Origin of the sequence: Sphingomonas koreensis (assembly GCF_002797435.1) — a bacterium.
GTDB lineage: Bacteria > Pseudomonadota > Alphaproteobacteria > Sphingomonadales > Sphingomonadaceae > Sphingomonas > Sphingomonas koreensis.
In genome coordinates this window covers 1,466,830-1,521,970 of sequence record NZ_PGEN01000001.1, presented here as the reverse complement: position 1 = coordinate 1,521,970, position 55,141 = coordinate 1,466,830, and the positions used below count along the sequence as shown (strand labels likewise).

The following is a 55,141-nucleotide window of genomic DNA, read 5'->3' as shown; positions in this document are numbered from 1 at the left end:
GCCGGTGGCTGTGACGGTGAGGACGCGGCCGCCCGCGGCGACGAGCTGGCCGCCGTCCAGCTTCGTGCCGGCCTGGAAGACCTGCGCGCCGGTTTCCTCCGCCGCGTCGAGGCCGTCGATCGCGCCGCCCGTCTGCGGCGTGCCGGGATAGCCCTTTGCCGCCATGACGACGGTGAGCGCGGTCTCGGCACCGAAACGGGGGGCTTCGCGGCCGGCGAGTTCGCCGGCTTCGGTGGCGAGCATCAGCTCGAGCAGGTCGCCCTCGAACCGCAGCATCAGCACCTGGCATTCGGGATCGCCGAAGCGGGCGTTATATTCAATCAGCTTGGGGCCGTTGCGGGTGAGCATGAGCCCGGCATAGAGCACGCCCGAATAGGGGGTGCCGGCCTTGGCCATGCCGGCAATCGTCGGCTTGATGATCGTCTCGATCGCTTCGGCTTCGAGCGCGGGGGTCAGCACCGGAGCGGGGCTGTACGCGCCCATGCCGCCGGTATTGGGGCCGGTATCGCCGTCGCCGACGCGCTTGTGATCCTGCGCCGAGCCGAAGGTGACGAAATCGGTGCCGTCGGTCAGGACGAAGAAGCTGGCTTCCTCGCCCTCCAGAAACTCCTCGATCACGGCTTCGCCGCCGGGCTTGTCGAAGATCGCGGCGATGGCGGCGTCGGCTTCCTCGTCCGTCATGGCGACGGTGACACCCTTGCCCGCGGCAAGGCCGTCGGCCTTGATCACCACCGGGCGGGGGAAATCGCGGGCGAGCGCGAGGCGCGCGGTTTCGAGGTCGGCGACGCGGATATAGCCGGCGGTCGGGATATTCTCCCGCGCGCACAGATCCTTGGTGAAGCCCTTCGACCCTTCGAGCTGGGCGGCGGCCTGGCTGGGGCCGAACACGCCATAGCCGGCGGCGCGCAGGCTGTCGGAAAGGCCATCGACCAGCGGTGCCTCGGGGCCCACCACGACGAAGCCGATCGCATGGCGCTCGCAGAAGTCGATCACGGCGGCATGATCGGTCAGCGTAACGTCGTGGCAGGCCGCATATTTGGCGATTCCGGGGTTGCCGGGGATCGCATGAAGGCTATCGAGCCGGGGCGATTGCGCGAGCTTCCAGGCGAGCGCATGTTCGCGGCCACCGGACCCAAGCAACAGGACGTTCATGTCAGACCCCTTCGACGATCAGTTTCCGCCGCGGCTCGTAGCCGAGGGGCGGGAAGGGGACAACGCTGCTCCGCTGTCGGTCGGCGAATTGTCGCTGAAGCTGAAGCGGATGGTGGAGGGCGAGTTCGGCCATGTCCGCCTGCGCGGCGAGATTTCGGGGTTCAAGCGTGCGGCGTCGGGCCATGTCTATCTGGCGCTGAAGGATGCCGATGCGGTGATCGACGCGGTGATGTGGCGCGGCCAGGCCGATCGCCTGCCGTTCCGCCCGCAGGACGGGATCGAGGTGGTCGCGACCGGCAAGCTCACCACCTATCCCGGCCGGTCGAAATACCAGATCGTGATCGAGCGGATGGAACTGGCGGGCGAAGGCGCGCTGATGGCGTTGCTGGAGAAGCTCAAGGCCCAGCTGGCCGGGGAGGGCCTGTTCGATCCGGCGCGCAAACAGCCATTGCCGTTCGCCCCGCAAACGATCGGCGTGGTGACGTCGCCGACCGGCGCGGTGATCCGCGACATTCTCCATCGGCTCGCGGATCGTTTCCCGACCCATGTCCTGGTGTGGCCGGTGAAGGTGCAGGGCGAGGGCGCCGCGGCCGAAGTGGCGGCGGCGGTGCGCGGGTTCGACGCCATGCCGGCGGATGGCCCCGTCCGGCGGCCCGATCTGGTGATCGTCGCTCGCGGTGGTGGGTCGATCGAGGATCTGTGGGCGTTCAACGAGGAGGTCGTGGTGCGCGCGGTCGCGGCCTGCTCGATCCCGATCATCTCGGCGGTCGGGCACGAGACCGACACGACGCTGTGCGACCATGCCGCCGACGTGCGCGCGCCGACGCCGACCGCGGCGGCGGAGATCGCGGTGCCGGTGCGCGCCGAGCTCGCCAATGCCGTTGCGACGATGGGCCTGCGCGCCGAGCGCTATGCGCGTCGCTATCACGAGCGGGCGGGCGAGCGGCTGGCGGCGCTGGTGCGCGTGCTGCCGCGGCGCGACGCGCTGCTGGGGCCGCAGCGCCAGAAGGCGGACGATCTGGGCGCGAAGCTCGACCGCGCGCTGGAACGGCGGGTGACGGCGGCGCGCGGGGTGCTCGACCGGGCAGCGGGCGCGCTGCGGCCGGCGGTGCTGGAGCGCAAGCTCGACACGCTGCGCCATCGGCTGGACGGGGCGGGCAAGCTGCTCGACGCGGTCAATCCCGACAATCTGCTCCAGCGCGGCTATGTGCGCGTTGGTGCGAAGGCGAGCGGCAAGGTGGTGGCGAGCGCGGCGGATGCGCGGGCGGCGGGGGCCGTGACGCTGCATTTCCGCGACGGTATCGTCGATGCGCGGGTTGAGCGCAGCGGCGCCAAATCCTATGCTGGCGACAAGCCCGAACAGCCCGACCTGTTCTGATCCGTTCATAGCCGAAGCGAGTACCGCCATGCTGATGTCGTCCAACACCGCCCGCCCGGCGCGGCTCCATTATATGGCGAACGGCTTTCGCGTATTGGTGCCCGGCGACCATGTCGTCTGCGCGGTGAGCGGCGAGAAGATCCCGCTGGATGCGCTGCGCTACTGGAGTGTCGCGCGACAGGAAGCCTATGCCACCGCCGAGATCGCAACGCGCGCCCTGATGACGCCATGAAGGCGGCGGGGGGGCTTGTCATCGCCGGGGCCGTCCTCGCTGCGATAGCGGCGGGCGGCATGGCGCCGGTTCCGGCAGCGAACGGGCAGGCACGGCCGGCACCGTCGCGCAACGCGTTCAGCTTCGACGGGCCGATGATCCAAGGCGGCATGGTGCTCGGTACCGCGCCGGCACTGACCAGCCGGATCGTCTTTCAGGGGCAGGAGGTGCCGGTCGCGGCGGATGGCCGCTTCCTGATCGCATTCGACCGCGACGCCGGCCCCGCTGCGACGATCGTCGCCACGCGCGTGGACGGCAGCGAGATCCGCCGCACGCTTTCGGTCCAGCCGCGCGCCTGGCGGATCGAGCGGCTCAATACGCTTCCGCGTATTTCGCAGCCGAGCGCCGAGTTCGAGCGGCGGCGGCCGGGCGAAGTGGCTCAGATCAAAGCCGCGCGCGAAATCCGATCGCCGTCGCAGGGATGGCGCCAGCGCTTCATGTGGCCGGTGACCGGCCGCATATCCGGCCTGTTCGGGTCACAGCGCGTCTACAGGGGCGAGCCGGGATCGTACCATTCGGGCGTCGATGTCGCGCGCCCGACGGGGACCGCGGTGCTCGCCCCCGCCGACGGCGTGGTGATCCTGGCGACCCAGGCGCCCTTCACCCTGGAGGGCAAGCTGCTGATGCTCGACCACGGCATGGGGCTCAACAGCGCATTCCTGCATCTCTCGCGCATCGACGTGAAGGCGGGGGACGTCGTGCGCCGCGGCCAGACGATCGGCGCGGTGGGCGCGACCGGCCGCGCGACCGGTCCGCATCTTCACTGGGGGATGCGCTGGCGCAATGCGAAGATCGACCCGCTGCTGATCGCGGGATCGATGCCGGTGGCGGTGGACTGAAGGCCGTCAGTCCACGCGCTTGACGCGGACCGACCGCTTGCCGCCAAAGCTCGCCATGTAGCTGCCCATCGCGGCGCGCTTGATTTTGGCATAGTCGCCCGTGCGGGGGGGGAAGACCGCGGGTTCGATCGTCTGCCAGCGCGATTCGTCCTCGATCCGCACCAGCCAGCGATCGCGTTCCGCCCTGCTCACGCTAACGACCTTGCCGGTGAGTTCCTTGAGCTCTTCCTCGCCATCGTCCCCGCTGCCGAACAGCTCGATCCTCGGCAGGCTGAACCCGAACAGCGAACGCCGGGTCTTCTGAATCTCGGCGCGTTCGAGGACCACGACTTCCTTGTTGTCGCGGGCGCGGACAAAGGCTTCGGCGGTCCTGTCGAAACAGGAGAGGCGGGCCGCGGAATCGGCGATGCCGCGACAGGCGGCCAACGCGTCGGCGGGGTTGGTGCCGGTTGCCTCCTGGGTGCCGGCAGACACGCCCGAGACGGCGGCGAAGACAAGCAGCAGGGCAGGCGTTCCGGACATCGATCTCTCCGAGCGAAGGGCAAGGGCGGCGCGACACTAAACCAGCCGGAAGCTGACGCAAAGTCGCTGAAAACTATAGAAATTACATCAGGTTGGTTCCATGTGTGACGATTTTATCACGATGTCGCGCAAACTGTCTTGCCCTCGCATAACACCATTGTGAGCAACCGGCGGGGCGAATTATGGAATGGGGATGTTGCGCAGAGTTACTCCTGCGCAGCGCCACGAAGGCGGAAAACCGCCATGACAAGGGGTGCTCATTGATGGTTTCATTCACTCGCACGCGTCTGCTCACGTCGACGTTGCTGCTGACCGGTGCGATTTTCGTCGCGCCGGCGCAGGCCCAGGAAACGCCCGCTGCCGAATCGCCGGCTGAAGAAGTGGTCGTCACCGGCACGCTTATCCAGCGTCCCGACCTCGAGATTTCGAGCCCGGTCACGGTTGTCGGCGCTGAAGAGATATCCTTCAAGCAGCCGAACACGGCCGAAGACCTGCTGCGTGACCTGCCGGCGGTTCGCCCGGCGCTTGGCCCGGCGGTCAACAACGGTGGTGACGGCAGCTCGCAGGTCGATCTTCGCGGTTTGAACCAGGCCGGCACCAACACGTCGCAGCGCACGCTGGTGCTGCTCGACGGCCGTCGCATCGTGCCGTTCGGCCTCGACGGCTTTACCGACCTCAACAACATTCCGATCGCGCTGGTCGAGCGAGTCGACGTGGTCACCGGCGGCGCTTCGACGGTCTATGGCGCCGACGCCGTCGCGGGTGCGGTCAACTTCGTCACCAAGCGCGACTTCCGCGGCATCGACGTGTCGACGAACTATCGCATCGCCGAGCGCGGCGACGGGATGCAGTTCCGCGCCGACCTGGTGATGGGCGCCGGTTTCGACGACGATCGCGGCAACGTGGTGCTGGCGTTCGGCTACACAGACCGCAAGCCGGTCTTCTCGACCAACCGTGAAGTCGGCCGCTTCCCGCGCTCGATCACAAACGGTAACTTCCAGGGCGCGACCGCGGCGGTGCCGACGATCCTGCAGGGTTCGCCCAGCAACGCCGCGCTGGGCCTGGCACCGGGCGACTTCGGCGCAGTGTTCGATCCGGCGCTGGGCGCGTTCCGCACCGGTCTGCAGTCCGACACGTACAACACCAACGAATTCCAGTACGTGCAGGCGCCGCTCGAGCGCTTCAACGCCTTCGTGCAGGGTCGCTACGAGATCACCGAAGGCATCGAGGCCTATGCCAGCGGCATGTTCACGCGCAACTCCGCGCGTATCCAGCTTGCCTCGACCGGTACGTTCAGCAACCCGTTCGTGATTCCGATCAGCAACGCCTATCTGCCGGTTCCGGCCCGCAACCAGTTGTGCGGTGCGATCGGCCTGACGGCGGCGCAGTGCGTCGCGGCGGCCAACGCCACCTCACGCAACGATCCTAACTATCGTGAGGTAGCGGCATCGCCGGGTCGCCGCATCGTCGAGTTCGGCGCACGCGGCAACCAGGTCGATTCGAACATGTTCCAGATGCAATTCGGTCTGCGCGGGAACATCACCGAGACGCTGCGTTACGACGTGTTCGCGCAATATGGCGAGACCACGCAGAACCAGACGCGTGAGAATTGGGGCTCCTACAGCCGCTTGCAGCAGGCGCTGCTTTCGCGTCGCGATGCCGCTGGCAATCCGGTCTGCTACGACACGAGCAATGGCTGTGTGCCGATCAACCTGTTCGGTCCGCTGGGTTCGATCACCACGCCGATGCTGACGTTCATCGACCTTGATGCGCAGATCCGCCGCGTGATCAAGCAGAGCGTGGTCGGCGCCAACCTCTCGGGGGATCTGTTCGGGCTCAAGAGCCCGTTCTCGGAAAAGGCGGCGGCGTTCTCGGTCGGCGTTGAGCGCCGCGTGCTTTCGGCCCGCAGCCAGCCCGATCAGCCCTCGCAGATCCAGAGCGAGGTGCTGGGCACCGGCGCGCGCATCCCGCCCGACTTCGGCCGGATCGAAGCGAAGGAAGTGTTCGGGGAACTCATCATCCCGCTGGTAACCGATGCCCCGTTTTTCCATGATCTGACTGTCGAAGGCGGCATCCGCTACTCCGATTACAGCACCACTGGCGGCTCCACCACGTGGAAGGCCGGCGGCACCTGGGAGCCGGTGCAGGGATACAAGCTGCGCGGCATGTACCAGGTCGCGATCCGCTCACCCAACATCCAGGAGCTGTATCAGTCGCCGGTCACGGGTCTGAGCAACCTTAATCCCGATCCTTGCCAGGCGAGCCAGCTCCCTTCGGCAGCGGCAAACCCGTCCCTGGCCGCCCTGTGCGTCTATACCGGCGCGCCGTCGGGAACGATCGGTCAGATCCCGTCGCCGACCTCGGGCCAGATCAACTCGACCACCTCGGGTAACGTGAATCTGGACGTTGAGCGGGCCAAGACCTTCACGGTCGGCGCGGTGCTTCAGCCCGACTTCCTGCCGGGCTTCGCGCTCACGGTCGACTATTTCAACATCAAGATCGAGGACGCGATCAGCAACCCGGCGGTTGGCGACATCCTGAACGGCTGCTACTCGACCACGCTCAACCCCAGCCAGACGCCCAACGCGTTCTGCGACCTCATCCGTCGCAGCCCGAACAACGGCTCGCTCAATGGCGCGGGCGAGACCCCCGGCGTGATCCTGTCGGGCTCGAACCTCGGCAAGATCGAAACCGCGGGTATCGATTTGGGCGTGTCGTATCGCTATAGCTTCGGCGAGGACAGTGCGCTGCGGTTCAGCTTCAACGGCACGTGGCTCGATTATTACCACTTCCAGGCAACGCCGAACTCGATCAACCGTGACTGCACGGGCTATTACAGCACCAACTGCACCAACCCGCGCGCCGAGTGGAAGTGGAATACGCGCCTGACGTACTCGCAGGGCATCTTTGATGTCTCGCTGATGTGGAATCACATCTCGAGCGTTCGCCTTGAGCCGGCGGCTCTGCCGCAAGCACAGCGTCCGCCGTTGAACGTGCCGCAGACTGCGGGTCCGAACCCGGCGACGATCTTCGACGCCTATGAGCGGATACCGGCCTATAACTGGTTCGATCTGTCGATCGCGGCCGAGTTGAACGAGAATTTCTCGATGACGTTTGGCGTCGAGAACCTGTTCGACAAGGCGCCGCCCGTGGTAGGCGCGACGATCGGCGGCACCGCGTTCAACAATGCGAACACCTTCCCGTCGATCTACGACACGATCGGCCGGACCTTCTCGGTGAGCGGTCGCCTCAAGTTCTGAGACGAACGGCCGAAACGAGAGACTTGGGGGCGGGCTTCGGCTCGCCCCCTTTTCTTTGCGCCCCGCACGCGACGCTGGCAGGAAGACGCGATGAGCAATCCCGAAACGGCGATCAGCGCCGCGATCGACGCTTGCGATGCCGGTCGTGCGGAGGACGGAGTACCTCTGCTGACCGCGGCACTGGCGCAGCATCGCGGGTATCCGCGGTTGTGGCATGTGCTGGGGCTGATGTACCGGGCGATCGGCGATGGTGCGCAGGCCGCGCGAGCGTTCGGCGAAGCGGCCCGACTCGCCCCCCATGAACTGAAGGCTGCGCACGGGTTGGCGCAGGCGAGCCTAGAAGCAGGTCTTCCGGCGTTCGCACTGTTCGAGCGCGCACGCCGACTGGCACCCGCGGACTCCGATCTGCTGGTCGGCCGCGCCGCCGCACAGTTCGCCGAGGGAAATGGCGGTATTGCGGTCTCGGAGCTGGGGATGATCCTCTCCACCAACCCGCTCTGGATCGCCGGCCACGCCGCGTTCGCGCGGATCGCGACGATGCGCGGCGGAGAGGCGACGGCTTCGCTTGAGGCGGCGGTCGCCCGCGCGCCGCAGGAGGTGGCACTGTGGAGCGCGCTGCTCAATGTGCTGATCGAGGCGACGCGCCATGGCGAGGCGGACGTCGTGTTGCGCCGTGCACAGGCGGCGACGGGGATAGGGTTCGAACGGTTCGAGGCGGTGATCGCTTCCGAGCTGGGCCAGACGGAGCGCGCCGACCGGCTGTTCGCGGCGCTGAGCGACGTCGCCGATGCCGCGCACGCGGTGCGCCATGTCCGCCACCTGCTGCGCACGGGCCAGGCGCAAGCGGCGGCGGCGCGGATCGAGCCGTTGCTGGAGCGGCCCGACGCGGACGAAATCTGGCCCTATGCCGCGCTGGCATGGCGGCTGACCGGCGATGCGCGCGCGGAATGGCTGGAAGGCGATGCGCGGCTGACCGGCGTCTACGATCTGGGCCTGCCGCCGGGGGATCTCGATGCGCTGGCAGCATGTCTGCGCGGCCTGCACGGGATGCAGGCGCCGCCGCTGGGCCAGTCGGTGCGTGGCGGCACGCAGACCGACGGGCCGCTGTTCGCGCGCGCCGAGCCGGAAATCCGCGGGCTGCGCACGGCGATCCTCGACGCGGTGGCGGGGCATGTCGCGCAGCTGCCGCCCGCCGATCCGCGGCATCCGCTGCTCCGCCACCGGCCGGAGCGGCTGCGCTTTGCCGGCGCCTGGTCGGTGCGGCTGGCGGGCAGCGGCGGGGGACGGCATACCAACCATATCCACCCCCAGGGCTGGATCAGCTCTGCCTTCTATGTCGCGGTGCCGCCCGAGGCCGAGCGTGGCGCGGCGCCGGCAGGCTGGTTGACCCTGGGTGAGGCGCCGCATGAACTGGGCATCGATCTGCCGCCATTGCGGCAGGTCGAACCCAGGCCGGGGCGGCTAGTGTTGTTCCCGTCGCTGATGTGGCACGGGACGGTGCCGTTCGGCGCCGGCGAGCGGCTGACAGTGGCGTTCGATATCGCCCGCTGATCCGCCGCGCATTACGCAGGGGTCAGCACCAGCTCGCCATCGCCTTCGCCGACCTTGACGGTGCTGCCGTCCTTGACGTCGCCGCGCAGGATCGCGTCGGCGAGCGGGTCCTGCAGATAGCGCTGGACTGCGCGCTTCAGGGGGCGTGCGCCATAGACCGGGTCGTAGCCGACGCGGCCGAGCCAGTCGCGCGCCTCGGGCGTGAGATCCAGCGTGATCTTGCGATCGGCGAGCAGCTTGCCGAGCCGGGCGACCTGGATGTCGACGATCGGCGCCATCTCGTTGCGGCCGAGGCGGTGGAACAGCACGATCTCGTCGAGCCGGTTGAGGAATTCGGGCCGGAAATGCGCGCGCACGACCTCCATCACCTGCGGTTCGACCGAGGCGACGTCCTGCCCCTCGTCGAGCTGGGTCAGATACTGGCTGCCCAGGTTCGAGGTCAGCACGATGATCGTGTTGGTGAAATCGACCGTGCGGCCCTGTCCGTCGGTGAGGCGGCCGTCGTCGAGCACCTGGAGCAGGATGTTGAAGACGTCGCCATGCGCCTTCTCGACCTCGTCGAACAGCACGACCTGATACGGACGGCGGCGCACGGCTTCGGTGAGCACGCCGCCTTCCTCATAGCCGACATAGCCCGGAGGCGCGCCGATCAGGCGGGCGACCGAGTGCTTCTCCATGAACTCGCTCATGTCGATGCGGACCATGGCGTGCGGATCGTCGAACAGGAACTCGGCAAGCGCCTTGGTCAGCTCGGTCTTGCCGACGCCGGTGGGGCCGAGGAACAGGAACGAGCCGAGCGGGCGGTTGGGATCCTGAAGCCCGGCGCGGCTGCGGCGGACGGCGGTGGAGACGGCCTTCACCGCAGCCTGCTGGCCGATCACGCGCTTGCCGAGCGTCTCCTCCATGGCGAGCAGCTTCTCGCGCTCGCCTTCGAGCATCCGGTCGACGGGGATGCCGGTCCAGCGGCTGACCACTGCGGCGATATCGTCGGCGGTGACCTCCTCGCGCAGCATGGCCGGGCCAGTCGAGGCCTGGGCCTCCTCCAGCTGCTTGGTCAGCGCGGGAATGGTGCCGTAGTTGAGCTCGGCCATCTTGGCGAGGTCGCCGCTGCGCTGCGCCTGGTCGAGTTCGAGCCTGGCCTGCTCGAGCTGCTCCTTGATCTTCGCCTCGCCCGCGATCTTGTCCTTCTCGGCCTGCCAGCGCTGGGTCAGCTCGGCCGACTGCTGCTCGAGATTGGCGAGTTCGGCTTCGAGGTTGGCGAGCCGGTCCTTTGAGGCCTGATCGCTTTCCTTCTTCAGCGCCTCGCGCTCGATCTGGAGCTGCATGATGCGGCGGTCGAGGTTTTCGATCTCCTCGGGCTTGCTCTCCACCTCCATGCGGATGCGCGAGGCGGCTTCGTCCATCAGGTCGATCGCCTTGTCGGGCAGGAAGCGATCGGTGATGTAGCGGTTGGAGAGCGTTGCCGCCGAGACGATCGCGCCATCGGTGATGCGCACGCCATGGTGCAGCTCATACTTCTCCTTGAGGCCGCGCAGGATCGAGATCGTGTCCTCGACCGTCGGCTCGCCGACGAAGACGGGCTGGAACCGCCGCTGCAGCGCAGGGTCCTTCTCGACATGCTTGCGATATTCGTCGAGCGTGGTTGCGCCGATGCAGTGCAGTTCGCCCCGCGCGAGCGCGGGCTTGAGCAGGTTGCCGGCGTCCATCGCGCCCTCGCCCTTGCCCGCGCCGATCAGCGTGTGCATCTCGTCGATGAACAGGATGATGTGGCCGTCAGCGCCCTTCACCTCGTCGAGCACGCCCTTCAGACGCTCCTCGAATTCGCCGCGATATTTGGCGCCCGCGATCAGGCTGCCCATGTCGAGCGACATCAGCGAACGGCCCTTGAGCGTATCGGGCACGTCGCCATTGGCGATGCGCAGCGCGAGCCCTTCGGCGATCGCGGTCTTGCCGACGCCGGGGTCGCCGATCAGCACGGGATTGTTCTTGGTGCGGCGCGCAAGGATCTGGATGGTGCGGCGGATTTCCTCGTCGCGGCCGATCACGGGATCGAGCTTGCCGTCCTTTGCGGCCTGGGTCAGGTCGCGAGCGAATTTCTTGAGCGCGTCGTAGCGGTCTTCTGCACCCGCCGTGTCGGCGGCGCGGCCGCCGGTGAGCTGGTTGATCGCGGCGTTGAGCGCGTCGGGCTTCACCCCGGCAGCGGCGAGTGCGCGGCCGGCATTGGTGGTGGTCGCGAGGAGCAGCGACTGCAGCATGCGCTGCACGCTGACGAAGCTGTCGCCGGCCTTGGTTGCGATCTGCTCGGCCGCATCGAGCAGCCGGACGCTGTCATTGTCGAGGCCGGGCGCCTGCTGCGCGCCGCCGCCGGTGACCGCGGGGATGCGGGATAGCGCGGCATCGATCTCGCTCGCTGCGCGCTTGGCATCGCCGCCTGCGGCCTGGATCAGGCCTGCGGCCATGCCCTGCTCATCCTCGAGCAGTGCCTTGAGGATATGTTCGGGCGTGATCCGCTGGTGATTCTGGCGGATCGCAACGGTCTGAGCCGACTGGAGGAAGCCCTTGGCGCGATCGGTGAATTTTTCGAGGTTCATACATATCCCTGTCGTCTTTCATGGCGCGAGATGGTGTTGCATTTTCGCAACACAAGGCTCGTGCGTAGAAAACTACAGGGACGATGCTGCCGCACCGCCGGGACCGGGACAAGCCCGGCCCGGCGGATTGGCTTATTTGGCCTTCGGTCTGACCGGAGCCGGCGCCTTTGGCGCCGTGGGCGCAAAGGTGTTGCCGAAGAAATCGCCCGCAAACCAGCGCGGCGCCTCGGCCCCGTCGGCGATTTCGCGTGCGATCAGATAGTTGATCCTCGCGAACCTAGCGCCCGCCTGCCAGTTGAACGCCTGGCCGAGATCGTCATTCGGGCGGTGATAGGTCTTGGTGAGGAAGTTCATGAACTTCTCGCGTCCCTCGCCCGCAAAGCCGGTGGCGAGCATGATCGAGGGAATGCCCTCGACGACGAAGCTGTAATGGTCGGATCGGGTGAAGATGCCCTGTTCGGGCATCGGATCGGGGGAGACCTTGATCCCGGCTCTCGCCACCGCGCGCTCGGCGATCGGGCCCAGCGTCGAATGTTCGCCGCCGAACGCGATCACGTCGCTGAAGTCGTAGGTGAGCACCGGCATGTCGAGATTGACCACGCCTGCAACGCGGCCGCCCGCAGGCACGAGCGGATGCTTGGCGAGATACTGCGAGCCGAGCAACCCGTCCTCCTCCGCGGTGACCGCGGCGAACATCACGGTGCGCTTCGGCTTGTCCTTGCCCTCCGCAAAGGCGCGCGCGACCTCCAGCATCGTGGCGATGCCGGCGGCATTGTCCATCGCGCCGTTGTAGATCTTGTCGCCCTCAAGCTTGGGATCGACGCCGTCATGGTCGAGGTGCGCGGTGATCATCACCACCTGCTTTGCCAGTTCCGGATCGGAGCCGGGGATGATGCCGACGACGTTCGCGCTGGAGATCTTCTCGACCATGCTGTGCCGTTCGATGCGCACCGGCGCCTTGAGCGCGAAGCCGCGCGGCATCGCGCTCTTGCGGGCGGCGGCGTCGAGCACGCGCTTGAGGTTCATCCGCGCTCCCGCGAACAGCGCCTCCGCTGCCGGGCCATGGGCATAGGCCGTCGCGCGGATTTCGGGCGCCGCCGACCAGGGCTTGCCGTCCTTGCCGATCCACACATAGCGGGACGAGGCGGAATAGCCCGCCAGCCGCTTCCACGGCGTACTGGCGAGGAAGGCCCGGGTGGGGATGGTGATCACCCCGACCGCGCCGCGCCGTTCGGCCATGCGCGCCTTCTCCGAGCCGAGATGCGCGGCAATTTCGCTCGACGTGCGGCCCTCGGGAACGCCGGAGAGCAGCACGACGAACTTCCCTCGCACGTCGAGTCCCGAATAGTCGTCGAAGCCGTGGGTCGGGGAGTCGAGGCCATAGCCGACGAACACGGCATCGGCGGCGAGCAGCTGATCGGGCTCGCGCGCATGGGCAGTCATCATCACGTCGACACCGTTCTGGAAGGCGGTGCCGCCGATCGTGATCGTCGCGGGCGCGTCCTTCCTGAACCGGGCGCGGGCGAAATCGATCGGCTGGTACCAGCCCTTGCTGCCGCCGGGCTTCAACCCGAGCGCGTCGAAGCGGCTGGCGACGTAGAGCGCCGCGATGTCGTAGCCGCGGGTGCCGGCATCGCGCCCCTCGAGCAGATCATCGGCAAGGAACTCGACATGCGCGCGCATCTGATCGGGTGAGAAGGCGGGTTCGTCGGCGGCGGTCTGGGCGGCAAGCGGCGATGCTGCCGCAAGCAATGCGGCGGCGCAGAGTTGTCGGATCATATATTCCCCTATGATCGGGGCAGCCTAGCCAAAGCGGGATCGCTGACAAGTCCGTTGCGCGCGAGGGCGGTGCGGCTATGCTGTTTCCATCGAAACCAGTTTCCGGAAAGTTCGTCTCCATGAAGCCAGCCTTTGCCAGCCTCACCGCGATCGCGGTTGTCCTCGGTGCGCCCGCCTATGCGCAGCAGGCGCCCGCGCCGGTAGGCGACCTCGTGAAGCGCGTGGACATTCCCTACGAGGAGTTCCGGCTCGCCAACGGCCTGCGCGTGGTGATCCACACCGACCGCAAGGCGCCGGTGGTGGGCGTCGCGGTCTGGTATAATGTCGGATCGAAGCACGAGCCCAAGGGCAAGACGGGTTTCGCGCATCTGTTCGAGCATCTGATGTTCAACGGATCCGAAAACTCGCCGGGCGAATTCTTCGAGCCGCTCAAGGAAGTCGGCGCGACCGACTATAACGGCACCACCAATGTCGATCGGACCAACTATTTCCAAACGGTGCCGCGGGCCGCGCTCGACCGGGCGCTGTTTCTGGAGAGCGACCGCATGGGCTATCTGCTCGGCGCGGTGACGCAGGGCAAGCTCGACGAGCAGCGCGGCGTCGTCCAGAACGAGAAGCGTCAGGGCGATACACAGCCCTATGGCCTGCTGCGTTACAAGGTGACCGAGGGCCTGTTCCCCGAGGGGCATCCTTACCGCCACTCGACGATCGGCTCGATGGCCGATCTCGACGCGGCCAGCCTCGACGACGTCAAGAACTGGTTCCGCCAATATTATGGTCCCAACAACGCGGTGCTGGTATTGGCCGGGGATATCGACGCCGCCACCGCCAAGCCGCTGGTCGAGAAATATTTCGGCGCGATCCCCAAGGGCGCCGACATTGCCGATCCGAAGATCGACGTGCCGACGCTCGCCGCCGCCAAGAAAGAGGTGATGAAGGATCGCGTCGCCGTCACCCGAATCTATCGCATGTGGGCGGTCCCGGGGATGCGCGACAAGGATTCGACGGTGCTCGACATCGCGACCGGCGTGCTCGGCGGTCTCGCCAGTTCGCGGCTCGACAATGCGCTGGTCAAGCAGGAGAAGCTCGCGGTCAGCGTCGGCGCGTTCAACCAGAGCATGGCGCAGGCGGGGATGGTGCTGATCTCCGCCGATGTTCGCCCTGGCGTCGATCCGGCGGTGGTCGAGAAGCGGCTCGACGAGCTGATCGCCGACTATCTCAAGAACGGTCCGACCAACGATGAACTGGAGCGCTACAAGACACGAACCGCGTCGTCGCGCATCCGCGGGCTGGAATCGGTGGGCGGCTTTGGTGGCAAGGCGGTGACGCTGGCCTCGGGCGCGCTCTACATGAACGATCCGGGCTTCTACAAAAAGCAGCTCGCCGATCTGGCCGCGGTGACGCCGGCCCAGGCGCGCGACGTCGCGGCCAAATGGCTGTCGCGTCCCGCTTATTCGCTGACGATCGAGCCGGGACCGCGCGAGGCCTATACGGAGGCCGCCGCGACACCGAAGAAGCCGGTGGCGGCCGAGGCCGCGTTCAAAGGCACGCGCGGCGCGCTGCCCGCGGTGGCCGAGGTGAAGGATATCGATTTCCCTGCGGTGACCCGCACCAGGCTCTCCAACGGGATCGAGCTGGTCTATGCCCAGCGTGACGCGGTACCGGTGACCCAGGCGGTGGTGAGCTTCGATGCGGGCGTCGCATCGGATGTTCCGGCCGCCCTTGGAACCGAGGGCATGACGCTGGCACTGCTCAAGGAGGGCACTGCAAGCCGCAACTCGATCGCGATCGCCGAGGCGCAGGAGCGGCTGGGCGCGGGTATCGGTACGGGCAGCACTGCTGACCGGGCCTATGTCTCGCTGTTCACGCCGAGCCCGAACCTTGCCGGGTCGCTGGAGCTGATGGCGGACATCACCCGCAATCCGGCCTTCCCGGCGGCGGAGATCGAGCGGGTGCGCGGCCAGATGCTGGCCGGGATCAAGCAGATCAAGTCGAACCCCGCGGGTCTCGCCCAGATGGCGATGCCGACGCTGCTTTACGGCAAGGATTCGCCCTATGCGAAGATGGCGGCGGTCGGGGGCGACGAGGATGCGGTGAAGAAGCTGACCCGCGACGATCTGGTCAACTACTACAAGGCGTGGATCCGTCCGGAGAAGGCGAAGATCTTCGTGGTTTCGGATCGTCCGCTCGCCGAGGTCAAGGCTGCGTTCGAGGGTCGCTTCGGCGACTGGAAGGGCGAAGGCGCGCCGGGCACCAAGACCTTCGCGGCCAAGGCGACACAGGCCGCGCCCAGGATCGTGCTGATCGATCGTCCGGATTCGCCCCAGTCGCTGATCGTGGCGGCGCAGATGACCCCGGTCGATCCGTTCGCGGATCCGATCGCGCTGGGCACGGCGAGCGAGGTGCTGGGCGGCGACTTCCTGTCGCGCATCAACATGAACCTGCGCGAGGACAAGAGCTGGTCCTATGGCGTGCGCGGCAGCGTGGCGCGGATGGAGCATGCGGTGCCCTTCACCATCTCCGCGCCGGTCCAGGCCGACAAGACGGGCCCCTCGATCCTCGAGATCCAGAAGGAAGTCGGCGACTATCTGAGCAGCAAGGGCGTCACCCAGACCGAGTTCGATCGCTCGGTGATCAGCAGCGTGCGCAAGATGGCGGGCCAGTATGAGACTGCGGGGGCCGTGCTCGGTGCGATGCAGTCGAACGACTTCATGCGCCGTCCGGACGATTATCAGGATGGGCTTGCGAAAAAATATCGTGCGCTCACCATCGCTCAGGTTGACGCTGCGGCACGCGGGGCAATCGACCCCAAGCGCTTCATCTGGGTGGTGGTCGGCGACGCTGCGAAGGTCCGCGGGCAGCTTGACAGCCTTGGCCTGCCTGTTGAGGTGGTGAAGCCCGAGTCCGTCGGCGCTGCCGCAAAGGCCGCCGCCAACTAGGGCCGAACCCTTTTTGACCCGACCCGAATGACAGGAGAGACGAGCATGGCGAATGTCGATGGCACCTGGGATACCGTCACCCACTCGCCGATGGGCGACCAGAAGGCGACGCTCGCGGTGGTGAGCGCGGGCGACACCTTCACCGGCACCTATTCGGGTGCGCTCGGCACCACGCCGGTGAGCGGCAAGGTCGATGGCGACAAGCTGACCTGGACCGTCGACATCACCGTGCCGATGCCGATGACGCTGAGCATCGAAGCGACCGTGAATGGCGACGCGCTGACCGGCACCGTCACCGCCGGTGCATTCGGCAGCTTTCCGATGGAGGGCGTTCGCGCCTGATCTGCCGGTTGGCGACAGAATGACGAGGCCCGCTTCCCGCGAGAGAGGCGGGCCTTTTCGCATGTGGGGGACTCTAGACGGCGGCCGGCATTTCCGCCGCCAGTCGTGCGGCCAGCGCGTCGGTTTCCGCTTCGGCGCGCGCGATCGATGCGGCCAGCCGGTCGTCGCCGAACTCGTCATATTCGATTGCGACCCCCGCATGGCGATCGATCCCGATATAGCCGAGCGGGACGGTGAGGCTCGCCTCGACCAGGTTGATGTCGGCGAGCCTGCCGCCCGGGTCATAGCCATGGTCGCCGCGCGAGCTGAGGATCACCAGCTGCTTGCCGCCGGTCAGCATCGGCCAGTAGGGAACGTCACCGCGGGCGCGATCGAAGCCGAAGGTCATGCCGACCCGGACGACATTGTCGATCCACGCCTTGAGCGGTGCCGGAACGCCGAAATTGTACATCGGGGCGCCGATCACGATGAGATCGGCGGCGATGAGCTCGGTGACGAGCTCGTCGCTTTGCGCGAGCACCGCGCGCTGCGCCGGATCGCGGCGATCCGGTCTGGTGAAGGCGGCGGCGACCCATTCCCCGGTTACCGGTGCCGGCGGATTGGCGCCGACATCGCGATGGACGACCGAGTCCTGCGGACGCGCCGCCTGCCAGCGCTCGACGAAACGCGCGGTGAGCCGGCGCGTGTGGGAGCCCCGCGGATCGCGGCCGGAGCGGCCGGGCCGGGCGCTGGAATCGATCCACAAAAGGCGAAAGGGGCGAGATTCGATCGGGTGCATCATGCTATCCTGTTCATCTGTGTCCCGCATAATTGGGGCTTGATCAGAACAAGAACCAATGCGAATTGCTCAACTTATGGATGAGCCCAATTCATCTATGTTCAAACCGCGCCGATTGCCGCCACTCGCCGCGCTTCGTGCGTTCGAGGCGGCGGCGCGGCATCTGAGTTTCCGCGCGGCGGCGTCCGAGCTCGCGGTGACCCCGACTGCGATCAGCCATCAGATCCGCTTGCTCGAAGCGACGTTGGGGTTGCCGCTGTTCGTCCGGCGCACGCGGCAGGTTGCGCTGACCGAGGCGGGGCAGCGGCTGTTTCCGGCGCTGCGAGACGGGTTCGACGGGTTCGCGCGGGTGATCGGCGAGCTGAAACTGAAGCGGCAAAGCGTCACCGTCAGCGCCACCACGCAGTTCACCTCGCGCCGCCTGCTGCCCGCGGTTCCGGCGTTCAACCGGCAACATCCGGAGATCGATCTGCGGCTGAACGCCAGCGAAACGCCGGTCGATATCGCCGCGGGAGCCGCGGACATTGCGGTGCGCTATGGCGGCGAGATCGGAGCCGGGCTGCGGTCGGAGCCGCTGCTTGCCGAGCGCTTCGGCGTTCTTTGCAGCCCGATGCTCGGCCTGACCGCGCCTGAAGACCTGAATAGCGTTCCGCTGTTGCACACCGACTGGCTGCGCGACGTCACGCCCGACTGGCGCCGCTGGGCGAAGCTGGCCGGCGTCACGGAGCTGAAGCTCGACCAGGGTGCCCGCTTCACCAATGGCGATCACGCCATCCAGGCGGCGATCGCGGGGCAGGGGGCGATCGTCGCCAGCCTGATCCTGGCGGAAGAGGAAATTCGCGCCGGCCTGCTCGTCCAGCCATTCGGGCCGGTGATCGAAGGCATCTATTATCAGCTGGTCACCCGCACCCAGCCGCCGAGCCGGGAGGTGGAAGCCGTGTTGACCTGGCTCCGCGAAGAGGTCGCGCGCCCGCGCAGGAGTGCTCGCTAGCGCCGAACCCGCGTGACGTGCCCCATCTTGCGGCCGGGGCGGGCTTCGTTCTTGCCGTAGAGATGGAGATGGGCGTCGCCCTCGGCGAGGAATGCGGGCCAGTCATTGGCCTCGTCGCCGATCAGGTTCTGCATCTCGACCGAGGTTCCGGTCAGTGCGGTCGAACCGAGCGGGAGACCGCAGATGGCGCGGATATGATTCTCGAACTGTGAGGTGACCGCGCCTTCGATCGTCCAGTGGCCGCTGTTGTGGACGCGCGGTGCCATTTCGTTGAACACCGGGCCGTCCGCGGTGGCGAAGAACTCGCAGGTCAGGACGCCGACATAGTCGAGCGCCGCCGCGAGCTGGGCGGCAAGCGCGGCTGCGGCATCGACCTGTTCGAGCACCAATGCCGGAGCGGGAACGGTCGAGGTCGCGAGGATGCCGCCGCGATGGACGTTGAGCGGGGCGGGGTAATGGGCGGTGGCGCCGTCGATCCCGCGCACCAGCATGATCGAGAATTCGTGCGCGAAGGTGACGAAGCCCTCGGCGATCGATGGCTGGCCGTTCACGGCGTCCCAAGCTGCGTCGAGATCGTCGCCGGGCATGATCCGTGCCTGACCCTTGCCGTCATAGCCGAGGCGCAGGGTCTTGAGGATCGCGGGAGTGCCGGTTTCGGCTAGGGCGGCGTCCAGCTCCTCGCGGCTGTTGCACAGTGCGAATGGCGCGGTACGACCGCCATTGTCGCGCGCGAACGCCTTTTCGACGGCGCGATCCTGTGCGACTTCGAGCGCGCGCGTGCCGGGGCGCAGCGGCGCGAAATCGGCCAGCGCGCGCAATGGCTCGACCGGCACGTTCTCGAACTCGTAGGTCAGAACATCGCAGCGCTTGGCAAAGGCTGCGAGCAGATCGGTCTCGTAGTAGGAGCCTGCCGTGAACCCGCCGGCCACGTCGCACGCCGGGCCGCTTTCGGGGGCGTAGATGTGGCAGCGATAGCCGAGTTGTGCCGCCGCGACTGCAAGCATCCGGCCGAGCTGGCCGCTGCCGAGGATGCCGATGGTGCTGCCGGGAGGAATCGCGGTCATTGGGCCTTTGGTTATTCGGGTGGCTATTCGGGATCGGTGGCGACGCTGTCGGTCTGGCGCGCGCGCCATGCCTTGAGCCGGTCGGCGAGGGCAGCGTCGGAGGTCGCGAGGATGGCGGCGGCGAGCAGGCCGGCATTGATCGCGCCGGCCTTGCCGATCGCGAGCGTGCCGACGGGGATGCCGCCGGGCATCTGGGCGATCGACAGCAGGCTGTCCATGCCCTTCAGCGCCTTGGATTCGACCGGCACGCCGAGCACGGGGAGATGGGTCATCGACGCCGCCATGCCGGGCAGGTGCGCCGCGCCGCCCGCGCCCGCGATCACTACCTTGAGCCCTCGATCGGCCGCACCGGTCGCATAGTCGTAGAGGCGTTGGGGGGTTCGGTGGGCGGAGACGACTTTGCTCTCGTTGGCGACGCCGAGCTCGGTGAGGATGTCGGCGGCGTGGCGCATCGTCTCCCAATCGGAGGTGCTGCCCATGATGATGCCGACCAGAGGTGCGTCCGCCATTCCTTGCCCCTGCGTTGCGGGAAAGCGTCCCCCTAGAGAGCCGGACGGGATTTGCCAATCATGTTTGGACGCAAGCGCCGGGAAGCAGTGCTTGTGCCGGACGCCTATATCGGCACCATGAGCAAGATGATCCCCGACGATGAAGCCTGGGAAGCGTTCCAGCGCCGCGACCGCGCCTATGACGGGCGGGTGATCGCAGGCGTGCTGACCACCGGCATCTATTGCAAGCCGAGCTGTGCGGCACGGCACCCCAAGCGCGAGAATGTGGTGTTCTTCCCGGATGCGGAGAGTGCGCGCGCCACGGGTCTGCGCGCCTGCCTGCGCTGCAAACCCGACGAGATCGGGCGCGAGCGGATCGCTGTGGCCAAGGCCGTCGCGCTGCTGGAGGCGGCGGAGGATGCGGTGACGCTCGACACGCTGGCGGACCATGTCGGCTATGCGCCGCACCACTTCCAGCGATTGTTCAAGCGCGCGACCGGCGTGACCCCAGCGGCCTATGCCCGATCGCTGCGCGCCCGGCGCGCTGCGGAGGCGCTGACCGCCGAGGACAATGTGACGACCGCAATCTACGAGGCGGGCTATTCGGCGCCCAGCCGCTTCTACGAGACGAGCAATGCACGGCTGGGCATGACGCCGAGTGCCTGGCGCAACGGCGGCGCGGGGATGACGATCCGCTGGATCGTGGCGGACACCAGCCTGGGCGCGCTGCTGATCGCTGCGACCGACAAGGGGCTGTGCCGGGTCGCGTTCGACGAGGATAGCCTGAGCCTTGCCACGCGCTTCCCCCGTGCGGAAATCGTGCCGGGCGGGGCGGCGCTGGCGGCGTTGGCGATGCAGGTGGTGGCGGAGGTCGAGCAGCCGGGCCGCCATGCCGATCTGCCGCTTGACGTGCGCGGCACCGCGTTCCAGGAGGCCGTGTGGCAAGCGCTACGCGCGGTTCCGCCGGGCGAGACGGTGAGCTATGCCCAGCTCGCGGTGGCGGCGGGCAGCCCCGGCGCGGTGCGCGCGGCGGGCACGGCGTGCGGCGCCAACAATGTCGCAGTGGTCATCCCCTGCCACCGCGCCCAGCGCAGCGACGGAAGCATGGGCGGATACGCCTATGGCGTCGATCGGAAGAAGGTGCTGCGCCGCCGCGAAGGAGTGACGGAATGAGCTATGTCATCCACGGCCTCGATCCGGCGCCGTTCGTCCATCTCTATGGTCTTTCCAGCGACGAACTGGCGACGCAGGGGGCGGTGCGGATGATCGCCGACGCCAAGCCCGGCTATCCGTGCCGCGTCACGCTGGAGGATGTCGAACCCGGCGGAGCAGTGCTGCTGGTCAATCACGAGCATCTGCCGGTCGATACGCCCTATCGCTCGCGCCATGCGATCTTCCTCGCGGAAGGTGCGCATGCGCCGGCGCGCTACGAAGCCGCGGTCCCGGAGCAGTTGCGCATACGCCTGCTGTCGGTACGCGCGTTCGATGCGGACGACATGATGATCGATGCCGAGGTGCTCGACGGCGCGGGGCTGGAGGCGGAGATCGCGCGGATGTTCGCCGATCCGCGCACTGCCTATCTCCATGTCCACAATGCACGGCGCGGCTGTTTCGCTGCGCGGGTCGATCGCGCCTGAGGCGTTGGCCCGCCGGCTTGCAGCGATCGCCGGACTGGTGGTGCTGCGGCGGCGCGAAGAAGGACCAGCCGCGGACTCAGTCGACGGGGCGGCGCATGACATGGGTGCCCGGCCCATAGCCGCCGGCATTTGCGCCGGTGTAGTCGAAGCCTTGCGCTGCCCAGAAACGGTCGGCGCCATTGACGGCGACAAGGGTGATGTCCTGCACGCCGGCCTTGCGTGCCAGGTCGTCGACCAGTGCGACCGCCGCCTGCCCCATGCCCAGCCCGCGCGTGCCGGGCAGCAGCGCGATATCGTGAAGATACCAGGTGTCTGCGGGGGCGGGGAGCTGATCCAGCATCGCGCCAAGCGCGGGCGGCGGTGCGGAACGGAGCCAGGGGTGCGTCACCAGCAGCCCCTGTGCCACCCCGTCACCCTCGCAGACGAAACATCCCGCCGGACACAGAAGCAGCCGTTCCGCATAGACGTCGAGCGGCTCGGCATACCGCCCATGTACCTCGGCGGAGATCGCGGTTACTGCCGGGAGATCGGCCGCGGCCATCGGACGCCAGCGCATTATTCCCCCGCCGGCTTGCAGCTGTAGACCAGCCGCTCGTTGAACACCTGCGGCAAGGCGGTGCGGACCGCCTGCTGCTTGGCGGCGAGATCCGCGCGGCCGGCCGGATCGGCCGAGCACGCCTTGATCTTCACGCCGGTGCGCAACCGGCGTGCATCGGCCATCTGGCTGGCGTTGAGCAGGTAGCGGGTGGTGGAATAGGTGCGCGTCGCGGGCGCATATTCGAGCACCGAAACCGTCTGTTCCTCATCAGGCACGAGGATGCGTTGCCAGTTCTGCTGGCCGGTCTCGGCATATTGGGTGCGGCCGTTGACGCAGCCATCGGGGTTGATGTCGATGTTGATGTCCTGCGTGCTCGATACGGTGACGCGCGAGCGGGCGGGGTCGATCGTGCAGACCATCTTGCCGAGCCCGCCGGTCCGCACGGCGGGCGGCGGGACGCTGACGCGGGCCGCGCTTGCGATCGCGGAGGGATCGAAGGCAGGCCGCACGAAGAACAGGATGAACGCCGCCAGCACGAGCACGCCGCCCCCGCTCGCCGCCCAGATGCTCTCGCGCCGCTTGCCCTGCGTGCGCAGGAAGCCCGCCACGCCCAGGCTCGCCACCCCCAGCACCAGCAACAGGCCGGCGCCGGCGATGAAGTTCTCCCGCATCGTGAAATTGTCGATCAGCGCCTTGTCGAGCGCGCTTTCGCGGTCGGCAGCGGAGCGTGCTGCATCTTCGCGCGCCTTGGCTTCGTCGGCGGCGCGCGCCTTTTCCGCCTCGCTGCGGTCCTGCGCCAGCCGGTCGGCGATGCTGGTGCAGGCGACGCCGTTCACGGGCATCGGCTGCCCGGCGGCGCGCAGGAATGCCGCGACCTCGTCATTGCCGACTGCGAAGCCGAAGCTGGCGTCGCCTTCCTCGCTGCGTGTCACCGCCGCATTGACGCCGAGCACGCGTCCGCACGGATCGAGCAGGGGGCCGCCGGAATTGCCGCGTGCGATCCCCGCCGTGTGAAGCAGGACATTGACGCCCTGGAGATTACGGCGGCCGGAGAACACGCCCTGCGAGCGGATCGGCGAGAGCGGGGTGATGAAGTCCATCGCCGAGCGGGCGGTGGCGAGATCGACATTGCCCGGATAGCCGAGCGCGATCATCGCATCGCCCTCGCTCACCGGGCCGTTGTAGAAGGTGAGCGGGGGCAGGCGGATGCCGCCGAACTCGACCAGCGCGAGATCGCGGTCCGAATCGATCGCGATCAGCCGGCCCTGATAGGATTTGTCGCCCTCCGACGGGACGATGCCGATCATCACATTGCCGGGATAGCGTTCGGCCGCCTCCACGACATGAGCGTTGGTGAGCACGCGGTTGGGAGCGACCGCAAAGCCGCTGCCATGGCCGAAGCCGACCACTTCGCCCTCCGCGGTCGCGATGGTGACGATCCGCACCACCCCGCGCCCGGCGGCGGAGATATCGTCGGCACGCGCCGGAACGGTCAGCGCGAGCAATGCCAGCACCGCGGCAAGCAGCCACGCCGCGAGAGCCCGAATCTGCAGGGCAGGATAGAACGCCATGACCGTTGCCTTCGGTTAAAAGCAGCGGCGGTTCAAGCGGGACGGACGCAGCTCAGACCGGCGGACCGCCCGCTTTGTCCCCATCCTTGCCCGGTTCCTTGCCCGGATGGGCATCTTCGTCCTCGTCCGGCTCGGCTTCGATATCGGCCGCCTCGGCGTTGCCGGCATCGATTCGCGCGATGATCTTGGCTGCGGCCGTGCTGCGCGAGCCGCCATGCGGATTATAGGCAATCGGCCGAAGCATCTCGCGCGCTTCGGCCTGCTTGCCGTCGCGCAGCTGCATCATTGCCGCGTTCATGCGCAAATCCATGTCGAACGGTGCAAGGTGGAAGGCATATATCAGCCCCTTCTTGGCGTTCTCGGTCGGCGGCAGCCCGGCCATCGCATAGCTGCGGTAAAAGAGGATCAATGGCTCGGGATCATCGGGATCCAGGCGGTTGGCGGCAGTGATGATCTTGCGGATCGCGCTCCAGGTCGCCGGGGTGCGATCCTTGGCTCGACGCGCGACCGCCATCCGGGCCATCGCCTTGTAGAGACGAGCGTCGATCGCTTTGGCATCGGCGGCGATCGCGCGATCCGCGGCCGCCTCGGCCGCAGCATAATCGCGTGCGTCATAGGCTGTTTCGGCCAGCACGACCTGAACGGCAGGGTCGTTGGGATAGGGCGCGGCCGCCTTGAGCGCGCGAGCGTAAACGCCGGGCGCGGTTTCGGCATTCACCCCGACTTTCGAGCGGATCCGCACGCTCATGATTGCTGCTTCGCCCGGGCCCAGCGCGCGGACCTTCACCTCGCCGAGCTTGATCGCTTCGGCCGACACCTTGCGCATCGCGAACCGGGACAGCTTGTAGCGTTCGAGCTCACGGTCGAGCTGTTTCAGGTCACCGAACACCAGCGCCGCCTCGAGCGACGTCTTTCCGCTATTGATCGCATTGAGATAGCCGGCGAGCTGCTTGGGGCGTTTGTCGCTGAAGCTCAGATAATGGGTCAGCAGCCAGCCGCGTCCGTAGAGCCCGCTGCGTTCATTGGGCTTCAGCTTCAGCGTTTCAGCGACCAGCAGCTTGTCGAGCGGCAGCCAGTTCCCGTCCAGGATCGAATGGGCACGATATTGCGGCGGCGCACCCAGGACGACGCCGCCGTCGGTATCGACCACCGCGGTTGCGTGAAACTCGGCAAAACCCTCGATGAACCAGCTCGGAAAGGCCGCGCCCGGCCAGTTGGCGAACATGAAATGGTGGGCATATTCATGCTGCAGCACCGCGTTGGCCGACAGGTCGTTCTTGTCGCCGTCACCCGCCCTGCGCGGCACGACCGCGAGCGGGCCACCCGCGCGGCCGATATAGAAACCGGCCACGTTGCTACTGCGCGACAGCGCCTCGACCGCGTCGGTGCTGCTGACGACATAGACGGTGACGCGATTGGCGGCGCCCGGCGGTGTCGCCGGGATGCCGCGCGCTACGCGCAATGCCTTGTCGAACCGCTCGAGATTCGCGGCGAAACGGCCCGCCCGCTCAGCGCTTCCGTCATAATAGACCACGAAATGGTCGGTGCTTGCCTCGTGCCAATCCGCCTGCGCCGCGGCCGGCGTGAACAACGCCAGCGCCAGAGCGATCATCCGCTGAATCATCCCGGCCCCCTTCTTCCAGTCGCGGACGCTAAGCCAAAGGGGTTCGGCAGCGCTAGAGGAAGTTATAGGGGTCCACATCGACGACGACGCGTACCTTGGCGGACCATTCGATGCCGCCGAGCCAGTCGCGGATCACATCCTGAACGTCGAGCGCGCGGCGGGCATGGACGAGCAGGCGGAAACGGTGGCGGCCGCGCAGCATGGCGAGCGGGGCGGGAGCGGGGCCGAACACCTGCATCGCCTCCACCTGAGGCGCGGCGCGGCCGATCAGGCGGGCGGTTTCGAGCGCGGCGTCCTTGTCCTCGCTCGATACGATGATCGCGGCGAAGCGCCCAAAGGGCGGCGCGCCGGCCTCGCGCCGTGCCTGCGTCTCGGCGGCATAGAAGCTCTCGGCATCGCCGCTGACCAAGGCACGCATCACCGGTGCCTTGGGGCTGTGGGTCTGGATGAGGACGGTGCCCGGCTTCTCGCCGCGCCCCGCACGCCCGGCGACCTGCATGATCTGCTGAAAGCTGCGCTCGGCCGCGCGCAGGTCGCCCCCCTCGAGGCCAAGGTCCGCGTCGACCACTCCGACCAGCGTCAGATTGGGGAAGTGATAGCCCTTGGTCACCAGCTGGGTGCCGACGACGATGTCGATGTCGCCCGCCTCCATCCGGTTGACGAACTCCGCCGCCTTGGCGGGGGACCAGATCGTGTCCGAGGTGACGATGGCGGTCTTGGCGTCGGGGAACAGCGCCGCGACCTCGTCCGCGATGCGCTCGACGCCCGGGCCGCAGGCGACCAGGCTGTCCTCGCTGTCGCATTCCGGGCAGGCGCGCGGGGTCGGGATGGCGTGGCCGCAATGGTGGCAGGCGAGGCGGCCGATGAGGCGATGCTCGACCATCCACGCGGTGCAATTGGGGCATTGGAAGCGATGGCCGCAGGTGCGGCACAGGGTGAGCGGCGCGTAGCCGCGGCGGTTGAGGAACAGCAATGCCTGTTCCTTGCGCTCGAGCGCCTCATCGATCGCCTTGACGAGACGGGGGGCGAGCCAGCGGCCGCGTGGGGGCTGCTCGGCGAGCAGGTCGATCGCCTCGATATCGGGCATTTCCGCAGCGCCGTAGCGGCCGGGAAGCTTGACCTCGGTATAGCGGCCGAGCGCGACCTGCTGGCGCGTCTCGATCGCCGGGGTGGCGCTGGCGAGCACCACCGGGCAGCGTTCGAAATGGCCGCGCATCACCGCGACGTCGCGCGCGTGATAATGGACGCCTTCCTCCTGCTTGAAGCTGGTCTCGTGCGCCTCGTCGACCACGATCAGGCCGAGATTGGGGTAGGGGAGGAACAAGGCCGAGCGCGCGCCGACCGTGACCAGCGCCTCGCCGCTGGCGATCGCGCGCCAGGCCCGGCGGCGTTGCGACTGGCGCAGGCCCGAATGCCACGCCACCGGCTCGACCCCGAACCGCGCGTGGAAGCGTTTGAGGAAGGGTTCGGTCAGCGCGATCTCGGGGAGGAGGACGATGCTCTGCCTGCCCGCGTCGATCGCGGCGGCGACGGCTTCGAAATAGACCTCGGTCTTGCCCGATCCGGTGACGCCGTCGAGCAGGAAGGGCTGGAAGGTCTCGGCAGCGACGGCGCCGCGCAGGGTCGCGGCGGCTTCGGCCTGGACATCGGACAGTGCGGGCGGGGCGAAGGCCGGATCGGGCATCGGGTAGGGGGTGTCGAGATCGACCGCGACGCCTTCGATCGCGCCGATCTTCACGAGACCGCGGATCACGGCTTCGGATACGTCGGCGATGGTCGCCAGCTCGCGGATCAGGCCTTGCCGGTCGCCGATCCGCTCAAGCGCCTGTTCGCGCTGCGCGGTCATCCGCCCGGGCATTTCGCCGGTCGCGCGATACTCGACGATGGTCCGGCCGCCCTCCAGCGCCGACGTGGAGGAAAGCGCCATCCGCAGCACCGAGGCGAGCGGCGCGAGGTAATAGCCGGCGGTCCATTCGACCAGGCGGCGGAGCGGTGCGGGGACCGGGGGAGCGTCGGCGACCCCGATCAGATTGCGCAGGCGGTTGTCGCCGATCTCCTCGACCGGGAGCCGTTCGGCCTCCCACACGACGCCGACGAGCTGCCGCGGCCCGAGCGGGGCGACGACGATCGACCCCGGCTCCACCGCCATGCCGTGCGGCACGCGATAGTCGAGCGGGCCGAGCGCGGAGTTGAGGACGATGACGCGGGCGCGGGACATTGCGCCCCATATCGGCATTCCTGCCGATGCTGGAAAGCGCTATCGAACGCGGCGAAGGCGATGCGCCGGGGCCGTGCGCCGACTAGAGGCTGAGGCCGACCGTCACCGCCAGCGCATGATCCATCGTGTCGCGGCTGTTGCCGCGCGCAAAGCGGTACTGGTTCAGATAGCCACCCTCGATCGACAGCAGCTTGCTGGCCTTCCAGTTCACCCCGACCATGTTGCGCATCCGGTCATAGCCGGCCTTCTCGCCCCAGTCGGTATCGTTGAGGGCGATCAGGCTTTCATGGCTGCCGACCAGGCTGAAGTCGCTCTTGCCGAGCGGAAGCGACGCCTTGATCTGCGGGCGCAGACGATAGCCGGTATCGTCGCCGTCCGAACGCGACCGATGCTCGAGCCGCATCCGGCCCGACAGCTTGAACGGACCGGCATTGCCGGACAGGCCGAGCTGGACGCGGAACCGGTCTTCGGTCCGGGTCACCTTCCCGCGCGAATAATTGACCACGCGGACATAGCCGCCACCGAGCGTGACGCCCTTGGATATTTCATGCGCAACGCTGCCGGCGAGCTCGATCTCGTACAGGCCGCCCGAATCGTCGCTGAAGCGGTTGATCGATTCGAATTCGACGTCGGTGGGATCGGACACCGCGATCTTGGCGGAACCCGTGATCCACAATTCGCTGTCGTGATCCTGTGCCATCGCGGCGGCAGGCAGCAGCAACAACGGGAAAGCACAAATCAGAAGGCGTGACATCAGTGGATCCAGGCTATGCGTTGACCGCCTTCCGGTGATAGAGGGCAGCGCGAACGGGCGCGCGACTAGCACGCCGTCACACGACTGTCACACATTTGCACAGAAGGCCTTGCCATGAAGTTCTTTGCCGATACCGCCGATACCAACGACATTCGCGAGCTGGCGGAGGCGGGGTTGCTCGACGGCGTCACCACCAACCCCTCGCTGATCCACAGGGCGGGGCGCGACTTCCTGGAAGTGGTGGCCGAGATCTGCAAGATCGTCGACGGCCCGGTCTCGGCCGAGGTCGTCGCGCTCGACCATGAAGGCATGATGCGCGAAGCCGAAGTGGTGCGGAAGATCGCCGACAATGTCGCGGTCAAGGTGCCGCTGACGATCGACGGCCTCAAGACCTGCAAGGCGCTGACCGACGACGGCACGATGGTGAATGTCACCCTCTGCTTCTCCGCAAACCAGGCGCTGCTCGCCGCCAAGGCGGGCGCGACCTTCGTCTCGCCCTTTGTCGGCCGCCACGACGATATCGGCTTCGACGGCATGGAACTGATCAGCGATATCCGCCTGATCTATGACAATTACGATTTCGGCACCGAGATCCTCGTCGCATCGGTGCGTCATCCCATCCACATTCTGGAGTCGGCGAAGCTCGGCGCGGACGTGATGACCGCGCCGCCCGCAGTGATCCGCCAGCTCGTCAAGCACCCGCTGACCGACAAGGGAATCGAAGGCTTCCTCGCCGATTGGGCGAAGACCGGCCAGACCATCGGCTGATCGCTCCGCGATCCGGATACAAGAAGGGCCATCCCGGCGGCGTGCCGGGATGGCCCTTTTGCTGTCCGGCGACTCACTCGGCGAGGAACGCCTTCACTTCGGCCGCGAAACGCGCCGGCTGGTCGAGCATGATGAAGTGATAGCTGTCCGGCACGGCGACCAGCTTGGCCGGGGTCCCGGCGAAGGGCGGCTCCCACAGCGCCTTGGCGCGCGCCTCTCCGACGCCGGCGGCATAGAGGATCGTGAAGGGACGGGCGGTGACCTTGCCGAGCTCCGGGCCGATATCGGTCACCATATCCTCGTACATCGCCTGCGCGACGACGCGCGCATCCGCCTTGCTCGACCAGTTGGCCACGCGGATTCGACCGTCGGGATTGTTCGACCAGATGCCGCCGGGATCGGCCGTCACAACGGGCGCAGCGCGGGCGCGGTCGTAGGAGGCTGCCATCATCGTGCGCATCTGAGCGGCGCGCGGTTCGATGCTGGCGGGGGTCGAGGCGGGGTCGAAGATCTTGCCGATGAAGGGCAGTGCATCGACCACCATGACCCGCCCGATCCGGTCGGGATGCCGCGCCGCCATCATCATCGCGATCAGGCCGCCATAGCTGTGGCCGATCACCGCCGGCTTGCCGGCGTTGCGCGCCTTCGCATCGGCCAGGACGTCCGCGATGACGCCATCGGTCACGCCGGGCTTAAGGTTGGCGCCCGGATCGTCGCCGCCAAAGCCGTTGACCTGGACGAGCAATATCTTGTGCGTCTTTGCCAGTTCCGGTGCGATCTCGTCCCACACCGCGCGCGGGCTCGCCAGACCCGGGATCAGATAGACGGGCGGGCCGCTGCCCATCTCGACGATCGAGATATGGGCGGTACGCGCTTCGGTGGCGGGTCGCGCCTGCTGGGCGGTCGCGAACTCGACAGGTGCGAGGATCGATGCGGCGATCGCCGCGGCTTGAAGGATGAGTCGGCGCATGGATCAGCCCTCTTTGGACGGGTTCTGGAAAATCTGCTCGATGGCGAGCTCGAACAGGTCGGCGATGCGGAAGGCAAGGGGGAGCGAAGGGTCGTAGCGGCCGGTCTCGATCGCGTTGACGCTTTGGCGCGAGACCTCCAGCCGCTCGGCCAGGTCTTGCTGACTCCAGCCGCGTTCGGCGCGCAGCACGCGAAGCCGGTTCCTCATGCGGCACCGTCCGTGTGCTTGTCGCGCCAGTTGAGCAGGATCTGCGACACGCCCCAGACGCCGCACCAGAGCGGGAAGGCCAGGAACACCTTCACCGTGCCGACAAGATCCGCGAACTGAAGCATCCCGATCACGCTGGCGAGGCTGAGCAGCACACCGGTGGCGATCAGCATCGAGGTGACGATGCGGTCGCGAACGAACTCGTCGGTCTCTTCGCGCAGATAGAGGCCGAGCACGACGAGCATCCCGGCGATCGGCAAGGCGGTGAGCACCGCCATGATGCCCGCCGCCAGCGGCGACGGATGGATGGCATGGGTCAGGGCGCTATTCCCGGTGACCAGCGCGACGTAGACTAGGGTTACGGTCGTGAAACGCCGAAGATAACGCTTTGCGGCCACAGTGCGCATGGAAAGCTCCCTTGTTCAAATGACAAGTGAGCTTTACGCCGATTCGTGGGGTTGTGTCAACTTAGCTTTACAAAGTGACGTGCAGGCTTTCCAAATGCGCGAGCATCTCCCGTGCGACCAGGCTGAGCGTGTCGTCGCGCGCACCCATGATGACGATGCGGTCGCCGGGCCGTGCCTCTGCGACGAGGTGCGCGGCGGCGGCGGCGCGATCGGGGATATGGCGTGCGTCGCGGCCCGATGCGGCGATATCGGCGACGATGTCCGCACTCGTCACCTCGCGGCTGACGGTGCCGCCCTGATAGACCGGGTCGGGCAGGACGAGCCGGTCACCGGGGGCGAGCTTGTTCACGAACATCTCGACCAGCTCGCGGCGCATCACCTTGAGCGGGCCGTAGCCGTGTGGCTGGAACAGCGCGAGGACGCGGCCGGGAAAGGCGTGGAGCGTGTCGAGCGTGGCGGCGATCTTGTCGGGATTGTGCCCGAAATCGTCGATCACCGCGACGCCGTTCGCCTCGCCCACCAGCTCGAAGCGGCGGCGCAGGCCGGTAAAGCCTTCGATCGCGCGCACAGCGTCGGGCAGCGCGATCCCGGCCGCGACGCTCGCCCCGATCGCGGCGAGCGCGTTGGCGACATTGTGGCGGCCCGGCACGGCGAGGCGGACGGGCAGGGCGGCGTCCCTGGTCACCAGCTCGAAGCGGACCGCGAAGGCCTCCAGCGCAAGATTGCGTGCCGACAGATCGGCATCGCCCTCGACCGCGAAGGTCGTGGTGCGGCTGCGGTCGAGCGCCATCGCCAGCGCGGCGCTTTCCGCGTCGCCGACATTGACCACGGTCGTCCGCGCCTTGGCCGCGAAATCGCCGAACAGCGTGCGCAGTTCCTCAAGGCTCTTGTGGTCGAGGCTGACATTGTTGAGCACCGCGACATGCGGGCTGTAGAGCGCGATCGATCCGTCGCTCTCGTCCACCTCGCTGACGTAGAAATCGTCGCTGCCGACCAGCGCGCTGGCGAAGGGCGCGTCGGGGCGGACGAAGTTCTTCATCACTGCGCCGTTCATCACCGTCGGGTCGCCGCCCAGCGAATGCAGGATCCAGGCGATCATGCCGGTGACGGTCGACTTGCCGCTGGTGCCTGCCACGCCGATCGAGGTGCCGGCGGCGTTGAACAGGGCGGCGTTGAGCTCGGCGCGGGTCATGCGCGGGCAGCCAAGCTCGGCGGCGCGGACCATGTCGGGGACGGTCTCCTCGACCGCGGCGGAGGCGATCACCGTCTGATCGGGCGAGACGATGCCGCTGCCGTCCTGCGGGAACAGGTCGATGCCGAGCGCGCGCAACGCATCGAACTTGGCGGGCAGGCGGCCCGAATCGAGGCTGCGGTCCGAACCGGCGACCTTCGCGCCTTGCCCGGCCAGGATCATCGCGAGCGGCATCATGCCGCTGCCTCCGATCCCGACGAAAAAACAGGATTTGCCGTGTTGCATCGTCGCGGGCTATCGGCGCTTGTGCTCGGTACAGCAAGACTGAACCGGTTGCGGCACCGGCCCGCTCCCCCGCCCGGCCACCCATAGGATACTGGCGTTGGGTGGCCGGGCGGGGGAGCGGGCCGGCGCCGCCCAACGGATCAAGGGGCAAGGAATGCGGATCGGCGTCGTCGCACCGGCACGGACAGTCACCGAGGAATCGGCGGTGCGGATGAAGGCGTTCATGGCGCTGACCTATCCGCGGCACGAGATCGTGTTCCACCCGCAATGCTTCGTGACCGAGGGGCATTTCGCCGGACCGGACGAATATCGCGCCGCGGCGTTTCTGGAATTCGCCAACGATCCCGCGTTCGACGCGATCTGGTTCGCGCGCGGCGGCTACGGCTCCAACCGCATCCTCGACATGGCGATGCCCCAGCTGGGCCCGGCGGCGCGGAACAAGACCTATATCGGCTATTCCGACATGGGGTTCATGCTCGGCGCGCTCTATGCCCGGCGGATCGGGCGGCAGGCGCATGGATCGATGGCGAGCGCGATGGGCCGCGACGACAAGGGCGTGGATGCCGGCTGGGTGCTCGGCTGGCTGATCGACGGCGATCGACGCGGGCTGGAGCCGACGCTCGACGGCCGGCCGGCGGCGGCGTTCAACCTCGCCATCCTGACCGCGATGATCGGCACGCCCTGGCTGCCCGACCTCACCGATCATGTGCTGCACATCGAGGAAGTCGGCGAGCCGGTGTACCGAATCGACCGGATGCTGTTCCAGATGGCGCATGCGACCCAGCTTCAGGGGATTGCGGGCGTGCGGCTGGGCGCAGTGACCGACATCGTCGACAATGACGTGCCGTTCGGCGAATCGATCGAGCAGATGATCGTCCGCTGGTGCCGCGAGATGGGCGTGCCCTATCTCGGCCGATCGGGCATCGGGCACATCGCGCTCAACCGCGTGGTGCCGTTCGGGGTCGCTTAGAGCCCGACCAGCCCGGCGGCCTCGAGCTCGGCCTGGGCCTGACGGTAGAGCTTGGGATCGCCGATGTTGAGACGGCGGCGCGCGGCGTCGAGCGGCTCGTACATCAGCGCCTCGTAATCCTCGTTCGACAGCCATTTGGCGCGCTTGCCGTGACGGCGGCCCTCGAGCACGGCCTTGGTGAAGGTGCGCTTGCCGGTGATCTTCAGGCTCTTCAGCGCAGCGCCCGCGGCGATGAACGCCCAGCCGAGGCCGCCGGTCTGCGAATAGGAGAAGGCGACGAGGCAAGCCTCCCCCAGCGGTTCGTCGGCCTGATAGCCGGTCAGGATGTGCCAGATGTCATGGATGTCGCGCTCGCGCCGGCCGAACCAGGCGTGCGGATGTTCGACGTCGCGTTCGATCTCGGCGTCCTCGTAGCTGACGTCCGCCAGCCCTTGCGCCGAATAGCCGGTGCGGTCGAGAAAGGCGCGATAGGCGGCGCCGACGCTGCCTTCGGGAAGCGAATCGATCCAGGTTCGATCCGAGAAGCGCTGCGACAGTTCGACGCGGTGATAGGCGAGGCGGCCGCCCTGCGCGGTCGACAGCAGCCGGCGGTAGTTCTTCTGCACCGTGTCGCCGTTGAGTGCGCGCATGATGCGGAATACCTGGACGGTATCGTCGGCGTTGCCGAGCAGCTTGATCAGCGCGCGCAGTGCCGTGCCCCATTCGCGCTTGCGCGGTTTGCCCCAGTCGATCGGCTGTGAAGCCGGCGGCCGAGGCGTTGGCGCCTGCGAAACAGGTGCCTGCGTGGAGGACGGCTGCATCTGCGCTTGCGTGGCCATGATCGCTTATCCTTACTGACAATCGTGTCAATAAGCCATTATCGCCCCGCGTACAAGGGTCGAGTCAGACCCGCATCGGCATCAGCACGTAGAGCGCGGGCGACTTGTCGTTCTCCCGGATCAGCGTCGGCGCGGCGGCGTCGGCCAGATGCACTTCGACCAGATCGCCCTCGACTTGGCCTAGAATGTCCATCAGGTAGCGCGAGTTGAAGCCGATCTCGAACGGCTGCGCGGCGTACTCGCCAGGCACGTCTTCCGCCGCGGTGCCATTGTCCGGGCTGGTGACCGAGAGGGTGATGCGATCGCGGTCGAGCGCCATCTTCACCGCGCGCGTCTTCTCGGTCGCGATGGTCGAGACGCGATCGACGCCTTCCATGAAGCTCTTGGGATCGATCTTCAGGATCTTGTCGTTGCCGGTGGGAATCACGCGGCTGTAGTCAGGGAAGGTGCCGTCGATCAGCTTCGAGGTAAGAATCGCCGCACCGAGGTCGAAGCGGATCTTCGAACCCGACAGCGATACGCCGACCGAACCGTCGACCTCGTCGAGCAGCTTGCGCAGCTCAGCCACGCATTTGCGCGGCACGATCACGTCGGGCATCGATTCGGCGCCGTCGGGACGCGCCACGGTGACGCGGGCGAGGCGGTGACCGTCGGTCGCCGCGGCCTTCAGCGTGTCGTCGGCCACGTGCAGGAAGATGCCGTTGAGATAGTAGCGAGTCTCTTCGGTCGAGATCGCGAAGCGGGTCTTGTCGATGATCTGCTTGAGGATCTCGGCCGACAGCTCGAACACCGTCGGCAGTTCACCCTCGGCGATCACCGGGAAATCGTCGCGCGGCAGCGTGCCCAGCTCGAACTTGGCGCGGCCGGCGTTGATCTTGATCTTGCCCTCGGCCGCGGTCAATTCGACCTGCGACCCCTCGGGAAGCTTGCGCGCGATGTCGAACAGCGTGTGCGCCGAGACGGTGATCGCGCCGGCCTGATCGACCGCCGCCGGAACGGTCTCGTCGATCTGCAGGTCGAGGTCGGTCGCCATCAGGCGCAGCGAACCTTCGGCCGAAGCCTCGATCAGCACGTTGGACAGGATCGGAATCGTGTTGCGCCGCTCCACCACGGACTGGACGTGGCTCAGGCCCCTCAACAGCGTTGCGCGTTCGATCGTCGCTTTCATGTGTATTCAAACCCCCGGCCGGGCGGCCTCAAGAACTGTCGCCTGTCAGACGGCGCACGGATAGCCGTCGGAAGTTCGAGATATCCTTAACGTGAAAAAGGGCCGGAGCAAGCGCTCCGGCCCTTCCTATCGCATCATTTTGGGCATCATCTGTGGACGATGCCGAGTCGATCCGAGTCTTGAGCGAGTCGCTTAGAACCGGATGCCGACGCCAGCGACCACCTGATGACGGTCGATGTCGATATCGTAGCCGTCGATCTTGCCGTAGTTCGAGTAGCGATACTCGCCCTTCAGATACATGTTGCTCGACAGCTTGAACTCGGCACCGGCACCGATACGGAAGCCTTCCATATCGTCGCTGATCTCGGTCTTGGTGTTGCCGACTTCATAGGTCGTGTTGACCTTGGCGTTGGTGTAGCCGCCCTTTGCATAGAGCAGGGTGGTCGGGGTGATCGCGACGCCGGCGCGTGCGCCGACATAGATGTCGCGGCCCATGTCCGTGACCAGACGGTCGCCCGCGACCAGCAGGCTGTCGGCGCGCGTGTCGACGCTCGAACCGGTCAGCTCCGCCTCGGCGCCGATCACCGCGCCGCCGATCTGGAAATCATAGCCGATCGCGCCGCCATAGGTGACGCCATCGCTCGAGCCGGCGTCCTGACCGGTGCCATCCTTGGCGGTGTCATAGCCGACCAGCGCCTCGATCCGGGGGCCGGTGAAGCTCGTGTCCTGCGCGAACGCCGGGGTCGCCATTGCGCTTGCAGCCAGAGCCGCCAGAACCAGTTTACGCATAAATACTCCTGTACAAATACACACCCGCTTGGGCAGGTGACGGCTCAATGCGCCAAATCATGCTGCGTTGCATGAACGCCCGATAAACGCGGAAAACCGTTGCTTTTTGGCCACAGCGGGCCTTAGATTCGGTTCGCGCTACGCGGGCGCAGCATGAGAGGCGAAGGATTGGGGCGGATGGCGAGACGGGGCCGCGACTTCATCGCCCGGCATGGCGAGACCGTGTTCAACGCAGCGCGCAGGCTGCAGGGCGATCACCTCCATACCCCGCTTTCCCGTGCCGGATTCGCCCAGGCGGACGAGATGGGCCGCGCGTTGCGCAATGCCCTGGGCGTGAAGCCGAAGCTCGCTCTCTGGGCCTCGAATACCGGGCGGGCGCTCCAGACGCTCGCAGTGATTGCCGAGCATCTCGAGCTCGACTGGCACGGCGCACGGCAGGATCTGCGCCTGACCGAAATCGGCATGGGGATGTGGGGCGGGCGCTATTATTCCGATGTGATCGGCGAAGTGGGGCCGGTCGTCACCGCGGAAGGGCTGCTGCGCCCCGCGCCGGATGGCGAACGCTATGATCAGATCGCCGCCCGGGTATCGGGATGGCTGGCGGATACCGACGATGACCCGGGCGACCGGCTGGTCATCATGCACGGTATTTCCAGCCGCGTTCTGCGCGGCGTGATGACGGGCGGCGAAGTCCATCCCGAGTTCGGCGCGCCCATCGCGGCGGGGTTGCCGCAGGGATCGGTGGTGGCGATCGAGCGCGGCGTTGAGACCGTGATCCACACCGGCGCCGGCTACGCGCCAGCGTGATTACGGGCGCGCTCATCCTGTTGGCCGCGCTCCAGGGGCAGGGCCGCGAATCGCTGGGCGTGTTCGACAGCTGGGGCGCGTTTCGCGATGCGGCGCCGCAGCGCTGCTATGCGATCAGCCAGCCGCCCCAGAATGCGCGGGGCGCGTTCGCCAGCATCGCCAACTGGCCGCGAACGGCCGCCCGCAACCAGCTGCACATCCGCCTGAGCCGCACGCGCGATCCGCGCGCCAAGGTGACGCTGTCGGTCGGGGAGCGGCGGTTCGAGCTGATGGCCGGGCCGGACGATGCCTGGGCGCCGGACGCCCGCACGGACGCCGCGATCGTCTCTGCGATGCGGTCAAGCCGCAGCATGAGCGTGGAAAGCCTGGCGAGAGGCGGCGGCGCCTTCGCAGATACCTACGCCCTCAAGGGCGCAGCCACTGCGATCGACGCCGCCGCCTTGGGCTGCGCGCGGCCCTAGGCCAGTCCGCGCAACCCGGGGGGGGGGGGACGATTACTGGGTCGGTGTAGTCCCCGCCTGCTGTTCGGCGACGATCGCCGCCTGAACCTTCTGCTGAAGCGCCGGATCGGCCTGCGACGCCTGCGCAATCTCGTTGAAGCGCGCCGGGGGAAGACCGCTGCCGCTTACGGCTTCGGCCATCTTCTTCTGCTTGTCGGCGGCGGGGACGGCGGCGTCCTTGTTCACCTTGTCGACTGCAAGGGCGGCCTTGGCGAACAGCTTGAGCTCGGCATCGGTGACCGCCGATGGTGCCGCGGTCGAGGCCTGCGGTGCCGATTCGGCGGGTGCCGCAGTGTCCTGGGCCAGCGCAGGGGTCGCGATCAGCGTGGCGCCGGCCAGCATCAGAGCGTGACGAAACTTCATAACAGACTCTCCAGTTGCAAAACTCGGGTTTCCCCACGCCAATGGTTTCAGGGCGAAACTGGTTGCGGCAACCGCGGTTCGACGCGGCGAGCCGTGGGCGCGGCAAGGTGGGGAGTGGATTTTCGGCCCGTTTTCTCCTATGTGCGCCGGATGCAGACAGCCTCGGCCGCCCCCATGCCCATTCCCGGGCACATTGATCCCGTGCCCGTCCCGCGTGCGCTGAAGCCGCGCGCCGATGGACGTATCGACCTGCTCGGCCTGTCCAAGCTGGACCTGCGCATGGCGCTCGAGACCTCTCAGCTCGAGCCAAAACAGGCCAAATTGCGCGCCAAGCAGCTGTGGCACTGGATCTACAATCGCGGCGTAACCGACTTCAGCCTGATGACCGACATCTCGAAGACGATGCAGCCCTGGCTGGCGCAGCGTTTCGTGATCTCGCGTCCCGAGGTGATCGAGGCGCAGGTCTCGACCGACGGCACGCGCAAATGGCTGCTCCGTTCGGACGACGGGCAGGATTACGAGATGGTGTTCATCCCCGACGCCGACCGCGGAACCCTGTGCGTGTCGAGCCAGGTGGGCTGTACGCTCAACTGCCGCTTCTGCCACACCGGCACGATGCGCCTCGTCCGCAATCTCGAGCCGGGCGAGATCGTCGGTCAGGTGATGCTGGCGCGCGACGCGCTCGGCGAATGGCCGAGCCAGCCCGACGGGCGCATGCTCACCAACATCGTGATGATGGGCATGGGCGAGCCGCTCTACAATTTCGACAATGTCCGCGATGCGCTCAGGATCGTGATGGACGGCGACGGCCTGGCGCTCTCCAAGCGCCGCATCACGCTCTCGACCAGCGGCGTGGTGCCGATGATGGAGCGCGCGGGCGAGGAGATCGGCGTCAACCTCGCGGTCTCGCTGCACGCGGTGACCAAGGAAGTGCGCGACGAGATCGTGCCCCTGAACCGCAAGTTCGGCATCGAGGAACTGCTCCAGGCCTGCGCCGATTATCCCGGTGCGAACAACGCGCGACGCATCACGTTCGAATATGTGATGCTCAAGGACAAGAACGACAGCGACGACGACGCGCGCGAGCTGGTTCGGCTGATCAAGCAGTACAAGCTGCCCGCCAAGGTCAACCTGATCCCGTTCAATCCCTGGCCCGGCGCGCCGTATGAATGCTCGACGCCCGAGCGCATCCGTGCGTTTCAGGAGATCGTGTTCGGCGCCGGCATCTCCGCGCCCGCCCGCACCCCGCGCGGCCGCGACATCGACGCCGCGTGCGGTCAGCTCAAGACCGCGGCGGAGAAGAAGTCGCGCGCCGAGCTCGACCGGCTGGCCGAAGAGAAGCAGGCCGCGCTCGGTTGAGCGCCGGCGTCGGGATCGAACGGATCGCGACGATCGATCCGGCGATGCTCGCGCAGTGCGATTTCAGCTTCGATCCGGCGGTCGGCGCCTATCCGTTCGACAGCGCGCTTGCGGTTCCCCGGTCGGGGCGGATGATCGCGGTTGCGCGCACCGACGGTCGCGTCGCGGGCTATCTCGCCTGCCTGTCCGATGGCGCTTCGGCGGAGATGCGTCGCATCGAGATCGACCGCGGCTACCGGGGGCAGGGCCTGGGGCGCCGCTTGCTTGACGAAGCGCGGAACTGGGCCTGGGCGACGGGTCTGTCTGCGCTTTGGCTCGAGACGCTGGCGGACAATCCCGCCGCGGGGCGCTTCTTCGGGCGATACGGCTTCACCCTGACCGTGCGGGGCGACGTGCTGCATTGGCGGATGCCACTGCCGGGCTGAGCGGGTGCGTCAGCCAAACACCAGTGCCCGGTGCGCGGCGGTGCCTGCGGTGACACCGTCGGCGACCGCCCAGCTCACGCTGTGCGGCATCCGCGCGACATCGCCCGCGGCATAGACGCCCGGCACGCTGGTCAGCTTCATCGCGTCGGTGCGGATGACTTGGCCCATCGGGGTCTGTTCGAGCGCGCAGCCGAGCTGGTGCGCGAGCGGGCTGCCGAACTCCATTTCCGGCGCGACATACAGGGCTTCGATCGCGATCTGCCTGCCATCGGCCAGCGCGACATGGCTGAGCGACTTGCCCGGACCTGCCAGCGCGGCGACCGGCGCCGGCTCAAGCGCGATGCCGTGCGCGGCGAGGTCCGCTGCGCCTTCGGCATCGGGCATGGGCGCGCCATTGAGGAACAGCGTGACCGGGCCCCATTCGGCGATCAGCGGCGCATGATGGAACGACAGGGGGGACGAATAGAGGATGCCGAGCGGCCTGTCGGCAAACTCATAGCCATGGCAATAGGGGCAGTGGATCACGCTGTGCCCCCAGCGTTCGGCGAGCCCGTCGATCGAGGGCAAGCGATCGCGGATGCCAAAGGCGAGGATCAGCTTGTGCGCGGTGCGCTCGCTTCCGTCCGCCAGCGTGACCGCAAAGCCGTCGCCGTTGCGGCGAACCTCCGCGACTCGGCCCTGAGTGAGGCTCGCGCTGGGATAGGCGGCGAGCTGCGCGCGGGCGGTGGCCAGTATCGCGCGCGGATCGCTGCCGTCATGGCCCAGAAAGCCGTGCGAGGCGGCGGCGAAGCGGTTGCGCGGCTCATCCGCATCGATCACCGCGACGTCGCGGCGGGCGCGCGCGAGATAGGTCGCGGCGGCGAGGCCTGCGAAGCTGCCGCCGATCACGATCACGTCATGCTGCATGGGCGTCCTCCAGTCGATGCGGGCCGCGATGCGCGGCGAGGCGTTCGTGGAAGTCCGCGCTGAGCGCGGCGAGGGTGACGTCGCCGAGCCGGGCGAGCAGCAGCGCCTCGGCCTCGCCGAACGCCTGTTCGAGCGCGGCATTGACCGCCTGTTCGACCAGACAGCCCGGGGATTCGGTGCGGTTGCCGAGCGCGAACAGCCCGGGCGCGCCGAGCGCGTCATAGATGTTACGCAGGGTGAGCGTCTCGAGATCGCATGCGATGGTCCAGCCGCCGCCATGCCCCTTTTCGGCGCGGACATAGCCCTGATCGCGCAAGCCCGCCATGATCCGGCGGATGACGACCGGGTTGGTCTGCATCGCGCGGGCGAGTGCCTCGGAGGTCACCGGCCCGTCCATCTCGGCCATGTGCAACAGGACGTGGAGCACGCCCGACAAGCGACTGTCTCTTTTCATGTAACATTAGATGTTGCGTGTAAGCCGGCGTGTCAAGGCTCGACTTTGGCGGCGGGTTGGGCTCTAGCCCCGGCGATGGTCGATCTCGCTTCCTTCGCGCTTGCCGCTGCCGCGGGTGTCGTCGGGGGCGCGATGAATGGCCTTGCTGGCGGCGGATCCTTCGCGACCCTGCCCGCGCTGATCGCGCTGGGGCTGCCCGCCAATATCGCCAACGCCACCTCCAACGTCGCGCTGCTGCCCGGCGCGGCGGCGAGCGCCTGGGGCTTTCGCGACGAACTGGGGCCGGTGGCCGGGTTGTCGGTGGTGGTTCTGGCGGCGATCACCTTTGTCGGCGGGATCGCGGGCAGCCTGTTGCTGGTGCTGACGCCGAGCGACATGTTCGACATCATCGTCCCCTGGCTGCTGCTGTTCGCCTTCGTCGTGATGCTGTTCGGGCGGAGCGCGGCGGACTGGCTGCACGCGCGGGTGACGATCGGCCGGCCGACGCTGGTCGGCGCGCAATCGGTGCTGGGCGTCTATGGCGGCTATTTCGGCGGCGGCGTGGGCCTCATCACCACCGCGGTCTATGGCCTGCTTGCCAATATCCAGCCGCGTGAGTTGTTCGCGATCCGCACGCTGATGCTGTCGGTCGCCAACCTCGCCGCGGCGATCGTCTTCACCACCTTTGCGATGGTGTGGTGGTGGGCGTGCCTGCCGATGCTGGCAGGATCGGTGATCGGCGGCTGGGCGGGGGCCGCGATCGGGAAACGGCTGTCGGCGCGGGCGGTGCGGGTGTGGACGCTGCTGGTGACGGCGACGACGACGGTGATCTTCTTTGTGCGGGCGTACGGGTAGGGCGGGGGCGTGCTGGTGACCTGATAGCTGACCTTTCATTATCCTCCCCCGCCAGGGGGAGGTGGCGCCGAAGGTGACGGAGGGGGCGGACGGCGATCCGCCATGATATTGTCCCGCCGCTCTATTGCGAGTGCCAGGATGTGCCGCATGACGCCCTCAAGGTTGCCGAGCACTTCGCGGGCCGGATAGCGCATCACCCGTACGCCGCGCGATATGAGCCAGGTGTCGCGCATCGCGTCGTTCCGCGGGCGATCGCCCCGCTCATGCGATTCGCCGTCGACTTCGATCGCCAGTCGCGCGGGCGCGCAGTAGAAATCTAGGACGTAGTTTCCGGCGGCATGCTGCCTGCGGAACCGGAGACCTGCGGCGTTGTCGCGCAGCGCCAGCCACAGGGCGATCTCAGGCGGGGTCATCTCCCCGCGGAGGCGCTTTGCGTTGCGGTGGCCGCGTTCCGTGCCCTTGAGGCGCATTGTCGTCCTCCCCCTCCGTCATGCTTCGCATGCCACCTCCCCCTGGCGGGGGAGGATAGAGTGCGGCCGGATTCGCCTGTTGCGCAATGCCCTACGCCGCGTCGCGGCGCTCCCTTCGACGGGGGAAGGAGACCGCCCACCAGTCGCCGAGCGCATCGATCAGTGGCATCAACTCGGCACCCGGCGCGCTCAGGCTGTATTCGACGCGCAGCGGAAAGCCTTCATAGGCGGTGCGCGCGACCAGCCCGGCCTCCTCGAGCTTGCGCAGCTCGAGCGTCAGGATGCGATGCGAGATGCTGGGGTTGTCGCGCTGCAGCTCGCTGAAGCGCTTCGGCCCGTCCTTGAGATAATAGAGCAGCAACGTCGCCCAGCGGCCGCTCAGCACGCGCATCGCATCCTCGATCGGGCAGTTCGACACCACGTCCTGCATTTTTTCGGCTCCACTCCAGAAGTGACATTTTTGTGCGTAATTTACTTGGGCGCGCACGTCCCTAAATGCCAGTCACACCGCGCGGTGATCCCCCAAAGATCACGGAGAACATCATGGAACCGACCCTGCTTTACGGCTTCCCGCTGGGAAGCTCGATGGGGCTTGTCGCCTCGCTCGAATGGCTCGGCCAGCCCTATCGGCTGTCCCGCGTCGACATGCTGAGCGAGATGAAGACGCCCGAATATCTGCGCCTCAATCCGCGCGGCGAGACCCCGGTGTTCATCACCGAAGACGGCCGCGTGGTGACCGAGACCATGGCGATCGCCCATTGGATCGAGGCGCGCGATCATGAGCGTCGCGTCAGCTTCGACCCCGGCACGGCGCAGGCCGACCGGATGCATCAGCTGATCGGCTTCATCAACACCGGCTTCACCGGATCCTTCATGCCCTATTGGGTGGCGCTTGAGATGGAAGGGGGCGATCCCGAGTACAAGGCGACGCTGCGCCAGTTCGCACGCGGGCTGGTCAACGACCGGCATGCGCGGCTGGAGGAGATGATCGGCGACGGGCCCTATCTGCTCGGCGATCGTCCGACGCTGGCCGATGGCGTGTTCATCGGCGTCGCCCGCTGGGGTGAATTCCACCAGGCGGTGGAGCCCGGCGCTTATCCGAAGATCGAGGCGCTGATCGAGCGGCTGATGGCCGATCCCGCGGTCGCCTTCGCTCAGGCGCGCGAGTTCGGCGAGACTCCGCCGGGCAGCGGCGCGATGCTGGGCGAAGTGACGCTGGCCGAAATCCTGCGCCAGCACGCCTGAGACAGCCTCCGTCGGTTCGGCCTTGCGCCGGGCCGGCGGAACGGCGATTCTCCGCCATGGCCGTAACCTTTTGCGGCCGACGCGCGTAGTCAGGTGCATGGCCGAACCCGAAACGCCAATTGTGATTCGCCGCCACGCGCTGACCACGCGCCTCTGGCACTGGATCACCGCGATCAGCGTGATCGTGCTGCTGGGCAGCGGCCTGATGATCCTCAACGCGCATGGCCAGCTCTATTGGGGCCAATATGGTGCGAACTACGACCAGCCCTGGTTCCGCGTCGCGTGGATATTCGAGGGCGGGCGGGTGCCCGGATGGCTGACCATCCCATCGACCTACAATCTTGCGCTGGCGCGGCGCTGGCATCTGTTCTTCGCGCTGGTGCTCGCCTTCGCGCTGCTCGCGTTCATGCTGATGAGCCTGCTCAACCGCCATTTCCAGCACGACCTGCGCGTGCGGGCGAAGGAGCTGACGCCCGCGCATCTCGCCGAAGAGGTGAGGGCACATGCCGCGCTGCGCTTCCACGATCCGGCGAATCCGCGCGCCTATAACGGGCTGCAGAAACTGTCGTACGCGGCGGTGATCTTCGTGCTGCTGCCGCTGGTGATCTTCACGGGCCTGGCCATGTCGCCGGGGATGAACGCGGCCTGGCCCTGGCTGATCGATCTCTTTGGCGGGCGGCAGAGCGCGCGGTCGATCCATTTCATCGTCGCGATGCTGCTGGCGATGTTCATCGTCGTCCACCTTGCGCTGGTCATTCTCGCGGGGGCGTGGAACGAGGTGCGGTCGATGATCACCGGCAAGTGGAAGGTGCCGGAATGAGCCTGATCACCCGCCGTTCGCTGCTGATCGCCGGGGCCGGCGGGCTGGTCGCCGGGTGCGACCGGATCGGCAACAGCGCGGCGGGCCGCGACCTCCTGTTCAAGGCCGAGGCGGTGCACAAGAGCCTGCAGCGCGCGATCACCGACCGCAACGCGCTGGCGCGCGAGTTTTCGGAGGCTGACCTGTCGCCGCGTTTCCGCGCCAACGGCTCGCTGTTCCCGGCCGATCCGGCCTATCGCGCGCTGATGCGCGGCAATTTCGCCGACTGGCGGTTGCGCGTGGACGGGCTGGTGACCCGGCCGCTCAGCCTTTCGCTGGCCGATATCCGGTCGCTGCCGCAACGCGTGCAGATCACCCGCCACGATTGCGTCGAGGGCTGGAGCGCGATCGGCAAATGGCATGGGCCAAAGCTGTCGACGGTTCTGGACCTTGCGGGGCTGAAGGACAGCGCGCGCTTCCTGGTCTTCCATTGCGCCGACACGCTTTATGGCCGGCCCTATTATGAATCGATCGACCTGATCGACGCGTTCCACCCGCAGACCATCCTCGCCTGGGCGATGAACAACCGCACGCTCCCGGTCGAGCATGGTGCGCCGCTGCGCCTGCGGGTCGAGCGCCAACTGGGTTACAAGCACGCCAAATATGTGATGCGGATCGAAGCGGTGGCATCGATCGACGCGATCCATGGCGGAAAAGGCGGGCTGTGGGAGGATATCGCCGACTATGAATGGTATGCGGGAATCTGAAGGCAATTATTTCAGACACCTGTGTTTTCCGCACTTGCGAACAAGGTTTGGCCCGCTAGCCTAGCGCCATGGCCCTGATCGACCATTTCTTCGCCCGCGCCATCAAGCGCGGCGAGTTCACCGTGATCCATGCCGACGGAACGGCGCGCAGCTTCGGCGCGCCAGACCCGGAGATCGCACCCGTCACCATTCGCTTCACCGATCCTTCGGTGTCGCGGCGCATCCTGACCGACCCTTCGCTCGGTGCGGCCGAAGCGTTCATGGACGGATCGCTGCTGATCGAGCAGGGCGACATCCTTGCGCTGCTCAACCTGTTCACCGCGAACAACAAATGGGAGGCGGGAACCAGCAACCTCAATCCGGGGCTGCTCAAGCGCGGGTTCGACAATATCCGCTTCCGCCTCGACCGGATCAACATGGCGCGGCGCTCCAAGCGCAACGTCGCGCATCATTACGACCTGTCGGCGACGCTCTACGACCACTTCCTCGACGCCGATCGCCAATATTCGATGGCCTATTACACCGATCCGGCGAACAGCCTGGAGCAGGCGCAGGCGGACAAGAAGGCTCACATCGCCGCCAAGCTGGCGATCCGGCCGGGCATGAAGGTGCTCGACATCGGCTGTGGCTGGGGCGGAATGGCGCTGTACCTGCACGCCAAGACGGGTGCCGAGGTACTGGGTGTTACCCTGTCCGAAGAGCAACTCAAGATCGCGCGCGAGCGGGCGGAGAAGGCCGGCGTTGCGGACAAGGTGAAGTTCGAGCTGATCGACTATCGCCATGTGACCGGCCAGTTCGACCGCATCGTCTCCGTCGGCATGTTCGAGCATGTCGGGACGGCGCATTACCGAACCTTCTTCCGCAAGTGCCGCGAGCTGCTGAACGAAGAGGGCGTGATGCTGCTCCACACGATCGGCCGCGCGGGCGGGCCGGGCGTGACCGATGCCTTCACCGCCAAGTACATCTTCCCCGGCGGCTATATCCCGGCACTGTCGGAGATCGTGCGCGGGCATGAGGGGATGCGCCTCTTCCTCACCGACGTGGAAGTGCTGCGGCTCCACTATGCCTATACGCTTCAGGCCTGGTACGACCGCGCGAGCGCGGCGAAGGCGGAGATCGTCGCGCTGTACGACGAAAGCTTCTTCCGCATGTGGACCTTTTACCTCGCCGGATCGCTCTGCGCGTTCCGCAATGGCGGGCTGGTCAACTACCAGCTGCAATATTCGCGCTCGCGCACGGCATTGCCGATCACGCGGGACTATATGGCGGAGGCTGAAGAGCGGCTGCGGGGCTGATCCGCAGGCTTACTTGATCCCGAGCTGCTCGATATCCGCACCCGCGTACCGGGCGAGCTCTTCGCGCGTGATCTTGCCGTCCTTGTCGGTGTCGACGGCGGCGAACCAGGCATCGGCCTTGGCGAAGGGCTGTTGGCGCGCGTCGATCGCGGGACGGGGGTCGCCCGCCTTCTTCGCCTTCTGCGCGGCGGCGTAGGTGGCATTGGCGGTGGTCTCGAAATCGAAGCGCGCGCGGACCTCGTCGCGTTCGACCCCGCCATCCTCGTTGAGGTCGAGATCGGCGAAGCGCTCGGCGACGCGGCGCTCGGCTTCCGCTTTGGGAAGTGGGCCGGGCGCGACGCTGAGGGGCGGAGACTGGGCGACGGCGAGGGCGAAGAGAATCAGCATGAGGTTCGCCATAGCATGATCGGGCTGACTGGCGCTTGAACCGTCAGGCCGGGTATTTCGCGTTCATATGTGCGAGCGCGCCGCGGGTCATCTCTTCAAGGACGTTCATGTCCACATCGGCCAGCTTGTTGATGTAGAGGCATGACTTGCCGGTCTTGTGCTTGCCGAGCCGTGCCAGCTGCTCGCCTTGGCCGGGGTCTTCGGTGAGGATGTAGAGCACGAGCTGTGCCCTGCGTGGCGAGAAGCCGAGGCGGCACATCGTCCCTTCATGGCCGCTGTCGTATCGATAGCGATAGCTGCCGAAACCGATGATCGACGGTCCCCACATTACGGGCGGCTCGCCGGTGATGCGTTCCATCATCGCGCAGACGGCCTTCGCCTCCTCGCGCCGGACGGGGTTCTCGACCGCGGCGATGAAGTCGTCGACGATGACCTGTGTCGGCTTGGTCTTGATCTCGGCCATCGGACGGCTCCGCTGGATTTCGCGGCGAGCATATGCGCATGGGAACACCATGCAAGCGGCTCAATCCCCCGTCCTCACCCGCCGGTCGATCTTCGCGCAGGCATGGCCGATCATGCTCGGCCAGACGACCGTGCCGCTGGTCGGGCTGGTCGACACCGCGGTGATTGGGTGGACCGGCGACGCGGCGGCGCTGGCGGGCGTGGCGCTCGGCGTCGCGATCATCAACTTCATCTTCTGGGCGTTCGGCTTCCTGCGCATGGGCATGACCGGGATGACGGCGCAGGCGCATGGCCGCGGCGATGCGGCCGAGGTCAACGCGCTGCTCGCGCGCGGGGTGGCGGCGGGGCTGGCGATCGGCGCGGTGCTGGTCGCGCTGCAATTGCTGATCGTGCCGCTCGCGCTCAGCTTGCTTGCGGGCGGCGAGACGCTGACCGCCGCCGCGCACGAGTTCGTGACCGCGCGGTTCCTGGGCGCGCCCGCCGCGCTCGGCTTCTATGCGATCAATGGCTGGCTCTATGGCCTTGGCCGGACGCGCGACACTTTGCTGCTCCAGATCGCGATGAATGCGGTGAACGTCGTGCTCGACGTGCTGTTCGTCTGGCATTTCGGGATGGGCGCGCGGGGCGTCGGTCTGGGCACCGCGCTCGCCGAATGGGTCGCGCTGGCGCTGGGCATCGTGATGGTGCTGCGCATCGCCGGGCCGGGCCCGCTGATGCGCCAGCGCGCGGGGTTCTTCGATCCGGCGGCGTGGAAGCGGCTGTTCGCAGTGAATGGCGACATCATGATCCGCACCATCGCGCTGCTGGCGATGTTCCTGTGGCTCGCCAATGCCGGCGCTCGGCTGGGCACAGTGCAGCTGGCCGCCAACCATGTGCTGTTGCAGCTGGTCGGCATCTTTGCCTTCGTCCTAGACGGCTTCGCCTTCACTGCCGAATCGCGCGTGGGCATCGCAATCGGGGCGGGGGCGAAGGCGGATTTGAGGCGCGCGATCCGGCTGACGGGCGAGTTCTCGCTCGGCTTCGGGCTGATCGCGAGCGCGGTCGCCGCCGCGTTCGGCTGGCTGCTGGTCGATCTGCTGACGACGAATGCGGAAGTGCGCGCGGCCGCCTATGCGATGCTGCCCTTCGCCGCGCTCACCGCCACGCTCGGCGTACCGGCCTGGCTGCTCGACGGCGTGTTCATCGGCGCGACGCAGGGCAGGGCGCTGCGCAACGCCGCGATCCTGGCGACGATCCTCTACATTGCGACCGACCTGTTGCTGCGGCCTTTCGGCGCCACCGGACTGTGGTTCGCCTTCCTCGCCAGCTATTTCTACCGGGCGGGGGCGCTGGCGGTCTATCTGCCCCGGCTGTTCGCCGGTGTTGCGGAAGCGCGCCCGCGGGCCTAGAGGCGCACGCGACCTTTTCCTCTGGAGCGACGACAAGATGGCCGACAAGATCAATCGCGTGGTGCTCGCCTATTCCGGCGGCCTCGACACCAGCGTGATCCTGAAATGGCTTCAGCAGGAATATCAGTGCGAGGTGGTGACCTTCACCGCCGATTTGGGGCAAGGCGAGGAGCTCGAGCCCGCACGCCAGAAGGCGCTCAACGCCGGGGTGAAGCCCGAGCATATCTTCATCGACGACCTGCGCGAGGAATTCGTCCGCGACTTCGTCTTCCCGATGATGCGCGCCAATGCGCTGTACGAGGGGCTGTACCTGCTCGGCACGTCGATCGCGCGTCCGCTGATCTCCAAGCGGCTGATCGAGATCGCCAAGGAAGTGAATGCCGATGCGGTGAGCCATGGCGCGACCGGCAAGGGCAACGACCAGGTCCGCTTCGAGCTGTCGGCCTATGCGCTTAACCCCGACATCAAGGTGATCGCGCCATGGCGTGAGTGGGACCTGACCAGCCGCACCAAGCTGATCGAGTTCGCCGAGAAGCACCAGATCCAGGTCGCCAAGGACAAGCGCGGCGAGGCGCCCTTCTCGACCGACGCCAACCTTCTCCACACCTCGTCGGAGGGCAAGGTGCTCGAGGATCCTTGGGAGGAAGTGCCCGACTACGTCTTCTCGCGCACGGTGAACCCCGAGGACGCGCCCGACACGCCCGAGTACATCACGATCGATTTCGAGAAGGGCGACGGCACCGCGCTCAACGGCGAGGCGATGTCGCCGGCGACGCTGCTGGCCGCGCTCAACGACCTTGGCCGCAAGCATGGCATCGGCCGCCTCGACCTGGTCGAGAACCGCTTCGTCGGCATGAAGTCGCGGGGCATGTACGAGACGCCGGGCGGCACCATCTATCACCTCGCGCATCGCGGGATCGAATCGATCACGCTCGACCGCGGCGCCGCGCACCTCAAGGACGAGCTCGCGCCGCGTTACGCCGAGCTGATCTACAACGGCTTCTGGTTCGCGCCCGAGCGCGAGATGCTGCAGGCGGCGATCGACCACAGCCAGCAGAACGTCAACGGCACCGTCCGGCTCAAGCTCTACAAGGGCGGGGTCTATGTCGTCGGCCGCAAGTCGCCCAATTCGCTGTACAGCGAGAAGGTCGTGACCTTCGAGGACGATCAGGGCGCGTACGACCAGCGCGACGCGGCGGGCTTCATCAAGCTCAACGCGCTGCGGCTGCGCTTGCTGGGCCGCCGCGACGGCTGAAAATTAACCATATCGGGGTAGCGCTGCCGCATGGATTCCGCGCGGCCCCGGATATGGCGTGACGCGGCGCTGGCGTTTGCCGTTGCGCTGTTGCTCAGTGCCGTCTGGGCGATACGCGACTGGGCGGCGCTGTCGGCGCTGCATCTACCCGATACCGACGATGTCGTGCGGCTCCAGCAGATTCGCGACTGGCTGGGCGGGCAGGCGTTCGGCGACCTTGCGCAGCACCGGCTGGGGCTCGGCGGAGTCGAGATGCACTGGTCGCGGCTGCCCGATCTGGCGCCCGCGGCGATCATCGCGCTGCTCACGCCGCTGACCGGAGCGCATGGTGCCGAGCTGGCGGCGGTCACCGTCTGGCCGGGCTTGCTGTTCGTCGCCACATTGGTCCTGACCGGATCGATCGCGCGGGCGCTGGGCGTGAGCGCGCCGGTGGCGATCGTCATCGGTGCGCTGGCCTATCCTGCGAACACGTTGTTCCTGCCCGGACGGATCGATCACCACGGGTTGCAGATGGTGCTTCTGCTGCTGCTGGTGAGGGCGCTTCTGAGACGCGGATCGTGGCTGAAGGGCGTTGTTGCGGGCGTGGCGAGCGCTGCAAGCCTGATCATCGGGATGGAGACGGCGCCATTGCTGGCGGCCGGCGGCGCGGTGCTGACGATCCGCTGGATCGCGGCGCGCCCGGGCGAAGCCGCGCGCATGGCGGGCTATGGCTTGGGGCTGTCGGCGGCACTGGCTGCTGCCGCGCTGCTGCTGCGGACGAGCGGATGGGACTATCCCGCCTGCGACGGGTTTGCAGCACCGGCATGGCGCGCCGCGCAGATCGGCGCGCTCGCTCCACTGGCATTGGCAGCGGTGAGCTCCTTTATCACCGTCCTGCGGGTCCGCCTCGCCGTGGCGGGGTTGCTCTGCACTGCGGTGGTGGTGGCAGCGCTGGCGCTCTCGCCCGCCTGCCTGAGGCCCTATGGCGGGGTCGATCCGGTGCTGGCACGGATCTGGCTTGCCAATGTCGCGGAGGCACAGCCGCTGTCCGCTGCCCCGCTCGCGCATATGATCGGTTATGCCGGACTGTTGCTGGCAGGGTTGGGGGCAACGCTCTGGATGGCGCGTCGATCAGGCAAGGTTGAGTGGCTCATCCCTGGCGGTTTCCAGCTGATGTCGCTGCTGATCGCGCTCGTGCAGCTGCGCGGCGCCTATGCCGGGGCGATCCTTGCAGCGCCCGCACTGGCGGGTCTGATCGCCGGGGCGCGCGAGCGGGGAACGCCGGCGCTCGCCGCCGCGTGGATCGCTTCCGCCGGGCTGGTCTATCCCATTGCGGGAGCCGCCTTGGCGCCCGAAAGCGAGGCGGAAACCACGGCGGGCTGCGACGCGAGATCGGTGCTGTCCACACTCGCACCGCTTCCGAACGGAACGGTGGCGATGCCCATGGACGCTGGCGCCTATGCGCTGGCAGCGACCCCGCACAGCGTGTTGGCCGCGCCCTATCATCGCAACACCGCGGGCAATCGCGCGCTCTACCGGCTGCTGCTGTCGGGCCCAGAAGCGGCATCCGGGCAGGCGGCACGGCTCGGTCTCGACTATCTGGTCGATTGCAAGGGTGCCTATGCCGAGCTGGGAACCCTGCCGCCGGGCTCGCTGCTCGCGGCACTGCGGGGCGGGAAGGCGCCACCCTGGCTGCGCCCATTGCCCGGCGGAAGCGATAGCGCGCGCATCTACACGATCGCCCGCTAACGGCCCCCGCCCTGCATCCAAACCGCTCCGGCAACGCGGCGATTCGGTGTTTTATGCGGTGGATCACCCTTCAAGCGGCTTGCCGCGGGGTGCTGCGGCGCAGTAAGTGCGGCCGATGCAAGGGGGTTTCGAAGCGCCGCGCTGGTGGCAGACGCGCTGGTTCGTGCTGTTCGCGGCGATCGCGGCGGCAATCCCGTTGCTTTGGCCGGATATCCCGCCGCAGGTCGACCTGCCCGGGCATATGGCGCGCTATCGCGTCCAGCTCGCGCATGGCGAGGTGCCCTGGCTCAACGACTGGTACAAGTTCGAGTGGAGCCTGATCGGCAATCTCGGGCTCGACCTGCTGATCATCCCGCTCGAGCCGATCTTCGGGCTCGAGCTGGCGGTGAAGCTGATCGTCATCACGATCCCCGTGCTCACCGTCACAGGCCTGCTGTGGATCGCGCGCGAGGTGCATGGGCGCATCCCTGCGACGGCGCTGTTCGCGCTACCGCTCGCCTATAACTACGCTTTCCATTTCGGCTTTGCGAACTTCGCGTTGTCGATGGCGCTGGCGCTCAACGCCTTCGCGCTGTGGCTGCGGCTGGCGCGGCTCGGCCGCATCCGGTTGCGCGCGATCCTGTTCGTACCGATCGGCCTGGTCATCTGGGTCACCCATACCTTTGGCTGGGGCACGCTGGGCGTGCTCTGCTTCGCTGCCGAGCTGATCCGCCAGCACGACAAGCGCGGGCCGCGTGAGGGGCCCTGGCACGCCGATTTCGTGCAGAGCTGGGTGGTGCCGTGGATCTGGGCGGGCGTCCACTGCCTTGTGCTCGTCCCGCCGGCGCTGCTGATGCTGATGTGGCGCAGCGGCGGGCATGTCAGCGGCCAGACGGGCGACTGGTTCAACTGGCGCGCTAAGGTCTGGTGGACGCTGATGGTGCTGCGCGACCGCTGGCAGCTGTTCGACATCGCCTGCCTCGGCGTGCTGTATCTCATCCTGTTCAAGGGCGTGCGCGACCCGAATATCCAATATTCGCGGCACCTCGGCATCTCCGCGCTGTTCCTGATCGCGGTGTTCCTGCTGCTGCCGCGCGTCGTGTTCGGATCCGCCTATGCCGATATGCGGCTGGCGCCCTACATGCTGGCGATCGCACTGATCGCGCTGCGGCCCAAGCCAGGGATGACGATGCGCGGCGCCAACACGCTCGCGCTCGCTGGGCTTGCCTTTTTCCTCGTCCGAATGGGTACCACGACGTGGAGCAACGTGCTCTACGACAAATCCTATGACCGCGAGCTTGCCGCGCTCGAGCATGTGCCCGAAGGCGCCCGGTTGCTGAGCTTTGTGGGCGAGACCTGCTACAACGAATGGACGATGACGCGCCTCCAGCACCTGCCCGGCATGGCTATGGTGCGGAAGCTCGCCTACACCAACGACCAATGGTCGATGGCCGGCGGCCAGCTGCTCACCGTGCGCTACAAGCAGGCGCGCGGATTCAGCCACGATCCCTCGCAGATCGTCACCGACACCAAATGCCCGCGCGAATGGTGGCGCCCCGTCGCGGTCAGCCTCGCGCGGTTCCCGCGGCACGCCTATGACTATCTGTGGGTCATCAGCCCGCCGCCTTACGACAAGAGGCTGGAGGCGGGGCTCATCCCGGTCTGGCGTGACGGCAATAGTGCGTTGTTCAAGATCGATCACGGCCAGCCGGCCGCCGTACTCAACCCGATCGATCTTGGCCCCTATCACGGCCAGATCGAGAAGATCCGGGACTTCCTGAAGCGCGACAAGGAGAAGCAGATGGAAGCCTGGAGCGCGGCCCAGAAGAAGGTCTAGCCGCTCCGGCGGAAGGGCGTCAGCTCGCCGAGGAACTCCTGTTCGTGGAGGACTGCGGCGTGTTCGCGCTCCAGATAGTCGGCGACCGCGCGGCGGAAACCCGGGTCGGGCAGATAGTGGGCCGACCAGGTGGTGACGGGGGCATAGCCGCGCGCGAGCTTGTGCTCGCCCTGGGCACCTGCCTCGACCCGGTCCAGCCGGCGCTCGATCGCCACCTCGATCGCCTGATAATAGCAGAGCTCGAAATGGAGGAAGGGCACTTCCTCGGTACAGCCCCAATAGCGACCGTAGAGCGCATCGCCGCCGATCAGGTTGAGCGCGCCGGCGATCGGCCGGCCGCCCCGCTCGGCGAGCATCAGTAGCACCTTGTCGCCCATCGCTTCGCCCAGCATCGAGAAGAAGGGGCGCGTCAGATAGGGTTGGCCCCATTTGCGGCTGCCGGTGTCCTGATAGAAGGTCCAGAAGGCATCCCAATGCGCCTCGGTGATCTCCGCGCCGGTGAGATGGCGGATCGTCAGCCCCTCCAGCGCCCGCTCGCGTTCCTTGCGGATCGCCTTTCGCTTGCGCGAGGAGAGCGCCGCGAGGAAGTCGTCGAACCCGGCATAGCCGTCATTGTGCCAGTGGAACTGCGTCCCTGCCCGGATCAGCCAGCCTGCCTGCTGGAACAAGGGCAGCTGCGCTTCGTCGAGGAAGGTGACGTGCGCTGAGGACAGGCGGTTCTGATCGGTCACGGCCTCGAGCCCCGCGATCAGCCCAGGGGCCAGCGCGGCGTCGCGTAGCAGCAGGCGCGGACCGGGAACGGGCGTGAAGGGCACTGCCGCCTGCAGCTTGGGATAGTAGCGTCCGCCCGCCCGCTCCCATGCGTCGGCCCAGGCGTGGTCGAAGACATATTCGCCCTGGCTGTGGCTCTTGGCATAGGCGGGGACGATCGCCGCGGGCGTGCCGCACGGGCCGTCGATCACGATAGGGAGCGGCTGCCAGCCGGTCTCCGCCGTCGCCGAGCCTGAGCGTTCGAGCGCGGACAGGAAGGCGTGGCTGACGAACGGGTTGCGGCCGCCTGCGCACGCGTCCCATTGCGCCGCCGGGATCGACGTCACTCCATTGGCGATGCGGGCGGTAACAGGGGCTGGCACGCGCTCTATTTAGGTGCGGCGGGCGGGAGTTGAACCGTCGGCGTGCCGTCCGCCGGCCAGCTCTTCACCATGATCTCGCGCCGCGGCACGGGGATATCGATGCCGTTCTCCTTGAACAGCACCCAGAGGCGGTTGAGCACGTCCGACTTCACATTGCCGACGCCGCCTTCCGGATCGCTGATCCAGGCGAGGATCTCATGTTCCACCGCATAGTCGCCGAAGCTGGTGAGCCAGACATTGGGCGGCGGGCTGGTGAGCACGCGCGGGCTGTCGGTCGCGGCCTTTAGCATCAGTTCCTGCGCAAGCTTGAGATCGGTCTCGTACGCGACGCCGACGGAGATCCGCACGCGCACGTTGCGGTCGGAAAAGGACCAGTTCTCTACCTCCTGAGTCATCAGGATCTCGTTGGGGATCAGATGCTCCTTGCCGTCGCGGGTGATGACGCTCACCGCACGCACCCCGATCTTGTTCACCCAGCCGAAGCTGTCGCCCACGACGATCACGTCGCCCGGCTTGATCGACCGGTCCATCAGCAGGATGATCCCGGCGATCAAATTGCCGATGGTCTTCTGCAGCCCGAAGCCGATCGCCAGGCCGAATGCGCCGGAGAAGATCGCGAAGCTGGTGAGGTCGATTCCCAGCAGGTCGATCCCGAAGAAGAAGGCGACGACGACCACGACGATGCTGGCGATCTTCTGGAACAGCAGCTTCTGAGTGGCGTCCAAGCCACGCGCCTGCGCGATCGAGTGGCCGAGGATACGGTTGGCGAGGCGGACGCCGGCATAGAGCGCGACCACGGTGACCACCAGCGTGGCGAGCGCGAGCAGCGACAGGCGACGGCGGCCGAAATCGACGCCGATCCGGTCGAGCGTGGTGGTGATGACGTC

Annotated in this window: 53 protein-coding genes (2 of these 53 running past the window's edge); 25 read left to right on the top strand and 28 right to left on the bottom strand. The window is 67.2% G+C overall.

Annotated features, from left to right (window positions below; all coding sequences use genetic code 11):
- On the bottom strand, positions 1–1,152 hold the 5' portion of the coding sequence (gene purD, locus BDW16_RS07100) for a phosphoribosylamine--glycine ligase (protein WP_066580228.1). The gene continues 117 nt to the left of window position 1, outside the view; only the first 1,152 of its 1,269 coding nucleotides appear in the window; it begins with the start codon at positions 1,150–1,152; its stop codon lies off the left edge, out of view.
- On the opposite strand from purD, the gene xseA reads away from it, so the two are divergent.
- From xseA to BDW16_RS07085, 3 genes are read left to right on the top strand one after another with little or no spacing between them, the layout of a single operon-like run.
- Positions 1,151–2,530 (top strand): exodeoxyribonuclease VII large subunit, encoded by a 1,380-nt coding sequence (xseA, locus tag BDW16_RS07095; RefSeq protein WP_066580227.1) that lies wholly within the window; start codon positions 1,151–1,153, stop codon positions 2,528–2,530. The genes purD and xseA overlap by 2 nt on opposite strands.
- A 28-nt stretch (positions 2,531–2,558) precedes the next feature.
- Positions 2,559–2,762 (top strand): DUF2093 domain-containing protein, encoded by a 204-nt coding sequence (locus BDW16_RS07090; RefSeq protein ID WP_371836711.1) that lies wholly within the window; start codon positions 2,559–2,561, stop codon positions 2,760–2,762.
- Positions 2,759–3,640 carry a M23 family metallopeptidase gene (locus BDW16_RS07085; protein ID WP_066580223.1) on the top strand — a complete coding sequence of 294 codons (882 nt, stop codon included), beginning with the start codon at positions 2,759–2,761 and terminating at the stop codon, positions 3,638–3,640. The genes BDW16_RS07090 and BDW16_RS07085 overlap by 4 nt, the downstream gene beginning before the upstream one ends.
- Before the next feature lie 6 nt (positions 3,641–3,646).
- On the opposite strand, the gene BDW16_RS07080 is transcribed toward BDW16_RS07085, so the two are convergent.
- Positions 3,647–4,162 carry a hypothetical protein gene (locus BDW16_RS07080; RefSeq protein WP_066580222.1) on the bottom strand — a complete coding sequence of 172 codons (516 nt, stop codon included), beginning with the start codon at positions 4,160–4,162 and terminating at the stop codon, positions 3,647–3,649.
- A gap of 263 nt (positions 4,163–4,425) precedes the next feature.
- Here BDW16_RS07080 and BDW16_RS07075 point away from each other — a divergent pair, with 263 nt between their 5' ends.
- Positions 4,426–7,422: a TonB-dependent receptor plug domain-containing protein gene (locus BDW16_RS07075; protein WP_066580221.1), complete on the top strand. Its 2,997-nt coding sequence runs from the start codon at positions 4,426–4,428 to the stop codon at positions 7,420–7,422.
- 90 nt (positions 7,423–7,512) lie between these two features.
- Entirely contained in the window at positions 7,513–8,973 is a 1,461-nt protein-coding gene (locus tag BDW16_RS07070; RefSeq protein WP_066580220.1) for a 2OG-Fe(II) oxygenase family protein, read from the top strand.
- 11 nt (positions 8,974–8,984) lie between these two features.
- On the opposite strand, the gene clpB is transcribed toward BDW16_RS07070, so the two are convergent.
- A complete protein-coding gene (clpB, locus tag BDW16_RS07065) occupies positions 8,985–11,564 on the bottom strand; it encodes an ATP-dependent chaperone ClpB (RefSeq protein WP_066580217.1) in 2,580 nt (859 codons plus the stop codon).
- Positions 11,565–11,696: 132 nt separating this feature from the next.
- Entirely contained in the window at positions 11,697–13,343 is a 1,647-nt protein-coding gene (locus tag BDW16_RS07060; RefSeq protein WP_066580216.1) for a M28 family metallopeptidase, read from the bottom strand.
- A gap of 119 nt (positions 13,344–13,462) precedes the next feature.
- On the opposite strand from BDW16_RS07060, the gene BDW16_RS07055 reads away from it, so the two are divergent.
- Both BDW16_RS07055 and BDW16_RS07050 read left to right on the top strand, forming a co-directional pair.
- A complete protein-coding gene (locus BDW16_RS07055; RefSeq protein ID WP_066580214.1) occupies positions 13,463–16,282 on the top strand; it encodes a M16 family metallopeptidase in 2,820 nt (939 codons plus the stop codon).
- A 45-nt stretch (positions 16,283–16,327) separates the two neighbouring features.
- Positions 16,328–16,624 carry a hypothetical protein gene (locus BDW16_RS07050; RefSeq protein WP_066580213.1) on the top strand — a complete coding sequence of 99 codons (297 nt, stop codon included), beginning with the start codon at positions 16,328–16,330 and terminating at the stop codon, positions 16,622–16,624.
- Between the two features lie 73 nt (positions 16,625–16,697).
- Here BDW16_RS07050 and BDW16_RS07045 read toward each other — a convergent pair whose 3' ends face one another.
- Positions 16,698–17,402, bottom strand: coding sequence for an FMN-dependent NADH-azoreductase (locus tag BDW16_RS07045; protein WP_066580326.1), 705 nt, complete (start codon positions 17,400–17,402; stop codon positions 16,698–16,700).
- A gap of 97 nt (positions 17,403–17,499) precedes the next feature.
- On the opposite strand from BDW16_RS07045, the gene BDW16_RS07040 reads away from it, so the two are divergent.
- Positions 17,500–18,393, top strand: coding sequence for a LysR substrate-binding domain-containing protein (locus tag BDW16_RS07040; protein WP_241230538.1), 894 nt, complete (start codon positions 17,500–17,502; stop codon positions 18,391–18,393).
- On the opposite strand, the gene BDW16_RS07035 is transcribed toward BDW16_RS07040, so the two are convergent.
- Positions 18,390–19,457 (bottom strand): 5-(carboxyamino)imidazole ribonucleotide synthase, encoded by a 1,068-nt coding sequence (locus BDW16_RS07035; RefSeq protein WP_066580210.1) that lies wholly within the window; start codon positions 19,455–19,457, stop codon positions 18,390–18,392. The genes BDW16_RS07040 and BDW16_RS07035 overlap by 4 nt on opposite strands.
- Before the next feature lie 23 nt (positions 19,458–19,480).
- Positions 19,481–19,966 (bottom strand): 5-(carboxyamino)imidazole ribonucleotide mutase, encoded by a 486-nt coding sequence (purE, locus tag BDW16_RS07030; RefSeq protein ID WP_066580209.1) that lies wholly within the window; start codon positions 19,964–19,966, stop codon positions 19,481–19,483.
- A 117-nt stretch (positions 19,967–20,083) separates the two neighbouring features.
- On the opposite strand from purE, the gene ada reads away from it, so the two are divergent.
- Together ada and BDW16_RS07020 are read left to right on the top strand one after the other, a co-directional pair.
- Positions 20,084–21,118, top strand: coding sequence for a bifunctional DNA-binding transcriptional regulator/O6-methylguanine-DNA methyltransferase Ada (ada, locus tag BDW16_RS07025; RefSeq protein WP_066580325.1), 1,035 nt, complete (start codon positions 20,084–20,086; stop codon positions 21,116–21,118).
- Positions 21,115–21,582 (top strand): DUF1203 domain-containing protein, encoded by a 468-nt coding sequence (locus BDW16_RS07020; protein ID WP_066580207.1) that lies wholly within the window; start codon positions 21,115–21,117, stop codon positions 21,580–21,582. The genes ada and BDW16_RS07020 overlap by 4 nt, the downstream gene beginning before the upstream one ends.
- Before the next feature lie 76 nt (positions 21,583–21,658).
- Here the strand turns inward: BDW16_RS07020 and BDW16_RS07015 are convergent, their stop codons facing one another.
- From BDW16_RS07015 to BDW16_RS06995, 5 genes are all read right to left on the bottom strand, one after another.
- Positions 21,659–22,138, bottom strand: a complete 480-nt coding sequence (locus BDW16_RS07015; RefSeq protein WP_066580204.1) for a GNAT family N-acetyltransferase — start codon at positions 22,136–22,138, stop codon at positions 21,659–21,661.
- Entirely contained in the window at positions 22,138–23,691 is a 1,554-nt protein-coding gene (locus BDW16_RS07010) for a trypsin-like peptidase domain-containing protein (protein WP_066580202.1), read from the bottom strand. Before BDW16_RS07010 ends, BDW16_RS07015 begins: the two co-directional genes overlap by 1 nt.
- A gap of 52 nt (positions 23,692–23,743) precedes the next feature.
- The gene (locus BDW16_RS07005; RefSeq protein ID WP_100362722.1) at positions 23,744–25,315 is read right to left on the bottom strand and encodes a hypothetical protein; all 1,572 of its coding nucleotides are present in this window, start codon (positions 25,313–25,315) and stop codon (positions 23,744–23,746) included.
- A 52-nt stretch (positions 25,316–25,367) separates the two neighbouring features.
- The gene (locus BDW16_RS07000; protein ID WP_066580201.1) at positions 25,368–27,533 is read right to left on the bottom strand and encodes a primosomal protein N'; all 2,166 of its coding nucleotides are present in this window, start codon (positions 27,531–27,533) and stop codon (positions 25,368–25,370) included.
- An 82-nt stretch (positions 27,534–27,615) separates the two neighbouring features.
- A complete protein-coding gene (locus tag BDW16_RS06995; protein ID WP_083954375.1) occupies positions 27,616–28,287 on the bottom strand; it encodes a DUF2490 domain-containing protein in 672 nt (223 codons plus the stop codon).
- Between the two features lie 114 nt (positions 28,288–28,401).
- Between BDW16_RS06995 and fsa the strand changes: the two genes are divergently transcribed.
- Positions 28,402–29,055: a fructose-6-phosphate aldolase gene (gene fsa, locus BDW16_RS06990; RefSeq protein ID WP_066580199.1), complete on the top strand. Its 654-nt coding sequence runs from the start codon at positions 28,402–28,404 to the stop codon at positions 29,053–29,055.
- Between the two features lie 73 nt (positions 29,056–29,128).
- On the opposite strand, the gene BDW16_RS06985 is transcribed toward fsa, so the two are convergent.
- The 4 genes from BDW16_RS06985 to BDW16_RS06970 form a co-directional block, all read right to left on the bottom strand.
- Complete coding sequence (locus BDW16_RS06985; protein WP_066580196.1) at positions 29,129–30,025, bottom strand: alpha/beta fold hydrolase; 897 nt, start codon at positions 30,023–30,025, stop codon at positions 29,129–29,131.
- Between the two features lie 3 nt (positions 30,026–30,028).
- Entirely contained in the window at positions 30,029–30,232 is a 204-nt protein-coding gene (locus tag BDW16_RS06980; protein WP_066580194.1) for a helix-turn-helix transcriptional regulator, read from the bottom strand.
- Positions 30,229–30,639 carry a hypothetical protein gene (locus BDW16_RS06975; RefSeq protein WP_066580193.1) on the bottom strand — a complete coding sequence of 137 codons (411 nt, stop codon included), beginning with the start codon at positions 30,637–30,639 and terminating at the stop codon, positions 30,229–30,231. Before BDW16_RS06975 ends, BDW16_RS06980 begins: the two co-directional genes overlap by 4 nt.
- A 67-nt stretch (positions 30,640–30,706) precedes the next feature.
- Positions 30,707–32,116 (bottom strand): UDP-N-acetylmuramate--L-alanine ligase, encoded by a 1,410-nt coding sequence (locus tag BDW16_RS06970; protein ID WP_066580191.1) that lies wholly within the window; start codon positions 32,114–32,116, stop codon positions 30,707–30,709.
- 154 nt (positions 32,117–32,270) lie between these two features.
- On the opposite strand from BDW16_RS06970, the gene BDW16_RS06965 reads away from it, so the two are divergent.
- Entirely contained in the window at positions 32,271–33,086 is an 816-nt protein-coding gene (locus tag BDW16_RS06965; protein ID WP_066580188.1) for an LD-carboxypeptidase, read from the top strand.
- Here BDW16_RS06965 and BDW16_RS06960 read toward each other — a convergent pair.
- The 3 genes from BDW16_RS06960 to BDW16_RS06950 form a co-directional block, all read right to left on the bottom strand.
- Positions 33,083–33,904: a ubiquinone biosynthesis protein COQ4 gene (locus BDW16_RS06960; protein ID WP_241230539.1), complete on the bottom strand. Its 822-nt coding sequence runs from the start codon at positions 33,902–33,904 to the stop codon at positions 33,083–33,085. The two genes, BDW16_RS06965 and BDW16_RS06960, sit on opposite strands and share 4 nt — an antisense overlap.
- Positions 33,905–33,968: 64 nt before the next feature.
- Positions 33,969–35,072 carry a DNA polymerase III subunit beta gene (gene dnaN / locus BDW16_RS06955; protein ID WP_066580184.1) on the bottom strand — a complete coding sequence of 368 codons (1,104 nt, stop codon included), beginning with the start codon at positions 35,070–35,072 and terminating at the stop codon, positions 33,969–33,971.
- Between the two features lie 192 nt (positions 35,073–35,264).
- Positions 35,265–35,861, bottom strand: a complete 597-nt coding sequence (locus BDW16_RS06950) for an outer membrane protein (protein ID WP_066580183.1) — start codon at positions 35,859–35,861, stop codon at positions 35,265–35,267.
- 177 nt (positions 35,862–36,038) lie between these two features.
- Between BDW16_RS06950 and BDW16_RS06945 the strand changes: the two genes are divergently transcribed.
- Together BDW16_RS06945 and BDW16_RS06940 are read left to right on the top strand one after the other, a co-directional pair.
- Positions 36,039–36,668 (top strand): histidine phosphatase family protein, encoded by a 630-nt coding sequence (locus BDW16_RS06945; RefSeq protein ID WP_083954374.1) that lies wholly within the window; start codon positions 36,039–36,041, stop codon positions 36,666–36,668.
- Positions 36,665–37,129, top strand: a complete 465-nt coding sequence (locus BDW16_RS06940) for a hypothetical protein (RefSeq protein WP_066580180.1) — start codon at positions 36,665–36,667, stop codon at positions 37,127–37,129. The genes BDW16_RS06945 and BDW16_RS06940 overlap by 4 nt, the downstream gene beginning before the upstream one ends.
- Before the next feature lie 33 nt (positions 37,130–37,162).
- Here the strand turns inward: BDW16_RS06940 and BDW16_RS06935 are convergent, their stop codons facing one another.
- A complete protein-coding gene (locus tag BDW16_RS06935; protein WP_066579461.1) occupies positions 37,163–37,531 on the bottom strand; it encodes a DUF4168 domain-containing protein in 369 nt (122 codons plus the stop codon).
- Between the two features lie 174 nt (positions 37,532–37,705).
- On the opposite strand from BDW16_RS06935, the gene rlmN reads away from it, so the two are divergent.
- Together rlmN and BDW16_RS06925 are read left to right on the top strand one after the other, a co-directional pair.
- Positions 37,706–38,890, top strand: a complete 1,185-nt coding sequence (gene rlmN, locus BDW16_RS06930) for a dual-specificity RNA methyltransferase RlmN (protein ID WP_066579463.1) — start codon at positions 37,706–37,708, stop codon at positions 38,888–38,890.
- Positions 38,887–39,315: a GNAT family N-acetyltransferase gene (locus BDW16_RS06925; RefSeq protein WP_066579465.1), complete on the top strand. Its 429-nt coding sequence runs from the start codon at positions 38,887–38,889 to the stop codon at positions 39,313–39,315. The genes rlmN and BDW16_RS06925 overlap by 4 nt, the downstream gene beginning before the upstream one ends.
- Positions 39,316–39,324: 9 nt before the next feature.
- Here BDW16_RS06925 and BDW16_RS06920 read toward each other — a convergent pair whose 3' ends face one another.
- Together BDW16_RS06920 and BDW16_RS06915 are read right to left on the bottom strand one after the other, a co-directional pair.
- Positions 39,325–40,221 (bottom strand): NAD(P)/FAD-dependent oxidoreductase, encoded by an 897-nt coding sequence (locus BDW16_RS06920; protein ID WP_066579473.1) that lies wholly within the window; start codon positions 40,219–40,221, stop codon positions 39,325–39,327.
- Positions 40,211–40,675: an Rrf2 family transcriptional regulator gene (locus tag BDW16_RS06915; RefSeq protein WP_066579476.1), complete on the bottom strand. Its 465-nt coding sequence runs from the start codon at positions 40,673–40,675 to the stop codon at positions 40,211–40,213. The genes BDW16_RS06920 and BDW16_RS06915 overlap by 11 nt, the downstream gene beginning before the upstream one ends.
- A 75-nt stretch (positions 40,676–40,750) precedes the next feature.
- Here BDW16_RS06915 and BDW16_RS06910 point away from each other — a divergent pair, with 75 nt between their 5' ends.
- On the top strand, positions 40,751–41,509 hold the full coding sequence (locus BDW16_RS06910) for a sulfite exporter TauE/SafE family protein (protein WP_066579477.1): 759 nt from the start codon (positions 40,751–40,753) through the stop codon (positions 41,507–41,509).
- 38 nt (positions 41,510–41,547) lie between these two features.
- Here BDW16_RS06910 and BDW16_RS06905 read toward each other — a convergent pair whose 3' ends face one another.
- Together BDW16_RS06905 and BDW16_RS06900 are read right to left on the bottom strand one after the other, a co-directional pair.
- Positions 41,548–41,979: an endonuclease domain-containing protein gene (locus BDW16_RS06905; protein WP_066579479.1), complete on the bottom strand. Its 432-nt coding sequence runs from the start codon at positions 41,977–41,979 to the stop codon at positions 41,548–41,550.
- A 91-nt stretch (positions 41,980–42,070) separates the two neighbouring features.
- On the bottom strand, positions 42,071–42,409 hold the full coding sequence (locus BDW16_RS06900) for a winged helix-turn-helix transcriptional regulator (RefSeq protein WP_066579481.1): 339 nt from the start codon (positions 42,407–42,409) through the stop codon (positions 42,071–42,073).
- Between the two features lie 113 nt (positions 42,410–42,522).
- Here BDW16_RS06900 and BDW16_RS06895 point away from each other — a divergent pair, with 113 nt between their 5' ends.
- The 4 genes from BDW16_RS06895 (at position 42,523) to BDW16_RS06880 (ending at position 46,085) form a co-directional block, all read left to right on the top strand.
- Positions 42,523–43,224 carry a glutathione S-transferase family protein gene (locus tag BDW16_RS06895; protein WP_066579484.1) on the top strand — a complete coding sequence of 234 codons (702 nt, stop codon included), beginning with the start codon at positions 42,523–42,525 and terminating at the stop codon, positions 43,222–43,224.
- A gap of 97 nt (positions 43,225–43,321) precedes the next feature.
- The gene (locus tag BDW16_RS06890) at positions 43,322–44,044 is read left to right on the top strand and encodes a cytochrome b/b6 domain-containing protein (RefSeq protein WP_066579485.1); all 723 of its coding nucleotides are present in this window, start codon (positions 43,322–43,324) and stop codon (positions 44,042–44,044) included.
- Positions 44,041–44,790 (top strand): molybdopterin-dependent oxidoreductase, encoded by a 750-nt coding sequence (locus BDW16_RS06885; RefSeq protein ID WP_066579487.1) that lies wholly within the window; start codon positions 44,041–44,043, stop codon positions 44,788–44,790. The genes BDW16_RS06890 and BDW16_RS06885 overlap by 4 nt, the downstream gene beginning before the upstream one ends.
- Before the next feature lie 68 nt (positions 44,791–44,858).
- Positions 44,859–46,085 carry an SAM-dependent methyltransferase gene (locus BDW16_RS06880; protein WP_066579490.1) on the top strand — a complete coding sequence of 409 codons (1,227 nt, stop codon included), beginning with the start codon at positions 44,859–44,861 and terminating at the stop codon, positions 46,083–46,085.
- A 9-nt stretch (positions 46,086–46,094) separates the two neighbouring features.
- On the opposite strand, the gene BDW16_RS06875 is transcribed toward BDW16_RS06880, so the two are convergent.
- Complete coding sequence (locus BDW16_RS06875; protein WP_157926330.1) at positions 46,095–46,472, bottom strand: EF-hand domain-containing protein; 378 nt, start codon at positions 46,470–46,472, stop codon at positions 46,095–46,097.
- Positions 46,473–46,515: 43 nt separating this feature from the next.
- Positions 46,516–46,935 carry a DUF1801 domain-containing protein gene (locus BDW16_RS06870; RefSeq protein WP_066579656.1) on the bottom strand — a complete coding sequence of 140 codons (420 nt, stop codon included), beginning with the start codon at positions 46,933–46,935 and terminating at the stop codon, positions 46,516–46,518.
- 49 nt (positions 46,936–46,984) lie between these two features.
- On the opposite strand from BDW16_RS06870, the gene BDW16_RS06865 reads away from it, so the two are divergent.
- The 4 genes from BDW16_RS06865 to BDW16_RS06850 all read left to right on the top strand — a co-directional run bounded on the left by BDW16_RS06865 (position 46,985) and on the right by BDW16_RS06850 (position 53,121).
- Positions 46,985–48,322: an MATE family efflux transporter gene (locus tag BDW16_RS06865; RefSeq protein WP_066579495.1), complete on the top strand. Its 1,338-nt coding sequence runs from the start codon at positions 46,985–46,987 to the stop codon at positions 48,320–48,322.
- A 37-nt stretch (positions 48,323–48,359) separates the two neighbouring features.
- Positions 48,360–49,577, top strand: a complete 1,218-nt coding sequence (locus BDW16_RS06860) for an argininosuccinate synthase (protein ID WP_066579497.1) — start codon at positions 48,360–48,362, stop codon at positions 49,575–49,577.
- A gap of 30 nt (positions 49,578–49,607) precedes the next feature.
- Positions 49,608–51,305, top strand: a complete 1,698-nt coding sequence (locus BDW16_RS06855) for a hypothetical protein (RefSeq protein ID WP_066579499.1) — start codon at positions 49,608–49,610, stop codon at positions 51,303–51,305.
- Between the two features lie 115 nt (positions 51,306–51,420).
- Positions 51,421–53,121 carry a hypothetical protein gene (locus tag BDW16_RS06850; protein WP_066579503.1) on the top strand — a complete coding sequence of 567 codons (1,701 nt, stop codon included), beginning with the start codon at positions 51,421–51,423 and terminating at the stop codon, positions 53,119–53,121.
- Here the strand turns inward: BDW16_RS06850 and BDW16_RS06845 are convergent.
- Positions 53,118–54,254 carry a GNAT family N-acetyltransferase gene (locus tag BDW16_RS06845; protein ID WP_174532067.1) on the bottom strand — a complete coding sequence of 379 codons (1,137 nt, stop codon included), beginning with the start codon at positions 54,252–54,254 and terminating at the stop codon, positions 53,118–53,120. The two genes, BDW16_RS06850 and BDW16_RS06845, sit on opposite strands and share 4 nt — an antisense overlap.
- Before the next feature lie 5 nt (positions 54,255–54,259).
- Positions 54,260–55,141, bottom strand: partial view of a mechanosensitive ion channel family protein gene (locus BDW16_RS06840; protein ID WP_066579507.1) — the 3' portion only. Its footprint extends 444 nt past the window's final position; 882 of the gene's 1,326 nt are visible here — the last part of the coding sequence; its start codon lies off the right edge, out of view — the gene reads right to left on this strand; it ends in the stop codon at positions 54,260–54,262.

Bases quoted from the DNA above. Each gene is read 5' to 3' on its own strand.
- xseA (WP_066580227.1), top strand. From the start codon at position 1,151: ATGTCAGACCCCTTCGACGATCAGTTTCCGCCGCGGCTCGTAGCCGAG.
- BDW16_RS07090 (WP_371836711.1), top strand. From the start codon at position 2,559: ATGCTGATGTCGTCCAACACCGCCCGCCCGGCGCGGCTCCATTATATG.
- BDW16_RS07085 (WP_066580223.1), top strand. From the start codon at position 2,759: ATGAAGGCGGCGGGGGGGCTTGTCATCGCCGGGGCCGTCCTCGCTGCG.
- BDW16_RS07080 (WP_066580222.1), bottom strand. From the start codon at position 4,162: ATGTCCGGAACGCCTGCCCTGCTGCTTGTCTTCGCCGCCGTCTCGGGC.
- BDW16_RS07075 (WP_066580221.1), top strand. From the start codon at position 4,426: ATGGTTTCATTCACTCGCACGCGTCTGCTCACGTCGACGTTGCTGCTG.
- BDW16_RS07070 (WP_066580220.1), top strand. From the start codon at position 7,513: ATGAGCAATCCCGAAACGGCGATCAGCGCCGCGATCGACGCTTGCGAT.
- clpB (WP_066580217.1), bottom strand. From the start codon at position 11,564: ATGAACCTCGAAAAATTCACCGATCGCGCCAAGGGCTTCCTCCAGTCG.
- BDW16_RS07060 (WP_066580216.1), bottom strand. From the start codon at position 13,343: ATGATCCGACAACTCTGCGCCGCCGCATTGCTTGCGGCAGCATCGCCG.
- BDW16_RS07055 (WP_066580214.1), top strand. From the start codon at position 13,463: ATGAAGCCAGCCTTTGCCAGCCTCACCGCGATCGCGGTTGTCCTCGGT.
- BDW16_RS07050 (WP_066580213.1), top strand. From the start codon at position 16,328: ATGGCGAATGTCGATGGCACCTGGGATACCGTCACCCACTCGCCGATG.
- BDW16_RS07045 (WP_066580326.1), bottom strand. From the start codon at position 17,402: ATGCACCCGATCGAATCTCGCCCCTTTCGCCTTTTGTGGATCGATTCC.
- BDW16_RS07040 (WP_241230538.1), top strand. From the start codon at position 17,500: ATGTTCAAACCGCGCCGATTGCCGCCACTCGCCGCGCTTCGTGCGTTC.
- BDW16_RS07035 (WP_066580210.1), bottom strand. From the start codon at position 19,457: ATGACCGCGATTCCTCCCGGCAGCACCATCGGCATCCTCGGCAGCGGC.
- purE (WP_066580209.1), bottom strand. From the start codon at position 19,966: ATGGCGGACGCACCTCTGGTCGGCATCATCATGGGCAGCACCTCCGAT.
- ada (WP_066580325.1), top strand. From the start codon at position 20,084: ATGAGCAAGATGATCCCCGACGATGAAGCCTGGGAAGCGTTCCAGCGC.
- BDW16_RS07020 (WP_066580207.1), top strand. From the start codon at position 21,115: ATGAGCTATGTCATCCACGGCCTCGATCCGGCGCCGTTCGTCCATCTC.
- BDW16_RS07015 (WP_066580204.1), bottom strand. From the start codon at position 22,138: ATGCGCTGGCGTCCGATGGCCGCGGCCGATCTCCCGGCAGTAACCGCG.
- BDW16_RS07010 (WP_066580202.1), bottom strand. From the start codon at position 23,691: ATGGCGTTCTATCCTGCCCTGCAGATTCGGGCTCTCGCGGCGTGGCTG.
- BDW16_RS07005 (WP_100362722.1), bottom strand. From the start codon at position 25,315: ATGATTCAGCGGATGATCGCTCTGGCGCTGGCGTTGTTCACGCCGGCC.
- BDW16_RS07000 (WP_066580201.1), bottom strand. From the start codon at position 27,533: ATGTCCCGCGCCCGCGTCATCGTCCTCAACTCCGCGCTCGGCCCGCTC.
- BDW16_RS06995 (WP_083954375.1), bottom strand. From the start codon at position 28,287: ATGTCACGCCTTCTGATTTGTGCTTTCCCGTTGTTGCTGCTGCCTGCC.
- fsa (WP_066580199.1), top strand. From the start codon at position 28,402: ATGAAGTTCTTTGCCGATACCGCCGATACCAACGACATTCGCGAGCTG.
- BDW16_RS06985 (WP_066580196.1), bottom strand. From the start codon at position 30,025: ATGCGCCGACTCATCCTTCAAGCCGCGGCGATCGCCGCATCGATCCTC.
- BDW16_RS06980 (WP_066580194.1), bottom strand. From the start codon at position 30,232: ATGAGGAACCGGCTTCGCGTGCTGCGCGCCGAACGCGGCTGGAGTCAG.
- BDW16_RS06975 (WP_066580193.1), bottom strand. From the start codon at position 30,639: ATGCGCACTGTGGCCGCAAAGCGTTATCTTCGGCGTTTCACGACCGTA.
- BDW16_RS06970 (WP_066580191.1), bottom strand. From the start codon at position 32,116: ATGCAACACGGCAAATCCTGTTTTTTCGTCGGGATCGGAGGCAGCGGC.
- BDW16_RS06965 (WP_066580188.1), top strand. From the start codon at position 32,271: ATGCGGATCGGCGTCGTCGCACCGGCACGGACAGTCACCGAGGAATCG.
- BDW16_RS06960 (WP_241230539.1), bottom strand. From the start codon at position 33,904: ATGGCCACGCAAGCGCAGATGCAGCCGTCCTCCACGCAGGCACCTGTT.
- dnaN (WP_066580184.1), bottom strand. From the start codon at position 35,072: ATGAAAGCGACGATCGAACGCGCAACGCTGTTGAGGGGCCTGAGCCAC.
- BDW16_RS06950 (WP_066580183.1), bottom strand. From the start codon at position 35,861: ATGCGTAAACTGGTTCTGGCGGCTCTGGCTGCAAGCGCAATGGCGACC.
- BDW16_RS06945 (WP_083954374.1), top strand. From the start codon at position 36,039: ATGGCGAGACGGGGCCGCGACTTCATCGCCCGGCATGGCGAGACCGTG.
- BDW16_RS06935 (WP_066579461.1), bottom strand. From the start codon at position 37,531: ATGAAGTTTCGTCACGCTCTGATGCTGGCCGGCGCCACGCTGATCGCG.
- rlmN (WP_066579463.1), top strand. From the start codon at position 37,706: ATGCCCATTCCCGGGCACATTGATCCCGTGCCCGTCCCGCGTGCGCTG.
- BDW16_RS06920 (WP_066579473.1), bottom strand. From the start codon at position 40,221: ATGCAGCATGACGTGATCGTGATCGGCGGCAGCTTCGCAGGCCTCGCC.
- BDW16_RS06915 (WP_066579476.1), bottom strand. From the start codon at position 40,675: ATGAAAAGAGACAGTCGCTTGTCGGGCGTGCTCCACGTCCTGTTGCAC.
- BDW16_RS06910 (WP_066579477.1), top strand. From the start codon at position 40,751: ATGGTCGATCTCGCTTCCTTCGCGCTTGCCGCTGCCGCGGGTGTCGTC.
- BDW16_RS06905 (WP_066579479.1), bottom strand. From the start codon at position 41,979: ATGCGCCTCAAGGGCACGGAACGCGGCCACCGCAACGCAAAGCGCCTC.
- BDW16_RS06900 (WP_066579481.1), bottom strand. From the start codon at position 42,409: ATGCAGGACGTGGTGTCGAACTGCCCGATCGAGGATGCGATGCGCGTG.
- BDW16_RS06895 (WP_066579484.1), top strand. From the start codon at position 42,523: ATGGAACCGACCCTGCTTTACGGCTTCCCGCTGGGAAGCTCGATGGGG.
- BDW16_RS06890 (WP_066579485.1), top strand. From the start codon at position 43,322: ATGGCCGAACCCGAAACGCCAATTGTGATTCGCCGCCACGCGCTGACC.
- BDW16_RS06885 (WP_066579487.1), top strand. From the start codon at position 44,041: ATGAGCCTGATCACCCGCCGTTCGCTGCTGATCGCCGGGGCCGGCGGG.
- BDW16_RS06880 (WP_066579490.1), top strand. From the start codon at position 44,859: ATGGCCCTGATCGACCATTTCTTCGCCCGCGCCATCAAGCGCGGCGAG.
- BDW16_RS06875 (WP_157926330.1), bottom strand. From the start codon at position 46,472: ATGCTGATTCTCTTCGCCCTCGCCGTCGCCCAGTCTCCGCCCCTCAGC.
- BDW16_RS06870 (WP_066579656.1), bottom strand. From the start codon at position 46,935: ATGGCCGAGATCAAGACCAAGCCGACACAGGTCATCGTCGACGACTTC.
- BDW16_RS06865 (WP_066579495.1), top strand. From the start codon at position 46,985: ATGCAAGCGGCTCAATCCCCCGTCCTCACCCGCCGGTCGATCTTCGCG.
- BDW16_RS06860 (WP_066579497.1), top strand. From the start codon at position 48,360: ATGGCCGACAAGATCAATCGCGTGGTGCTCGCCTATTCCGGCGGCCTC.
- BDW16_RS06855 (WP_066579499.1), top strand. From the start codon at position 49,608: ATGGATTCCGCGCGGCCCCGGATATGGCGTGACGCGGCGCTGGCGTTT.
- BDW16_RS06850 (WP_066579503.1), top strand. From the start codon at position 51,421: ATGCAAGGGGGTTTCGAAGCGCCGCGCTGGTGGCAGACGCGCTGGTTC.